Annotated in this window: 44 protein-coding genes (2 of these 44 running past the window's edge); 7 read left to right on the forward strand and 37 right to left on the reverse strand. The window is 48.3% G+C overall.

Annotated elements, in window-relative coordinates:
* The 3 genes in view from V1224_12830 to V1224_12840 are tightly spaced (at most 26 nt apart) and all read right to left on the reverse strand, a layout consistent with a single transcriptional unit that may run on beyond the window.
* On the reverse strand, window positions 1-28 hold the beginning of the coding sequence (locus V1224_12830; GenBank protein WWR15346.1) for a hypothetical protein. Its footprint begins 1,028 nt before the window's first position; 28 of the gene's 1,056 nt are visible here — the first part of the coding sequence; it begins with the start codon at window positions 26-28; its stop codon lies beyond the left edge, outside the window.
* An 11-nt stretch (window positions 29-39) separates the two neighbouring features.
* Window positions 40-1,515: an MBOAT family O-acyltransferase gene (locus tag V1224_12835; GenBank protein WWR15347.1), complete on the reverse strand. Its 1,476-nt coding sequence runs from the start codon at window positions 1,513-1,515 to the stop codon at window positions 40-42.
* Between the two features lie 26 nt (window positions 1,516-1,541).
* Window positions 1,542-2,576 (reverse strand): acyltransferase, encoded by a 1,035-nt coding sequence (locus tag V1224_12840; GenBank protein WWR15348.1) that lies wholly within the window; start codon window positions 2,574-2,576, stop codon window positions 1,542-1,544.
* Window positions 2,577-2,715: 139 nt separating this feature from the next.
* On the opposite strand from V1224_12840, the gene V1224_12845 reads away from it, so the two are divergent.
* Genes V1224_12845 through V1224_12855 form a run of 3 tightly spaced genes read left to right on the forward strand, consistent with a single transcriptional unit; the run spans window position 2,716 to window position 6,585 of the window.
* The gene (locus V1224_12845; GenBank protein ID WWR15349.1) at window positions 2,716-3,381 is read left to right on the forward strand and encodes a hypothetical protein; all 666 of its coding nucleotides are present in this window, start codon (window positions 2,716-2,718) and stop codon (window positions 3,379-3,381) included.
* Window positions 3,378-5,660, forward strand: coding sequence for a hypothetical protein (locus tag V1224_12850; GenBank protein WWR15350.1), 2,283 nt, complete (start codon window positions 3,378-3,380; stop codon window positions 5,658-5,660). Before V1224_12845 ends, V1224_12850 begins: the two co-directional genes overlap by 4 nt.
* A complete protein-coding gene (locus tag V1224_12855) occupies window positions 5,620-6,585 on the forward strand; it encodes a glycosyltransferase family 2 protein (protein ID WWR15351.1) in 966 nt (321 codons plus the stop codon). Before V1224_12850 ends, V1224_12855 begins: the two co-directional genes overlap by 41 nt.
* A 276-nt stretch (window positions 6,586-6,861) precedes the next feature.
* On the opposite strand, the gene V1224_12860 is transcribed toward V1224_12855, so the two are convergent.
* From V1224_12860 to V1224_12905, 10 genes are all read right to left on the reverse strand, one after another.
* Entirely contained in the window at window positions 6,862-8,151 is a 1,290-nt protein-coding gene (locus tag V1224_12860; GenBank protein ID WWR15352.1) for a lipopolysaccharide biosynthesis protein, read from the reverse strand.
* The gene (locus V1224_12865) at window positions 8,141-9,961 is read right to left on the reverse strand and encodes a CotH kinase family protein (protein ID WWR15353.1); all 1,821 of its coding nucleotides are present in this window, start codon (window positions 9,959-9,961) and stop codon (window positions 8,141-8,143) included. The genes V1224_12860 and V1224_12865 overlap by 11 nt, the downstream gene beginning before the upstream one ends.
* Entirely contained in the window at window positions 9,945-11,126 is a 1,182-nt protein-coding gene (locus V1224_12870; GenBank protein WWR15354.1) for a glycosyltransferase family 1 protein, read from the reverse strand. Before V1224_12870 ends, V1224_12865 begins: the two co-directional genes overlap by 17 nt.
* A 3-nt stretch (window positions 11,127-11,129) precedes the next feature.
* A complete protein-coding gene (locus V1224_12875) occupies window positions 11,130-12,578 on the reverse strand; it encodes a hypothetical protein (GenBank protein WWR15355.1) in 1,449 nt (482 codons plus the stop codon).
* Window positions 12,579-12,679: 101 nt separating this feature from the next.
* Window positions 12,680-14,260: an MBOAT family O-acyltransferase gene (locus tag V1224_12880; GenBank protein ID WWR15356.1), complete on the reverse strand. Its 1,581-nt coding sequence runs from the start codon at window positions 14,258-14,260 to the stop codon at window positions 12,680-12,682.
* 13 nt (window positions 14,261-14,273) lie between these two features.
* A complete protein-coding gene (locus V1224_12885) occupies window positions 14,274-15,005 on the reverse strand; it encodes an SDR family oxidoreductase (protein WWR15357.1) in 732 nt (243 codons plus the stop codon).
* Window positions 14,992-15,417 (reverse strand): MaoC family dehydratase, encoded by a 426-nt coding sequence (locus tag V1224_12890; protein WWR15358.1) that lies wholly within the window; start codon window positions 15,415-15,417, stop codon window positions 14,992-14,994. The genes V1224_12885 and V1224_12890 overlap by 14 nt, the downstream gene beginning before the upstream one ends.
* A gap of 1 nt (window position 15,418) precedes the next feature.
* On the reverse strand, window positions 15,419-15,658 hold the full coding sequence (locus tag V1224_12895; protein ID WWR15359.1) for an acyl carrier protein: 240 nt from the start codon (window positions 15,656-15,658) through the stop codon (window positions 15,419-15,421).
* Window positions 15,659-15,957: 299 nt separating this feature from the next.
* Entirely contained in the window at window positions 15,958-17,751 is a 1,794-nt protein-coding gene (locus V1224_12900; protein WWR15360.1) for an HAD-IIIC family phosphatase, read from the reverse strand.
* Window positions 17,752-17,829: 78 nt separating this feature from the next.
* On the reverse strand, window positions 17,830-19,650 hold the full coding sequence (locus V1224_12905; protein ID WWR15361.1) for a hypothetical protein: 1,821 nt from the start codon (window positions 19,648-19,650) through the stop codon (window positions 17,830-17,832).
* A 235-nt stretch (window positions 19,651-19,885) separates the two neighbouring features.
* Between V1224_12905 and V1224_12910 the strand changes: the two genes are divergently transcribed.
* Together V1224_12910 and V1224_12915 are read left to right on the forward strand one after the other, a co-directional pair.
* Window positions 19,886-21,037 carry a glycosyltransferase family 4 protein gene (locus V1224_12910; GenBank protein WWR15362.1) on the forward strand — a complete coding sequence of 384 codons (1,152 nt, stop codon included), beginning with the start codon at window positions 19,886-19,888 and terminating at the stop codon, window positions 21,035-21,037.
* A complete protein-coding gene (locus V1224_12915; GenBank protein ID WWR15363.1) occupies window positions 21,034-21,993 on the forward strand; it encodes a glycosyltransferase in 960 nt (319 codons plus the stop codon). Before V1224_12910 ends, V1224_12915 begins: the two co-directional genes overlap by 4 nt.
* A 272-nt stretch (window positions 21,994-22,265) precedes the next feature.
* On the opposite strand, the gene V1224_12920 is transcribed toward V1224_12915, so the two are convergent.
* The 3 genes from V1224_12920 to V1224_12930 form a co-directional block, all read right to left on the reverse strand.
* Window positions 22,266-23,111 carry a hypothetical protein gene (locus V1224_12920; protein ID WWR15364.1) on the reverse strand — a complete coding sequence of 282 codons (846 nt, stop codon included), beginning with the start codon at window positions 23,109-23,111 and terminating at the stop codon, window positions 22,266-22,268.
* A gap of 430 nt (window positions 23,112-23,541) precedes the next feature.
* Complete coding sequence (locus V1224_12925; GenBank protein WWR15365.1) at window positions 23,542-24,276, reverse strand: class I SAM-dependent methyltransferase; 735 nt, start codon at window positions 24,274-24,276, stop codon at window positions 23,542-23,544.
* A 74-nt stretch (window positions 24,277-24,350) separates the two neighbouring features.
* Window positions 24,351-25,835, reverse strand: a complete 1,485-nt coding sequence (locus V1224_12930) for a hypothetical protein (GenBank protein WWR15366.1) — start codon at window positions 25,833-25,835, stop codon at window positions 24,351-24,353.
* A 194-nt stretch (window positions 25,836-26,029) separates the two neighbouring features.
* On the opposite strand from V1224_12930, the gene V1224_12935 reads away from it, so the two are divergent.
* Window positions 26,030-26,674 carry a hypothetical protein gene (locus V1224_12935; protein ID WWR15367.1) on the forward strand — a complete coding sequence of 215 codons (645 nt, stop codon included), beginning with the start codon at window positions 26,030-26,032 and terminating at the stop codon, window positions 26,672-26,674.
* Window positions 26,667-28,325, forward strand: coding sequence for a hypothetical protein (locus V1224_12940; GenBank protein WWR15368.1), 1,659 nt, complete (start codon window positions 26,667-26,669; stop codon window positions 28,323-28,325). The genes V1224_12935 and V1224_12940 overlap by 8 nt, the downstream gene beginning before the upstream one ends.
* Here V1224_12940 and V1224_12945 read toward each other — a convergent pair.
* From V1224_12945 to V1224_13045, 21 genes are all read right to left on the reverse strand, one after another.
* A complete protein-coding gene (locus tag V1224_12945) occupies window positions 28,264-30,012 on the reverse strand; it encodes an ABC transporter ATP-binding protein (GenBank protein WWR15369.1) in 1,749 nt (582 codons plus the stop codon). The genes V1224_12940 and V1224_12945 overlap by 62 nt on opposite strands.
* Window positions 30,013-30,127: 115 nt before the next feature.
* Window positions 30,128-31,492: a sugar phosphate nucleotidyltransferase gene (locus V1224_12950; protein WWR15370.1), complete on the reverse strand. Its 1,365-nt coding sequence runs from the start codon at window positions 31,490-31,492 to the stop codon at window positions 30,128-30,130.
* Window positions 31,493-31,550: 58 nt separating this feature from the next.
* The gene (locus V1224_12955; protein ID WWR15371.1) at window positions 31,551-32,696 is read right to left on the reverse strand and encodes a glycosyltransferase family 4 protein; all 1,146 of its coding nucleotides are present in this window, start codon (window positions 32,694-32,696) and stop codon (window positions 31,551-31,553) included.
* Window positions 32,697-32,759: 63 nt separating this feature from the next.
* Window positions 32,760-34,751 carry an NACHT domain-containing protein gene (locus tag V1224_12960; protein ID WWR15372.1) on the reverse strand — a complete coding sequence of 664 codons (1,992 nt, stop codon included), beginning with the start codon at window positions 34,749-34,751 and terminating at the stop codon, window positions 32,760-32,762.
* Between the two features lie 45 nt (window positions 34,752-34,796).
* Window positions 34,797-35,567, reverse strand: coding sequence for a glucose-1-phosphate cytidylyltransferase (rfbF, locus tag V1224_12965; GenBank protein WWR17487.1), 771 nt, complete (start codon window positions 35,565-35,567; stop codon window positions 34,797-34,799).
* Window positions 35,568-35,581: 14 nt separating this feature from the next.
* Window positions 35,582-36,373 carry a sugar phosphate nucleotidyltransferase gene (locus tag V1224_12970; protein ID WWR17488.1) on the reverse strand — a complete coding sequence of 264 codons (792 nt, stop codon included), beginning with the start codon at window positions 36,371-36,373 and terminating at the stop codon, window positions 35,582-35,584.
* 2 nt (window positions 36,374-36,375) lie between these two features.
* Window positions 36,376-37,467, reverse strand: coding sequence for a CDP-glucose 4,6-dehydratase (gene rfbG / locus V1224_12975; protein ID WWR15373.1), 1,092 nt, complete (start codon window positions 37,465-37,467; stop codon window positions 36,376-36,378).
* Window positions 37,439-38,734 carry a glycosyltransferase 87 family protein gene (locus V1224_12980; protein WWR15374.1) on the reverse strand — a complete coding sequence of 432 codons (1,296 nt, stop codon included), beginning with the start codon at window positions 38,732-38,734 and terminating at the stop codon, window positions 37,439-37,441. Before V1224_12980 ends, rfbG begins: the two co-directional genes overlap by 29 nt.
* Window positions 38,735-38,782: 48 nt before the next feature.
* The gene (locus V1224_12985) at window positions 38,783-39,841 is read right to left on the reverse strand and encodes a zinc-binding dehydrogenase (protein ID WWR15375.1); all 1,059 of its coding nucleotides are present in this window, start codon (window positions 39,839-39,841) and stop codon (window positions 38,783-38,785) included.
* Window positions 39,838-40,761 (reverse strand): NAD(P)-dependent oxidoreductase, encoded by a 924-nt coding sequence (locus V1224_12990; protein ID WWR15376.1) that lies wholly within the window; start codon window positions 40,759-40,761, stop codon window positions 39,838-39,840. The genes V1224_12985 and V1224_12990 overlap by 4 nt, the downstream gene beginning before the upstream one ends.
* Window positions 40,758-41,906: a class I SAM-dependent methyltransferase gene (locus tag V1224_12995; protein WWR15377.1), complete on the reverse strand. Its 1,149-nt coding sequence runs from the start codon at window positions 41,904-41,906 to the stop codon at window positions 40,758-40,760. The genes V1224_12990 and V1224_12995 overlap by 4 nt, the downstream gene beginning before the upstream one ends.
* 55 nt (window positions 41,907-41,961) lie before the next feature.
* On the reverse strand, window positions 41,962-43,803 hold the full coding sequence (locus V1224_13000; protein WWR15378.1) for a thiamine pyrophosphate-binding protein: 1,842 nt from the start codon (window positions 43,801-43,803) through the stop codon (window positions 41,962-41,964).
* Window positions 43,804-43,960: 157 nt separating this feature from the next.
* The gene (locus V1224_13005) at window positions 43,961-46,597 is read right to left on the reverse strand and encodes a glycerophosphodiester phosphodiesterase family protein (GenBank protein ID WWR15379.1); all 2,637 of its coding nucleotides are present in this window, start codon (window positions 46,595-46,597) and stop codon (window positions 43,961-43,963) included.
* Window positions 46,598-46,647: 50 nt separating this feature from the next.
* Window positions 46,648-47,700 carry a hypothetical protein gene (locus V1224_13010; protein WWR15380.1) on the reverse strand — a complete coding sequence of 351 codons (1,053 nt, stop codon included), beginning with the start codon at window positions 47,698-47,700 and terminating at the stop codon, window positions 46,648-46,650.
* 63 nt (window positions 47,701-47,763) lie between these two features.
* Entirely contained in the window at window positions 47,764-48,861 is a 1,098-nt protein-coding gene (locus tag V1224_13015) for a hypothetical protein (protein ID WWR15381.1), read from the reverse strand.
* A gap of 181 nt (window positions 48,862-49,042) precedes the next feature.
* Entirely contained in the window at window positions 49,043-50,647 is a 1,605-nt protein-coding gene (locus V1224_13020; GenBank protein ID WWR15382.1) for a LicD family protein, read from the reverse strand.
* The gene (locus V1224_13025; protein WWR15383.1) at window positions 50,625-52,982 is read right to left on the reverse strand and encodes a LicD family protein; all 2,358 of its coding nucleotides are present in this window, start codon (window positions 52,980-52,982) and stop codon (window positions 50,625-50,627) included. Before V1224_13025 ends, V1224_13020 begins: the two co-directional genes overlap by 23 nt.
* A 13-nt stretch (window positions 52,983-52,995) precedes the next feature.
* Window positions 52,996-54,036: an acyltransferase family protein gene (locus V1224_13030; protein ID WWR15384.1), complete on the reverse strand. Its 1,041-nt coding sequence runs from the start codon at window positions 54,034-54,036 to the stop codon at window positions 52,996-52,998.
* 122 nt (window positions 54,037-54,158) lie between these two features.
* Complete coding sequence (locus V1224_13035) at window positions 54,159-54,587, reverse strand: adenylyltransferase/cytidyltransferase family protein (protein WWR15385.1); 429 nt, start codon at window positions 54,585-54,587, stop codon at window positions 54,159-54,161.
* A 6-nt stretch (window positions 54,588-54,593) separates the two neighbouring features.
* Window positions 54,594-55,862, reverse strand: a complete 1,269-nt coding sequence (locus tag V1224_13040; GenBank protein ID WWR15386.1) for a glycosyltransferase — start codon at window positions 55,860-55,862, stop codon at window positions 54,594-54,596.
* A 40-nt stretch (window positions 55,863-55,902) separates the two neighbouring features.
* A protein-coding gene (locus V1224_13045) for a hypothetical protein (GenBank protein ID WWR15387.1) crosses the window boundary here: on the reverse strand, window positions 55,903-57,671 show its 3' portion. The gene runs 97 nt beyond the window's last position; 1,769 of the gene's 1,866 nt are visible here — the last part of the coding sequence; its start codon lies off the right edge, out of view — the gene reads right to left on this strand; the stop codon is at window positions 55,903-55,905.

The raw sequence follows: 57,671 nt of genomic DNA on the forward strand, positions 1-57,671 counted from the left end.
TACGAAGCCATCGTTTGTAAGTCATCATTTCCATATCCGTTAAAAATTAAAATACAAAAAGGTACTGACTTCCGAAAAAGAGACGAGCGACCAGAGATATAATACTACAATGAAAATCGCATTCCCGGCCGTCGGCCTGAATGTGTCGGTCTTCTCCTTTCCGTTTCTACAGCATAGCAGCATGATCCAGGCCGCCGCCATATAGCAAAACATCAGCACATAGTCACAGAGCACTCCACTTGCAAATGCACCGCTTCCGGCGGCGTCCAGATGCAGCAGCTTGAACAGATAAAAGAATTCCGGTGTCCGGAACTGCCCGGCAAAGGCCGCCGGCACACCGGACAGCGTATAGTCCCCTGCAACCTTGCCGAGCAGCTGCAGTACCTGTCCGATGCTGTCCGCCCTGAAAAATACCCAGAATATCTGTACACAGATCATCGTCGCCGCCCAGGTGACAAACCGGGGCAGCTTTTCGATCGTTGCCTGATAGCGCTTTGTCAGCACATAGGCCCCTCCGTGAAGTGCACCCCAGCAGACAAAGGTCCACCCCGCGCCGTGCCAGATGCCACTGACCAGATATACCAGAAACAAATTACCATATGTACGCAGTTTCCCTTTCCGATTACCTCCAAGCGGAATATAAACATACTTTGTAAAAAAACGGGTCAGCGTCATATGCCACCGTTTCCAGAAGTCGACCATATTGACCGCTTTGTAAGGTGAGAGAAAATTGACCGGAATCTCAATATTGAACATCAGCCCGATTCCTCTCGCCATATCACAGTATCCGCTGAAGTCAAAATAGAGCTGCACCGAATAACTCATGATCATCCAGACCGCAGCGAGTCCGTTCAAGCTGTCCATGTTCTCAAATCCCCAGGAGACCGCCCTGCCGAACATGTCCGCGACCAGCACTTTCTTCGCCAGACCACAGACAAAGACATAGACCCCTTTGGAAACATTTTCCTCGTTCCATTTCTTTTTTGTCACGTCCTGAAACTGGCCGATCATTTCGTCATGGGTTACAATCGGTCCTGCAATAAGTTGAGGGAAAAATGTCACAAACAGCGCGTAGTCGATAAAAGAATCGTTTTTCGTCTCCCCGCGGTAGGTATCCACCAGAAAGCCCACCTGCTGAAACGTGAAAAAGCTGATCCCGAGCGGCAGCAGCACATGCTGCAGCGGCAGATCCGCATGAAACGCCAGATTGATATTCGTTACAAAGAAATCAAAATATTTATAATAAAACAATACGCCAAGATTAGCTGCCACTCCCGCCGCCGTAAGATACAGATCTCTCCTGCGTCTCTGCGGCCGGCCCCGGTCACCGAGAAGCACACGATACAACCCGTAATTGCCCAGAATGCTGCCAACGATAATCGGCAGATAGTGGACATTAAACCACGCATAAAACCAGAGTGACATCGCCGTCAGCCACAGTTTGCCCCATTCATATTTTCTGGCAGCGCCACAGATATAATAGCCTGCCAGAGCGAGCGGCAGAAACAACAACATGAAAATATAGGAATTAAAGAGCATTGCTAACCCTTTTCAGGAATCCCACAGCAGATCCTGAATACCTTCGCCTTAGTGATAATATAGCGGGACACTGCCAGAACGATGGCCGTATCCATGATAAAATTTCCCCCGATGATCAGAACCGGACTTTCCACATGAAGGACAGATACGAGCAGCGTGCGTGTTGCCACAAGCGCATAGGCATCAAACAGATACATCTGCAGCGACCATGTCCCGCAACTGACCAGTAACGCTCCGATCTTTCCCCTGCACATACAGGCAAGTCCGTAAAAGAATAGAAAGCCGGCAAATACACATAATACTTCCAGATACCGGTACGGCAGTTCCCACCGGCCATCCCCACCAAAGACCATCATCCCTGCAAAGCAGAGCCCCATGACGACAACGGCAGGAAACAGATACTGCTTTCGCGAAAAAACCGGCAGCAGCCTGTCCGCTTTCCTGCGCAGACCATACCCAATCAGAAAGTACCACAAATACTGACTGACCATATTCAGCAGCAGCAGATCCGTCACATATGGCTTCAACACAAAGAGCAGGACTACGAACAGAATACATAGTTTCTGCCGTCTCTGCGCCCCCTCCCTGGAAACACCGTCTGCGCTGCTCACAAGCAGCCTTTCCAGAGCCGGAAAGACCATGACGATCACAAAGAGCGTCCACAGAAACCAATCGCTTCCCCCATACAGTACAAAGTCAACGAGCGCTTCCTTCGCATTCATCCGTTCATTGACAAAGGGATTCGGTATCAGCCGCGGCAGGATGTCCAGCAGCGAAAATACGACATGGGGAATGAGAATACGTCTGCACTTGCGCAGCGCATACTGCCAATATCCGCCATGAAAGGAATAGCAAAAACCCGATACGAGAAAAAACAGCGGCATCTGCACTGTCCACAAAAATGTATGCAGTGTCTTGCACCACTGGATTTCATGAAGATTCAGCGGAAAAACGATCACGGAATGATACAGCAGAACCATCAGAATCGCCATTCCCCGCAGTATGTCCATTTCCTTCCATCGCTTTTGATCAGCCATAAGTTTACCTCGCCAGATGTTATATTTTATCATATTCCCCATTTTATTACAACTTTATCACTGTTTTTTCCTGCATTGACACTTCCTGCAAAATATAAGATAATATGCGCATGAGCTTGTAGAAAAGGATGGAACATCGATGTCAAACAAAAAATATACAAGATTGTTTTCTTTTTGTCCGTATCTGATCATTATTTTGGTTCTTTTCCTCTGTCTGTCCGTATGGCCCTGGCAGTTGATCGGGCATACTTCCTATAAAAATGTCTCCCTTGAAAAGGGTATCTTCCCCAACCTGAATCTCTCCGACGGTTCGATCCTCACCGGGCAGTTTACTCCCGCGCACAGTCGGCTGGACAGTATTTCCTTTCAGTTTCTGATCAGCGGCCGGGCGCCGGACGGTACGGTCACGCTGGAGCTGTATGACAAAGACGAAAAAAAAATCTGTTCCACCGTTCTCGAATCGGGCGACGTGATGAATTACCGCTGGGTACATTTTCCCATCGAGGACCCTGACCTGGAACTCACACCCGGCGAATCGTACACATGGCGGTTGAAAGCCCGCGACTATGAGGAGGCGTCTCTCGCCCTCTACAGCGGCAGTCCTGTCATCGGACCGGAGGAATCCGGACCGTTCTACTATAATGGAAACCCGGAGGAGAAACTGCTTCCGGCCATGACGTTCACTTACACCGACCGGGTGGACAGAGAACACTGTCTTCCCTATGATACCGCTTTCCTGCTATTCGGCCTGCTCTTACTTGCCGCATACTATAAATTTGAAAAGACAACCGAGGAAACACTATGACGATCCTACAGAAACTTTGTAAACAATCCATTCCCTATCTATTCTTCCTGCTCGCCGGCATCTTTTTCCTGCGCATGACAGATGAAAGCCGTATCCCATTGACGATCAACGCCTCAGAGATGAACCGTCTCTCCGGCTATGAGGATAACACTTATATCGGACTCACGCCCGACAGCCAGTACAGCGGTACGATGCTCGCCAGTGCCAGCTATCTGCTTGACCCCGGCGCTTATAAACTCGGTATCGCCTTTTCGACAAACGGAGAGGATGACAAACTGATCGTCTATGACAACGGAGCCGAACTTGGTTCCTGTAAACTGGACCCCGATGTGACCTATCAGGAATATGCCTTTGAACTGGAGCGTTCCTGTCTCGACTTCCGGTTTGAGATCGAATACAGCGGTACGAGTAACATTCTCATCCAGAGTGTCACCCTGATTCCGGAGGGACAGTTTTATCATGACACAGCTTTCCTGATCGTCATACTGACCATACTGACTGCAGCCTTCGCTCTCTGGCGCTGTTATTATAACAGAACCGGCAGACAGATCCGGGATCATTATGTGGCCTTCACGCTGATCGGCATCGGCTTTTTTGCCTCTCTGCCCTATCTCAATACCGGGCTTTCCTGGGCGGTGGATCTGTGCTATCACCTGATCCGCATCGAAGGCATCAAGGACGGCCTGCTGGCAGGTCAGTTTCCGGTCGTAATCTATCCGGAAGCGCTGCATGGAAACGGATACCTCAACTGTATGTATCCCAACCTGTTTCTATATCTCCCCGCCTGGCTGCGGATGAAAGGCGTCTCCATGGCGGACAGTTTTAAATGTCTTGTATTTTTATGCAACTTCGTCACTGCTTACCTCACTTATCACTGTACGAAAACGATTGGCGGTACGACAAAAGCGGCGCTCCTGGCTTCCCTTCTGTACACCTGCTGTCCTTACCGTTTCACAAATATTTACGCCCGGGGCGCGGTCGGCGAGTTTCTGGCAATGGCCTTCTTTCCGCTTGTCTTTGCCGGACTCTATCATATTTTTATCGGAGACCGGAAAAAATGGGGGTATCTCGTACTCGGGATGACGGGCCTGCTACAGACCCACATTTTAAGTGTCACACTGGCCGGGATTTTCTGTGCGGTCCTCTCCGTGATCTATCTGAAGAAGATCCTTCTTGAATCCCGGTTTCTCGAGCTGGCCAAAGCAGTGGCCGTCAGTGTGCTCATGAATGCGGGCTTCCTCGTCCCCTTTCTTGATTTTTATCAAAACGGGAATCTCTGGATGGATGCCCTTGACCTCGGCACTTACGAAGAATATACGATGAACCTCTCGGGACTGTTCGGATTGCAGCTGACCGGTGACTACTATATGCTTACACTGGGAATCCCCCTGGCCGTATGCGCGGTCATCTCGCTGGCCTATATTCTGCTCGAGCAGCAGCCCGGAGAACAGGAAGCGTATCTGCGTTATCTGTTCCTGATCGGCGCTTTCCTGATCTTCATGTCACTGAACTTCTTCCCCGGATGGAAGATGATGGCGATCCCCGCCCTGGAGATCGTACTCAAAAAGATCCAGTTCGCATGGCGGCTGCTCGGACCTGCGAGCCTCCTCTTTGCCGTTGTCGGCAGTATCTGCTGTTTCCGTTCGCAGATGCTCAGTAAATACAGCCGCATTCTCTTCGTAGCGCTGGCCGGCATCTGTCTGTTCTCCGCCACCCGCTTTAAGGGAGAGGACTTTGCCTATTCGGTCGATCAGGAATATACACATGGGCATGTGAGTAAACTGATCGGTATTCCCAAAGGCGCCAATACCGTCGTCTATCCGTTTGAGTGGCGTCCACGCCACACGATCGACGCCGAAATCACAACAGAGACGGAAATTTCAGACAGCAGTCAGGTCAATCTTCGCGATATGGAAAGGACAGGAACAACCACCACGCTCGAATATACCTGCCTTTCAAACGATCAGTATATCGAAGTGCCTGTCATCTACTATAAAGACTACGCGGCGACAGACGAGACGGGAGCCTCAGTCCCTCTGGAGAAAGGCAAGAATAACCGCATCCGTATCCTGTTGCAGGGAGACGGAAAACCGCACACCGTAACGTTGCACTATGCAGTTCCGGCCTCCTACACGGTATCGGCCTGGCTGTCCATCCTCACGGCTCTGCTCTTTGTACTCATTTACATTGTGCCCCGTCTGTGGAACCTGGACACTGTCATCAGAAAGGAAAAGAAAAATGTTAGACAAGATCGCAGTTCTGATCCCCTGCTACAATGAAGAGCAGACGATCGAGAAGGTAATCAGAGACGCCAAAACCGCTCTGCCGGAAGCCGTCATCTATGTATACGACAACAATTCGACCGACGGCACCGCCCGCATCGCCTCCGCGGCAGGCGCAGTGGTGAGAAAGGAATATCAGCAGGGTAAGGGCAATGTCATCCGGCGCATGTTTCGTGAGATCGACGCCCAGTGTTATCTGCTTATCGATGGGGACGATACTTACCCGCTCGAACATGCCGCAGATATGACCGGCAGGATTCTTGAGCGTCACGCGGATATGGTCGTGGGCGACAGACTCTCTTCCACCTACTTTTCCGAAAACAAACGACCGTTCCACAATTTCGGCAACAGTCTCGTGCGCGGGAGTATCAATTATCTGTTCCGCTCTGACATCAAAGATATTATGACCGGCTATCGTGCATTCAGTTATTCCTTTGTGAAGACATTCCCGGTCCTCTCACAGGGTTTCGAAATCGAGACAGAGATGACGATCCACGCCGTCTACAATCATATGCAGATCGAAAATGTAGTCGTCGATTACCGCGACAGACCGCAGGGAAGCGTATCCAAGCTGAACACATATTCCGACGGCTTCCGGGTACTGAAGATGATCATGCGGCTCTTTAAGACATACAAACCGCTGGCATTCTTTTCCATCATTGCCGCCTGCCTGATGCTGCTGGCCATCGGCTTCTTCCTCCCGGTCTTTATCCGTTTCCTGGAGACGCATCTTGTCTTGCAGATACCGACACTCGTCATGTGCGGTTTTGTGGCATTGGCCGCCCTCCAGTCATTCTTTGCCGGACTGATACTAAGCAATATGAGTGAAAATAACAGACGCGACTTTGAATACCAGCTCCACAGAACGGAAGATATGTTTAAGAAACTCAAAGAAGAAATGCAGAGAGAAAAGGTGGAATGAGCCGGTCTCTTCCACCATAACCAATGCAGGAAAAAAGAAACAGCAAACGATCATACGTCATTGCTGAGCAACAACGCAGACGGACTGCATTCGCCATCCAGGCTCAGGCAGCCCTTTTCCGGACTTCCCTGTCCGGAAACTGCTACTATCGGACAGGACAATGGAAAATACAAATATCCTTCGCAAATCGCAAACACGAAAATCTTTCTGTCCTTCTGCGCCGATCAGAAAATAATGAATCGTTGCCGTTCTTTTATTCCTTCTGCGTTTATCGTATCACTTCCACCGTCTCATAAACGCCGCAAACCGTACGCCGAATATGACGAGCGTCGTCATACTTGACACAAGCAATGCGACATTGATCCCGTCCATCCCCCATTGGATGATACACGGATAAGAGACACCGATCACTGCTGCTGTTCCCGCCGCCGCTCCAAGCAGCAGTCCTTTCCTGTCCCGCAGCACGGTCAGCACATTGCCCATAAACCAGATCAGCGCAATAATCCCACAACAAAACACGGTCGGCATGAGCAGATATACATACGGTCTGATCGTCTCTGTGAACACAAGCACGAGCACCCATTCACCAAGCAGAGCACACCCGCCGAGCGCAGCCGCAACCAGCGCCACTATCACTATGGTCAGCTTCCCAAACAGCGACAGAAACTTCTTTTTCTCGTTCCGCGCCACATACTCAGAAAACAGCGCCGTAAATGTCGTAAAGATATAAGAAGCAAACAGTTGAATGACCGAAGCGGGAATCGCCACGGACGCATAATATCCGAGCATTTCGCTCCCGGCGACCTTCTCCAACACATAGCGGGGAATCGGCACAACCATATTCAAACAGATCGCATAGACAAACAGCGGAAAGCATTCCTTTGTGAGCGAGAGCAGCGCTCCTTTGTCAAACCGCAGAGAAAACGAGGCGAAACGGTACGCCTGTGGAATATCGTAGAGAAAGATCACACCATAAACGGCCACCAGCATGACTGCCGTTGTCACCGCCAGATTGCCCGTGAGCTTTTCCAGTACAATAAATGACAAAAGTGTCAGAATTGCCCGCAGCAGAAACGATTTCCCGGCCACATCGAGACGCCATGCTTTCTGATCAATGCCGTGAAACACATCCACAACCGGCTCGCCGAGACGGTAGACCATAAACAGAAGCAAAAATACCGTCACATAAACGCCATAGCCATTACACAACACAAACAGCAAATAGAGCGCCAGTGCGGCTCCGGTCATTACCACCCGGTGCGTCACATAAATATCCTCGTCATATTTGCCCGAAAGATCTGACACCTGATAATTGCGGATACAGAAATAGGCAATGTTCGTAAAGATATTCGTCAGCGACAACCCCAGCGACAGATAGCCTGCCTCCGCATATCCGGCCAGATGTACGATGAGAATCGTCATCGCCCACTGAGCGCCGATAAAGCCGGTAGAACCGATCACATTCCAGAGCATGTTTTTGCGGATCGTATCGGCCGGAATATCCGCCCGGACATTTCCGCCCCCTTCCACCTTCTTTTCCAGACCGCTCTCCGTCCTATGTTTCATTGCGCACTTCCTCTTCTTTCCTGTAAACCGCTTTCAGCACAAACGGTACACCGTCATACGGCTCCGTAAAGTCGTACACTTCTCCGGTATCTTCCCGAACCCAGTGGTCGAACCGGTAGCCCTCCCATTTGGGGTCCCGCGGTTCGTGTAACGTCCTACCCTCGACGGCGTCGATCTCCGTCACATACATGACACCCTCGCCCGGATCACAGACAATCAGATCATACGTACGTCCTTCCAGCCAGATGTCACTCAGAAATTCCATCCGCAGACGCAGAAATTCCCTGATCCTCTCAATCTCCGTCTCATATTGCTGCGCAAATTCAAGTTCTTCTTCCCGCTTAAAATCTTCAAACGTATCCCAGCGCATATAGTCCATGTAGGCGCTGTCCCAGATCTCATCCCGATAGCTGTCGATCCCTTCCGCAAGCATCGACTCGACCGCAGGAATCGCCATCGTTTCAAATTCCTCGATGACCTTTTCCCGGAAACGGGGAATCTGATACAGATCATACCACCAGGAGGCGTCTTCCCGCTTTTTGGCTGCGAAGATTCCCCGCGGCTCCTGAAAGTTGACCGGACGGGTATTTTCAATAATCGGATTGCCAAGCGTCTTGTCATAATCCCACACCGGTCCCGCATATATTTTCGGCTCCGCACTGTCTGTCTGACCGGCTTCGGTCTGCCCTGCCGCCTCCCGGTAAAAATACTGGCTCGAATACATGGCGTCCAGATTTTTACCGATCTCTTCGATGAGATACTTTCTGGCAAAGCTCGTCAGATCCATAGTCCCCTCGTCAAATGTCCCCGCCCGGATACCATTTTCCATCTCCTGAAACGTATCGGCGATATAGGTAAACTGTAACGGTGTGGGCGCCGCAGGCCGTTTGACCACGACATTCTGCCCGTTCGTTGTCGTGAAATAATAGTCCGCCTCCGCCAGCCTGTCTTCATAGGGATATTCCAGTGTGATCAGAAATCCTGTCTTTTCCTGCACTGTGTCGGTATTGATGTCCACTCTGCCGTGCCCGGTCTCCACCTTCTCTGAGATCTGATAGGATCCCCGGTACTCATTATTCACATACAGGTCGACAAACATGCTGACCGGAGAATAGTCCAGCCCCAGGTCTCCGGACAGATCATACATAATGCGGTCACGAAGGAGAGACTGATCCTGCCTGTTTGCGAGCAGAATGTATTTATCCTGCGCGCCGTTTCCGAGCAGGTCCACACTCTCCTCCAGCGTCATCTGATAGGGCTTTTTATCTTCCAGAAAAGTAGCGTTACCTCTTGATTTTAACTTTTTCACTGCTCCGGCGGCGCTCACCGTCCCGTCCGCCGCGATGACCTGATACAGACCGGGTTCTCCGTTTCCCTTCTCCGCCTCGATATGGTCGAGACTGCCGGACTGCGTTGTCAGAAAGAGCGCCGGCACTTTGGAAGAATACATGACGACGACCGTAAACTGTGTATTTCCAACATGCAGCGTATGCTCACCCGCCGTGAGCGAGACAGTCTGTTCCTCATCCGCAAACGGCTCTTCGTCCCATATCTTTCCTGCCCATCCGCCGCCGATGATCTGCGCAGACGCTTTCCCGCCGCAAAAAGAGGGGAGAAACAGATATTCTTTGTTGTTATAATAATTGTGCCACAATTTCAGATTGATCTCATTTTCCTGTGCTGCCACTGCAAAAATGATGTCCTCAAAGGACACCGGCTGCTGCGACTCCCAGTGCAGGCGCAGCGACACATAAGCGGACAGTAAAAAGACCGCCGCCAGAAGTCCGACCACTTTAACTTTTGTCTTCATAAAACCGTCCCAGTTCCCTGGCGTTCTCCGCCACATCATATCCGCTGCGGGCGATCACATCCGCATAACGCTCCCGCCCTGCGGCTGCCATTGTCAACGCCTGCCGCGCCCAATTCTGCGGCGTCTCCGATAGCGGCATCGTCCGCACGAGATCGGTCAATACAACCTCATCCGTGACCGTGTCCGCCATAAGCACCGGCAGCCCTGCTGCCTGCGCCTCCACGAGCGTCACCGGCAGTCCCTCAAAAAGAGAAGGAAAGAGCATCCCATCCGCCGCCTGCATGAGCGCCGGAACATCGGTACGCATTCCCAGCAAAAAGACATGTCCTTCCAGTCCGTATGCCCTGATCTGTTCCCTGATCTTCTGCTCCAACGGCCCCGCGCCGCATAAATACAGGACCGTCCGCGGATTCAGAGCAGCGATCTCTCTCATAATACGCAGCAAAAAGGCATGATTTTTCTGCTCTTCCAGACGGCCGATATGAAGAAATACGGTCACTTCCCGCTCCCCGCCGTTTCCGCCATTTTCCGCTGTCTCTGCTTCCTCCGGTTCGCATGAAGTCAGCGTCATACCGCTCATAAGCTCCCGCCGTTTTCCGGCGCGCACCGCTGCGTCAAACCGAAAGCACTCCGGATCAATGCCGTTTAATAAAATCCGGAAATTACTTTTCCCGCAGGCCCGCTTCCCATAAAGCCATCTGCCGGCCCACGCGGAACAGGCAAACAGATAGTCCGCCTGGAACCGCAGCGGCGCCTGCATGATATTTTTTATAACCGCCGAAAATCCGCTGCCCGAGGATGTATTGTGGCTGTGGACGATCGTCACCAGCCCCGCTCTCTTTGCCTCCTGCAGGTAGAGAACGGCCGTGCTGCGCATATGTCCGTGTATGATACGATACTCCGGATGCGCCTGAAAAAACGCCCGCCACTGTCTGCGGTAGCGAAGCGCCGTGCCAGGCGTAAACCGCTCCATCGAATAGATCCTGCCGCCAAGCCGCTTCACTTCCTTCGTATAATCGCAGATTTCCTCCGTATGAATGACAAAGTCAAACTGGATGCGGCTCCTGTCCATATGACGATAGAGATTCATAATCATCGTCTCCGCCCCGCCCCGGTCCAGCCGCCCCAGCACCTGTAATATGCGAATCGGTCTCTCCCTGTCCATACCTTATTCCTCTGACGGCCTGATCGCAGTGTTCACATCATCACTGGCAAAGCCGACCTGATCGACAAGCTGGCCCCATTCATTGTCATAGACCCATATCGTAATACCGTTATCTGTCAGCAGAACATCCCTGCCGTCCCACCAGATACCGTCCGCCGTCACTTCCAATTTTTTCCGCAAAAGGATCTGTGTTCCCAGGCGTCTTTCCGTGCGCTGGTCTTCCTCCGTCAGCACGTCGTCTGGACAGATACCGTTCTCTTCCACAATGCTGAAATTCCCGGTCATCTTCTCTTCCTCCAGATTGAGCACCGTGCTCAGATATTGTTTGTAGAACTGTAATTTCTCCGTATCCCCGTGAAAGGAAAACACGACCGTATGTCCGGTGTAGGGGATGAGATTGAGATATGCGTCCAGCCCCTGCGTCCGTGTAAGCGCCTCATTGGCCCTGTCATGAGCTCTGTCACGCAGGGCAATGTCCCACGAATTCTCTCTGTCTTCGCCGCGCCGGTCCGGAAGATCATAGCGATCCTTCAAATATTGCCCCAGATACAGAGAGGCCTTGCGGGAACCGGTGCGGTTAAAATGTGACCAGTCACGGAAGTCGAGTACCGGGTCCACCTCCAGCTCATCCAGCAGATCGTAATAATTCACAAAAGGCAGATCATACTGCCGGGCCAGCTCCTCCACCTGCTCCGTATCGGTGATCGTCCAGCCCATATTCGGTCCCTTGAACAAAAATAATTCAATCCCGTTCTCGCGGCACAGAGCAACGATCTTTGCCAGCGCCTCTTTGTTTTCATCCGGAATGGTTTCTCCCGAGCTTCCATAATAGGCAGAAAAATCAAGCGGATTGTCCGTGATCTTGTCCGGCGTATAGGCTCCCTTCGTGTAATTGACACCACTTTTGTCAAAGTCTTCTAATGTCAGTTCCTTCCAGCGGTCCTTATACTGAAGGATCGGCAGCATCTGCATGGCGTACATTTCCCTGTTCGACTCCAGCATCTGATATAGCTGCGTCATCTTATCGACAGAAAACCTCAGGTCTGTCATCGCATAAGTCCATACTTCCAGATCATCAGGATCAGCCTTTTTCACGATGCCGACGACTTCCAGTCCGATCACTTTCGGTTTCTGATACCGCAGCACTTCCTTCAGATACAGATATTCCGAGACAAACGGCTGCGCCGAGCAACCAAAGTCATAGGAAGCAATCCCATATTCTTCATATAAAACAAGCGGGTCTGCCGTGCAGAACATCTGGCTGCTTCCAAGAAACACGACATCAATGTCATTTTCCTTCTCCGCATAAAATCCTCTTACGACATCACTGCCCCTGTGCTCCGTGCTCTTGATGAGCAATTTCTGTATGCCAGACAAAAGGAGGAAAAGAATCGCCAGAAATACGATGACCTTTCCACCGCTCAATATGATGTTCCCTCTGTTTTCTTTCATATCCCTGCGCTCCCGTTAAACAGTGCCAAATTGATCGGAAATCCTTCACCGGCCATATCTCTCCGGCTGTTTTTCGCAGATACCAAGCCCTGACCACGCTGTCAGAACCCGGCATAAATAAAGTTTGACGTGTCATAGGACGCTCCATAGCAGCCGAGCACCAAAACACTGAAAAACAATCCATACCAGACTGCCCAGCGGACGACAAGCGGTCTCTCGTCCAGCCAGTCCCGAACATCGCCGTCCTCCCGCTTGCGGGAAACATGAGAAATCGCCCCCAGAAGAAGCAGGCCCGCTGCCGTCACCGCCAGCTCCTTCTTACCAAGCCCGAGAGAAAACAGCCCGCTTCCGAGGATTCCCGCATTCCAGCGCAAAACTCCATTTCGCAGCAGGTAACATGCCTGTTTCAGACTATCAGCCCGGAAAAAGATCATGCCTGTGGCAAAACAGAGAAACGTGCGTATCCGCTGAATGATAATCCACCACCAGGCATCTTTATTGATATGGAAAAAAGCCAGTCCCTTCTTCCATACCGGCTCCATCATCTGGCTGCCGACAATCAGAAACCAAAACCAGAAGCCCTCGCCGATCACATATTTCCAGTCGTTGCCATGCCACACGCCCATGGCCGTCCAGAGCACAAATAAGCCGGCCCAGGTAGGAATCCGCTTCCCGAGACTTTTACCCCAACGCTTTTTGATCTTACTGCCCATCCGATACCAGGTCTCAGTCTTCAGCACCGGATACATTATATAGTCTTTCAGCCATGTGCCGAGCGTAATATGCCATCTCTGCCAGAATTCCTGTATTGTGCGCGCCGAGAATGGCTGCCGGAAATTCTCCGGCAAAACGACGCCAAAACATTCCGACGTGCCGAGCACAATGTCCATACAGCCCGCAAAGTCGGTATATAACTGCAAAATAAAAGCAAAAGCCGCCGCCCAGACATAGAACCCGGAATATGTATCCGGATCTCCGTACACCGTATTCACGATCACCGCCAGCCGTTCGGAGAGGACGAGCTTCTGGAAAAATCCCCACAGCACTCTCTGGATGCCGTGCAGCACTCTTATCCCCTGAAACCGCGCGCCCGCATACAGCGTCTGTGACAGCTCTCCATACCGGCTGATCGGTCCCGATACCATCTGCGGAAAATAACAGCCAAAAAGCAACACCTTGCCGATATTTCTTTCCGCCTGGCATTTCCCCCAGTAACAGTCAAGCAGATACCCTGTGATCTGCAGCGTATAAAAGCTGATACCGAGTGAGGCTGTAAACCGGAAATAAGGTGTCTCTGTCAGCCCGCCGGACAAATGATATACAAAAAAGACAGGCTGCAGAAAAAGATTCAGATATTTCAGTACCGCCAAAATACCAAAATTGACGGTCAGTACGGCCGTCAGCCAGATTCTTTTCTCTTTCTCCGCCCGGCTGCACTGACCGGAATCCCTGTTTTCCGTATCTGCCAGCCGCCCATCAATGACCGCAAAGCGTATGGTCGCCCAATAAACCGTACCCACACTGACAAGCAGATAGATGATCGTGACAGGCGCTGCACTGATCAGATAAAAGAGCAGGCTCCCCGTCAGCAGCACATACCAGCGCGCTTTCCCGGGGACCCCGTAATAGATCAGCAGCAAGACAAAACAAAACGCCAGAAAATAGATCGATGTTACACTCATTGTTTTACTCCGCTTATTTTCCTCCGTTGATCACCAGATTCTGTCCGGTGATACAGCCCGCAGACTCCGATAATAGATAGGAAAAAGCCGGAATGACATCATCCACTGTCAGATTCCTGCCAAGAGGACTGCCCGCCGCGTTCTGCTCGATCACCAGCTCCGGGATGTCTTTTAAAAACTTCGTCTCCATCATCTCCGGCGACACCGCATTTACCGTAATTCCCTTGTCGGCATATTCCACCGACAGCGACCGCATCAACCCGAGAAGGGCATATTTGACCGTGACATAAGGACTCAGAAACTTCGGCGGTCTTCCATCCACATAGGAAGTCAGCATAAATATAATCCTTCCATGCTTCTGTTTGACCATATCCGGAAGAAACGCCTGTAAAATATGGACCGGCGCTTCCAGAGAAGTGTCCAGCCCGGCCCCAAAGTCGTCCCAGCCACACTTGATAAACTTCACGTTCCGGCATCGCGGCGCACTGAAATGCACGATATGATCAGGCTTCCAGCCTTTTTCCCTGATATAGTCGACCATATGCACCGCACTGTCTTTCTCGGAAAAATCCGCCTGCAGCAGTACGAGCTTTTTCCCCAGCCTGCGGCTAAGCGCCGTCAGCTTTTCGTTCATATGACAATAATGTCCGAGTATCGTATCGTATCTGTCAGCCACCGCTTCCATCAGCGCACAGCCAATATCCGAGGAGGCTCCCAATAATAAAAGTGTTTTACCGCTTTCCATTCAACACACCTACTTTCATTGTTCCACGAACGACCTTGTCCCCATCCTGATTGATGATCTCCACCTTTAACACGACAAAGGAAAAGGTGTCATTCTTTTCTTTCACCGTTCCTTTCACTGTCAGACGGTCTCCGGGAAACACCGCTCTGGCAAACTTCACGTCCGTCTCCAGGATCAGGCTGTTCTCCCCCGGCAGATAGACGCCGGCCAGTGTTGAAAGAAAGGAAGCCGTCAGCATCCCGTACGTCACCTGCCCCGGATACCCCATCGCTCTGGCAAATGTCTCATCGCAGTGCAGCGGATTATCATCCCCCGTAATCCGGCGGAATGCCTCCATCATTTCCGGCTCCACCACTGTCTCGAAAGACTCTGTCATCCCCACCGACAACTCTTCATAGGAATAGTGATTCATATTAAATTCTCTCCAAAATAATATCTACCATGGCGCCGACATGTTCCATTGTCGTCGCCTCTCCCATCGTAAATTTCATCCCGAACTTTTTCTCTATGGCCACGATCAGATTGATATGCTCCAGGCTGTCCCAGTCCTCAATATCGTCCGCCGTTGTTGTTTCCCCTACCGTAATCTCCTCGTCGTCAAAAATATCGCGAAACACTTCGTTTACCCCTGCAAACACTTCTTCTCTTGTCATTTTATCGTCCTCCCTTTTCACCTTCCGTATCTACATAGCTGCGAAACACAATCATTTATGAAATTTCATTCACTACACCTAGTGTGAGACTGATCGTTTCCTTAATGGCAAAAGCACGAAAGTCAGACACGCCGGACATTTCGATGAGCCTGTAAGTGCAAAAACCATGTTCAGCGAAGACTTCCATGGTTTTTCAGTCTCATCTCCATGGCGGTCAGATGCCTTTCTTTGCTTTTGCCATAAGGAAACGATTTTGGCACAAACGGTGGAATTTATATGAAATCTCAACTCATCTGCACTTACGCAGTCGTCTGTCCCGTATCCACCTCAATCACCTTATTCTGTCGTTTATATTCTGAGACGGCGAGCTGCCATTTCGTATTTCCCTGCCCGTCCTCTTCCACTTTAGTAAATCCCCGCTGGCCATAGAACTCTTTCACCATACCGTTTTTGGCCGTCGGATAGTAAAATCCGCAGATCGTGCGCACGTCTCTCTCCTGTGCCTGTGCCACAAGAGTGTCCATCATCGCGCATTCCATGTCCCGTTTCAATACCCGGCAGCTCATGAGCCACAGTTCAATCAGCAGCGCCTCTCCTTCCAGTCTGCCGATCACCACAGAGACGACGCCATTGTCACCGAACCGGTCCTCCAGCCTGCCATACAGCGTGATACGGGATTCATCTGCGGCAGCCGCCTCAATCTCCGACTGCGAATAGCGTTTCGTCGTCAGGTTAAACTGATTGCTCTTATTTGTAAGCTGGGCGATCCGCGCCATATAGACCGGCGCAAAAGGCCTGATCTGTGCCTTCATCTCCAGGGATAGCAGATAATCCTCATAGGTGGCAAACGATGCCTGCAGAGCCGCCCGTTTTGCATTTTCCTGATACATCTCGTTACGTTTCAGATCGTCGTTCGATATATCGGTCGCCTCAAAAAATCCGCTTCGGTCCAGTATTTTCACATAATGTTCCACCGTACCGATCTCCGGTACGGCCACACCCGGCAGCTGCGCCCCGACGATCGCCCGCTCTGCCGGGTTGTCGTCCACAAATACGAGACTCTCCGGCAATAACTGCAACTTTTCGGCGATTCTGGCTAGATTCCGGTCTTTTGGCTCCCAGTTGGCCATGATCTCGATGAAATCCTCTTTTCTCAGCACACTCTGAGGGTGCGCCAGACCGGCTACGGCATTCTCATAATCGTTTTTGGAATCGATATTCAGGAGAACGCCAAGCTGTGTCTGTTCCTTCAGATAGCGCTGAAACTCCTGATAGACCTGTCCCATCGAAGTCTCCTGCCCGATCTCGATCCTGTCGACACCATCGTCGCCGATCACACCGCCCCACAGCGTATTATCGAGATCGAGGACATACCCTTTTTTATTTTTGCCGGACAGAGACTTGATCATCCTGGCCAGACTGAATGCAAAATCAGGAATCGCTGGCACACAGCAGCAGTATTTGTACATATGCCAGTAAAACGGATCGGACCACTGTTCCAGTCCGTAACTGGCGGACAGATAATTGATGTCGTGAATATAAAACTTTTCATGGCTGCGGGCGTACTCTGCAAACAGCAGGTTCAGCCTCGTGATATAGTTGACTTTGCCATGAATATCGCTGGCTTCCTTATTGCCGAGAAGACGGTAGTAAGGATATTCGAAATTGTTCTGAATGACGGCGCAGTGAAATTTCTCCCGAATACTCTCCCACATGGCGGTATACTTCCCGACTTCCTGCTCCAGCATCTCCTCCACCCGCTCCTGCGAATCGGCCAGTGCCGGAAAGCGGCTGATATTGCGTCCGGACGTATGCAGATAGACAATGTCAGGCGCAAACGCGGTCAGCGCTTCCCCCGGAAACATTGCCTCCTCGTAATACTGATCGTATTCCGATTCATAAAACTCAGGCGCTATCCCATAATTCAGCAAAAAGAGCTCCAGCATTGCCCTAATGTCATTGGTCGTGGAGCCGCCTAGCATGGCGATCTTTCTCACGATCCTGCTGCTGCCGTCCTCCAGCAGCTCTTTTCTGATTCTCTTTTTCTTCTTCAGCAAATATTGTCCGTCAAACGGATATTCCAGACATTTCATCGTCGTTCTTCTTCCTCACTGTCTTGTAACCGTCACCGTTCCTACGATTCCTCACAGCCTCATCATCCCGGCGTTTCTTCACGGCCTCGTGACCGTCACCGGCTCGGCGCCAAGCTCCTCATACCAGTATTTCTCTCCGTTTTGGAGCTGCAGGGTAACTTGACGGTCGCCCTGCCAGTCGAATTGTAGCGGCATATCATAATACGCTCCCGGCGCCAGATTGCCCCACAGGTTTGTCCCGATGTCGTCCCGCTCCTTACAGCCGATCCGCACCTCGTCATACTTTGTGTTGATCAGACTCTCTCCCGTATTTTTCACACGGATCGTCACATAGCAGGTGTCTCCCTCTTCCTCCTGGGAGAGCAGTTCATACTCCACCCGCCCTTTCATATCTTCCGGCATCCGGGAATAATAATAGAGCGGCGTCTCATGTTCATTCATGACAATCTCCAGATTCCCCGCCGCCGCTGCCGCGTCGAGCAGCGGGTCGATCCTCTCTGCCGGCGCATGGGAAGCCAGAATATAACACCTGTCTTCCTGCAGAACTTTGTCAATATCTCCCTGCGCATCTTCCTTGTTCAGCGTATCTGTCGCCCAGATGATATTGTCCTGTGCGACATTGCCGATACGCTCCGTATCATAACCGATCTTATACTTTGTCACCGGAATGCTCTGGTAATAGACATATACCATTTCCCCCTCCGTCACATGTTCCTGCAGATAAGCGATAACCGGATTGGCTTCTTCTCCGGCCTGATAGACATTCTCACTGTGCCGGTACACCAGAATCCCATTGTTCGTGAGCAGCAATGTAAACATCAGAAACACCGCCGTCAACTCCGCTTTCCTGCTGCTGACAGCCATCTTATCTATGGCATAAAAGGCAAGGATCGTAAAAATCGGAAAGGAAAAACACCAGAGCCTGTCCGCGATCGGAAACATATGAATAGAGGACGCGAACAAAGATACCAGAAAGCCGAGAAAGATAACGACACTGTACCGGTTCTTCTCCCAGAACATTCCGATCGCAAAGGCTGCCAGGACAAAGGCAATCATAAAGATGCGGGCTTCCCGGAATGTGATAAATATCTCATAGACCATCGCCTGCGCCTGCCGCAGATCTTCGATGCTCCTGGGGATGAGCGGAAAGCTGGCATTATCCCAATAGCTCTGCATACTGCCGCTGAGCGCGATTCCCCGCAGCCAGTAAACATAATAGATGACAAAACTGATGCCGATACCGATGCCGGTGACAATACTGTTCTTCACCCTTGTTTTATCTTTTGCCAGTATACCGGTCACAAATTCGTACAGGAGCACACCGCCCACAAAAAAGCAGACCGGATTGGCGCCCCAGATAAAGACCATAAAGCCAAGCATCATCTTCCACCACGCAAGGCCCTTCTCCTTATACCGATAATAGAGAACGAGGACGAGCAGCACCCAGATACATTCGGAGAGATACTGCTTGAATTCATTGGAATACTTTAAAATAAAGTTCATATTGGCAAGGAACGCCGAGACAAGAAGCGGATATTTGATCCGGAACAATTCCCTGGCCACATACCCGCTCAGAAACAGCACGGCAACATAGGCAATAATCGAGAAGCTGCGCAGCACGAATTCCGTGTTGCCGAAGATACAGGTGAGCAGCTTTACACAATACAGATAAAGGACCGGCGCACTCTGATCCCACTCGAAGACTCCGCTAGTCAGACCGAACAAAGACCGCTTGCTGAAGGAAAAAGCCAGCATCGCCTCATCCAGCCAGAGTGTCCGGCCTACACAGTTCATAAAAATGCTCACACCGATACCGGCCGCAATGATACACAGGCCAATCACATCCGCCGCCTTTTTGATATTATTTTCTTTTTTCCAGTTGTTCCAACATTGCTTCATAAACACTCCGTCCGCTGACGCCGCTCTCCCGCCGTCTCTGTAGTCATTCCCACTGTCATGCAAAGAAATACAAATTTTATTTCCGGACAATAAATTCAGTATATCAAATCTGGAAAATCATGTAAACTCTATCGTTGTTTTATTTTATAAAGTATGATAGCATTATATCGTTAATGGGCATACTGTTATCGTTTCCAAACAGAAGTGTTTCTACGACAAAGGATGGATAAAATTTATGAAGATCTGTTTTGTACTTCCCCATTTCTACCCGTATGTAGGCGGCGGGGAACGTATTTTTTATGATATGGTAAAAGGTCTCCTCGAAAGAGGCCACCAAATCCGTGTGCTCGCAAGAAATGTCGGCGATGAGTACATGGGCCATAAAACAGTGGAGGGTATGGAAGTCTGGTATTTCCCATGGAAGTCGTTGTTTGGCCATCCGCTCATTCCCGCCAGAGATATTGAAAAGCATATCCGCTGGTGTGATGTGGTGCACGCTTCCATTTTCACTCCGGCCTTTCCTTCGAGCCGTCTGGCCCGAAAATATCACAAACCCTCCGTGCTGACCGTACACGAAGTCCGTGGTCCCAAATGGTTCTGGGCCGAAGACTGGGTCCACGCCAGCGGCTTCTGGCTGTATGAACAGTTTGTCTGCCGCCAGCCTTTCGATGTATATCACGCGGTATCCAGAGCGACCAAACGAGATATTCTGAAGTACTGCGGAAAAAATAAAAATGTCGTCTGTGTCTATAACGCAGTCAATGAGATGGACACTTCCGTCGCCGAGAAATCCTCATTAGATTTAAGAACTTATTTCCGCCTCGGGCAGAAGGAACGCATCTTTTTATACTATGGCAGACCCGGGCAGACGAAAGGCATCTATGTCTATCAGGAGGCAATCCGCGCCTTACAGACCCGGAATGTCGATCTGGAACAGATCCGCTTCTGCTTTATTCTCGGGGCAGAACCGGTGAAACTGCGCCGGAAATTCATCGACTCCATTCACAAATATGGCCTGGATGACAAAGTGCTGATCCGTGATTCCCTCCCGAGGGAAGATCTGTGCCGCTGCATATTACAGGCTGACTATGTTGTCGTCCCCTCCATCACCGAGGGATTCGGACTCAGCGCATTGGAAGCCTGCCAGATGGGAAAGAAGATCATCTCCAGCACCGGAGGTGCACTGCCCGAAGTCGTCTATGGGGATTGTCTCTTTTTTGAGAACCGAAACAGTGAAGCGCTGGCAGACCGATTGCAGAGTGTTATTGAAAAAGGTGACGCTGCCTTCGACCACATCCCGCCGCGCAGCTTTCCTTATGACAAGATGGTCGATGGCATCGAACGGATCTATCAAAAATTATTGCGCAGAAAAAAGGACAAGCCATGAAACGTGTGATCATTACCATGCCTGTATATAACGGAGAAGCCTATTTGCCCGCCCTGTTAGACAGCATTGCGGCTCAGACCTATCCCGCCCTCAGACTCTATGTGCGGGACGACGGTTCCACGGACGCTTCCGTCCGCATTCTGCGGGATTACCAGCGCAGTTTTCCGGAGGGCAAAGAACTCATTCTGATCAATGATCTCGATCACGACATGTGCAACAAAGGACCGCATGAGAATTTCCACCACATTTTCCGCACACTGGAGAACTATGCACAGGACGATGCCGACTGTTATTTTTTCTGCGACCAGGATGATGTCTGGGCACCGGAAAAGATAACCCGCGCCGTCAGACAGATGGACCGCTATCCTGCGGACACCCCGGTTCTCTATATTCATAACTATTATGTATGCGACGGTGAGCTGAATGTACAGCACACGCTGCCGGGCAGGCCTTCCGTCAGCCCACAGCAGATGAAAGAAATCAGTCTGGCAAAAGTCATTATGACAGGCACCTGGGCTGGCATGGGCATGGCACAGGGATTTAACCTGGCTTTGAAAAAACTGGCGTTTGACAGCGGTCCCCTCACCCCCTCGGTAGCAGTCGACTGCTGGATCTCCTGGGTCGTCGCCGGAATGAACGGCGCGCTCATCTACGACAGAAAACCGCTCGCGCATTACAGGCGGCACACCGGCACATTCAGCTCCGGCAACGCCGGCGGTCTGAAACGTTACCATGACTGGTATCGGCATATGAACCGCCATTGCGCCAATATTGTCAACGGCATTCACGATTATCATCTGCTCTACGCCGACCAGATGACGCCCCCGCGCAGACAATTTCTGGAACTGTACGACAGTAAACAAAACCTTCGCAAATGCTGTTATCCCCGGCGTCTCCGCGACAGCCTGGTGGCAGAGCTGGCACTGCGAGTACTGGCGCTGATTGGGAAAATATAAGAGATACGGGCTGCCAATGGTCTAAGTCATGGAGAATGACACACTTATGCCTGTCCTCTACATTTTAGATACTGGTATCAGAAAAATGTACCCCAACATAACACTTTGTTTTTTCAATCTTCTGTTCTACGCAGGGCAATGTCTTCCCTGTGGCGTTGGTCTGAATGTTATCGCTCATGTTCCTCCTTTTGAGTATAAAAAAGACGCATGGTTTACAATTTGCTGTTCCATGCGCTTTTATGTTGTTATTTTGACATTAAAGTTTTTGCCGATTATGCTAACTGCATAGCCTCGGCTTCGATTTCTTTTAATTCATCTAAAGATAATGACGGAACACAATCCGCTATATCTTCCAGTGCCATTTTTCCTTTTTTTATCAACCTTTCGGCTGTTTCTCTGTCTTTCTTATGAACAAGAGTATTTTCCATATCCTTCCAATATGTTTTCATTATCTGCTCATCGTTAAATAAACTCATCATAATCGTTACTACCTCCGCTTCTTTTCTCATCAGATATTCTTTTAAGATGTTCCTATTCTTGCAAATACGAATTGTCTCTTTAACGGTCTGCTCTGTCATTCCATACAATTTTCTCTGTTCATCAAAAACTCTACAGAAAATAATATATTGATTGATAATGTCATCTGTGTCACTCTCATAGATGACCTTTGCCCTTACTTCAATGTCAATATCCGCACCGTTAAAAAATTCCTTGGACAACGATATTGTATCGGTTTTTCTGCCTTTATTCCCTGTAAAAATCACATAAAGTTCAGGCTTCGGCATTTTCACTTTCTTGCTTTTATATAGACTCTGACTGGTTCGCTCAAAATATTCATGGTAGCTTTGTGCTAAATACAACAATATTCTGATTAAAATATTTACTGTCCAACTGGCTTGTGCCTCCAAAAGTAAAAGCAGTCTGTTATTACCGACCATGATACCCAAATCATTATATAGGTTATCTGTAAGCACATTATCTATTGTGACAATATCCAGCGTGTCCTCTGTTGTATCTGTATCCTCTGGGTGTATTGTTTTATACAGTTTCAACAAATTCTTTTTATCTTGGAAAAGATCTAAAAAAACACTGTTTTTTGCGGTACGCTTTGCCTTCACTTCCTGCGTCTGTTTTATATCGTCCGACACCTTACCACCTCGATTTCTAAAAATCTATGGCAATAGATATAATATAGCTTACTCTTGTCATATTTCAATTATACAAAAAAATATCTGCCTTTACAATTAAATTCACATTAAATTTCTTCCTCCGTTTAGTCCTGCTCTGATGTCTGTTCTCGTTCTTAGTCTCCCTTTCAAGGTTCTTTTTGTTGCTGATGACCTCGGCATTTGTCAGCTGCTCTACCTGTTTATTTGCCTCGGATAGCCAAATGATTATTGTTTGTTCTGGACGATTGAAACAATTCTGCCATTTGCTGCTGGGTAAACCAGACTGTTTCCTCCACAAAATAGACATCTGTTTTCTTATCCTTCAAGCAACATCATCGGTAAAAACCGGATTTGTCTCCATCAATCCAGTTCGAAGTATTTAAAATTTCTTTATCTTTCTCACTGCAATGCCGACAAAGTCAGAATATTTCTGAATAACCGTATCAAAAAACAGGCGGTCTCTGTTGGCATACGCATTCTCGATTGCCAGCCAGTCATTCCATGCTGCCATAAAACTTTTCATCTCCCATGTCTCCACAAAGGCAATGTCCGGGTGTTCCCCAATCATGGCTTTCCACCAGCTACAGCTGTGAAACATATGATCGTCTTCTCCCAACCATTCATGAATGGTTTCCCGCTGTTTTCCCTCATACGCTTCCTGAATACCCGGAACCGCGATCAGTACCATACCGCCACTCTTCACATACGGCAGAATCTTAGTCTGAAAAAATCCCTCTTTTCCGGCAAAATAATGATAGGCATCAACGCTGATGACAGCATCAAAAAACTCTTTTTCGAATGTCAGGTTTTCAGCGTCTTCCTGAAGAGGAATCACCTGATCCGAAATGTCCCACGCCTGAAACCTTCCGGCATTTGCCTCCGCATCTGTCCACAGATCATTCGCATAGACGATAGCATCTGTCTCCCTGGCGATGAAAAGACTGGTCAGGCCCGTGCCGCAGCCCAGATCCAGAATGCGGTTTCGTTTGTACAGATGTCCCTGCTCTGTTTGCAGCGGATAAGTTTCCAGCAGTTCCCCGGCCAGACGGACACTATTGGGGCCCATCAGATATTCTGCCGTAAAATATTGTTGGTATTGTGCAAAAGACCTCACTTTCTCACTCCCTCCATATCTATAATCCTGTCTTGTTACGTCTCTTCCTGCAATATTTTATACCGCACTGCCTGTTAATACCTGCTGAAATAATACAGTCTTGTCTCCTGCACTTCCAGCACAGTCTCCACGCTTCCTTCTGCAGCAAGCCGCTCCAACAGTGGGTCCAACGTTTCGCCATCCGCCTGGGAAGTAAGAATATAACACTTGCCTGTCTGTACGATCTGGCCTGCGTCCACTTCCGCCAGTACACTTGTCCCCCATAAAATATTGTCCTGCCCGCCGCCTATACTGTTGACACCATAGCCATTTTTGTAAGAGACTACAGGAATACTGTTATAAAACACATATACTTTTTCGTCTTCTTTTATATTTTCCCGCACATAATCAATCAGCGGATTAGCCTCATTACCTGCCCAGTAGACCTCATCCCTGTCCGCATATGTGCGGATACCGCTGTTCGTGCAAATCAGGACGGCCATCAGGAAGACGGCAAAGAGCTCTCCGCCCCCGGTCCCTCCCTTTATGAGCATCCTGTCGATAAAGTAAAAGGCCAGAATGGCAAAGATCGGAAATGAAAAGCACCAAAGCCTGTCCCGAATCGGAAACATGGTGAGAGAAGAAGCAAACAGAGCCAGCAGAAAGCCAAATGCAAGGACAAAGCAATACCGGCTGCGCTGCCAGATCCCCATGACCAATGCCGCCAGTACTAACGCCGCCAGCAATAACCGTAGTTCATCATGACAGGCGCCAAAGAGACGCCGGATCAGCTTCCAGCCGAGGTCAAATTCATCCCTGCTCTTTGGAAAAAATGGAAACTGGTCATTGACCCAATAGTTCTGCATAAAATCATCGGTCGCTGCCGCTTTCAGCCAGTAAAAATAGTAGATGACAAAACTGCCGCAGATGCCGATACCGCTAATAACGCTGTGAATGACCCTGTCCCCCTCTTTCCGGAATATACCTGTCAGAAATTCACAGGTGAGAACGCCGCCCACAAAGAAGCAGACCGGATTGGCCGCCCAGATAAACGTCATATAGAGCAGTGCCATTCCCCACCAGGGGATCTTTTTTTCCTGATACCAGTGATAGACGACAAGCACGAGCAGCACCCAGATACACTCGGAAACATACGGTTTGAATACATTGGAGTATTTCAGGAGAAAATCAATGTTGGCCACAAATGCCGCACATAACACCGCATATCGGCAGCGAAAGAGCTTCCCGGATACATACCATGTGAGAAACAGCGTCGCAATATAGGAAAATACGGAAAATGCGCGCAAAACGCCTTCCGAGTCCCCAAAGATAATCATCAGCAGTTTCACGATGTAGAGGTAAATCACCGGCGCGCTCTGCACGTAATCAAGCGGCTGCCCGGTCAGTTGAAACAGAGAGCGGTTTTCCAGCGACGAAACAAGATACGCCTCATCCAGCCATAGAGAACGTCCGGCAAAGTTCATGTAAATACTTACGCCAATCCCACAGAGGATGACTGCCATCCCCAAAAGATCCGTGACCTGTTGCAATTTTCCCTGCGATTTCCATTTTACTGACATACTGTTCTCCTGTTTTGTTAAAAATAAAATAAATGACGATACTGTTATGTGATACCTGTCTATGTTATAATAACAGATATGATGCCGCCGGATGGCATTATAAATTCATCCGCTGTGCGTTTACACACCAGCTCAAAGTTATCATATACTCAAAATTTCTGTCATGTCAACCATTTACAGACCGGAGAGATACAATGTTTAAAGAAGCCTTGATCGGTATTTTTATCTTATTTCTATTTTACCTTGTCTGGCGACAGCTGTGGAAGAAAAACCGGAGGACGGCCGGCGCCGTGCTGACGGTTATCCTTCTGCTTTCCTGCTTCGCCAATGTGATATACAATCACCTTGTCATGTTTCCTGATTTTTATATGGACACCGTGAGCGGCGTGTTCCGCTATGGCACATTCAAAGGCAACTTGCTTGCTTACTCTGACGAGTTTATGTTTCAGGATGAAATCATTTTCCCGGTCCTTCGTGACCGCCAGGTATTCCTTGACACGGACGCCGGATTTTATGAGAAGTTTTTCTCTCTCTATGCCGGTTCCTGCGAGCCGCTTTCCGCTGTGTCAGAGCATAGGGATGCGATCATTTCCCGGGCGGAAGATTTCGACTTTTCCCATGAATTCTCCTGTATGGGTATTATGGATTATGTGACGGACGGACTGCCGCAGGAGCTGACCGCATCCTTTGAGGAAGAAATCTATCCTACCCTGTATATCAACACCGCTTCCCTGCAGGGACAGCAGCAGCTCGCCGCTGTGATGGACGAAAACTATGATCTCTATATTATGTCCAAAGCCTACTATGATAACACGACCGGAGGAAATAACCATGAATAAAAAAGCGATTGTTACAGGCAGTCTGTTTGTATTCGTATGCTGCCTTGTGTTTACCGCAGGGGCTTTGATAAACCGTGCCTCCCTGGAAGCGCTTACCTGCGACAATGTCTTCTCTTATCAATGCCGGCAGGCCGTTGCCATCCTGCTCTTATTTTTTATGGGCGCATTTTTTCTGATGATGATCCGGGACAAGCTGTCCTGTAACTGGATTTTGCTGTTCGCCTTTCCGGCCGGCATCTGTCTCTGGGTCTTTCCCAGTCTGCTCCTTTTGCTGCTCGGCATTCCCTATACCCTGCTCAATGTAACGCTGCTGGTCGCCGCGATCATGGGAATCCTGCTTCTCTTCCTGATCCGACGCACCCATAAGCAAAACGATGCCTTCCGCAGCCCTGCAAAACAAACTTCCACAGACGCAGGCGCCGGGAACAGCACGCTGACACAGGCCGGCTTTCTGCAGTCGCTTCCGATGCTGCTTTTTTTCATCGGCGCAACACTTTTGGCCTCCAGCGGCCTGATCTATGTCTTTGTCAGCTACGATTCCTTTTTCTATTTCACCAATTACGGCAACACGCTGACGATTGTTAAAAACTTTAAGGACATTGTCGGCGACAACAGTTTTACCTTAACCAATATCAGCCAGTTTTTGCCGCTGCTCAACTCCTATACATCGTTTTGGGGGCTCGACCAGTGTTATCAGATGCAGGCATTTCTCTCCATTGATCTGATTGCCTGCTTTTTCTATGGACTGCATCAGTACGGAAAGGATGGTCCGAAACACCGCACACTCTTCTACAGTGCGCTGATGACCGCCTTCCTCGTCACTGCCACCTCATTTCTCGTGGCCTCCACATGGATACTTGCCAATATGTACTGCATGGCATATTTGTTTTTTGCAATGCTCCTGCTCGAAGACTGCCTGCTGCCCGCCCGAAGAGAAGCCCATATTTTAACCGCTCTGTTTTTTGCCGCGCTGACGCTGCTGCGCAAAGACGGCATTATCTTCGTCTGCTTTTTTATGGTCTATTTCGTGCTCAAAAGTGACTGGAGCCGCCGGGACCTGTTCTGTGTCTTCCTGCCCTCCGTCATTTCAGAACTCTGGTGGCTGTTTTACGTGCGCGTTATCTTAAAGGCGACAGTAGAGCAGGCTGCCTTTACATCCATCGCCAACAATGCCAATGTCGCGTTCGTGATCGCAGCCATCTCCGCCACCTGCCTGTATCTCTTCGTCCTGCACCCACTTTTCATAAAGCGGCTGCCCTTTTCTGAGACATGGCTGATCTATGGCGGACTGTTCTGCCTGCTGGCCATTCTCACCATCCGCGACTGGAACCAGGTCGTGGACAATATTGACATGACGATCCGCAATATGTTTCTCTATCCTGCTTCCTGGGGGATCAGTGGAATCTTGTTTGGTATCCTCCTTGTAACCACCTTCGTATATCATCCCTTCTGGGATGTCGATACCTTCCTCTGGGCGGGATACGTGATCCTGAACTTTATTTCTTACTGCGCCGTAGGAAAGAATCTTTGGGTCAACTGGGATGACTCTTACAACCGCATCGTCTTACAGATCATTCCTGTCTTCGTCTTCATTTGCGGGAAGAAGTTATTTTCCCTCCTTCAACTGTATAGACAAGATCACAGTTCTTAATCGTAGACAGCCGGTGGGCAATGATGATCAGTGTCTTACTGCCTGCCAGATAGTCAATCGCCTCCATAACGGCTGCTTCCGTGTCGTTGTCCAGCGCAGAAGTGGCCTCATCCAGTACGAGCACCTGCGGATTATGATACAGCGCCCGGGCAATTCCAATGCGCTGCCTCTGTCCGCCGGAAAGCCGCACACCGCCTTCTCCGATGACCGTATCCAGCCCTTCTTCGAGCGAGTCAACGAACTCTTTGAGCTGTGCTTCCTGCAATGCTTCCTGCAGGCGCGCTTCATCGATCTCCTCTCTGGCAATTCCAAATAAAATATTGTCCCTGATCGACGCATCGAGCAACGAAATCGACTGGGGAATATACCCCAGCTTTTTATTCCAGTCATGAATCCCTCTTCTGATGTCTGTTCCGTCTACAAGGACTGCACCCTCCTGCGGTTCCAGCAGTCCCAGAATAATGTCCGCCAGCGTCGTCTTGCCCTGTCCCGACGGGCCGATGAAAGCAACCGATTTATTTTTTGGAATCACCAGTGACGCATGGGTAAACACGTTATTTTCCTTATTGGGATAGTGAAAGCTGATATTGTCCACCCGGATCTCTTTCTCAAACAGGATCTTATCCGCATCTTCCACTGTCCGCATTTTCTCCATCAGCTCCTCAATTTCTTTCAGGTCGTGATAGATTGCGTCGATCGCCGGTTTGCTGAACATGATCCTGCTCAGGTACTCCGCCATCCGGTTTGCCGAAGGCAGCATCCGAAATGCCGCTACCGCAAATACCGAGATCGTCGGAATAAAGTTCGCCGGATCTGCCCCCAGATATATTTTCACACACACAATCAGTAAAAGCCCGGAGATACAGATAGTCTCCATGACCGGTTTGGGAATCATGCTGTATACTTTGAATTTTCTGTTGCTCTCCGCATACTCTTTATATTCTTCATTATAATTCTCCACAAAGACTTTTTCTCTGTTTAATACCTTGATCTCTTTGACGCCGCCCAGCGCTTCCAGCACGGCCTGCCTTGTATTCCCCTGACTGTCACGGCTTCTCCTGCCTGCCTGTTTCAGTCTCTTTTTAAATACCTTCAGAAACACCAGCCCGAAAATACCCACAAGCGCGATCAGACCGGCCGTGATACTGATGTCCTGATAAAGCAGAAACAGTAACAGGGCAAGGCACACGCCACCTTCCGACGCAAACTGCAGTCCTGCCAGAATGGCTTCAAAGAAAGACACCGTATCTTCGTTGATATTACGGCTCAGCTCCGCACTGTTGTGATCCAGATGAAACAGATACGGCTGATTCATATAACAGTCCATCATCTGATAGGAAAGTTTTCGCTGATTGTCATACGTGAAGCGGTACTGCATACTGTGCATGACATAGACATAAATATTTTTCAAAATGTAGATCACGATGATCGCACTGCCGAGGAAAATGATATAACGATTCATATCCCGGAAATCAAAGGCCTCGTAAACGGCGCCAAGATAGGGGTTTTGCAGTACTTGCTGCGGGTTCAGCACCGTACTGATAAACGGCAGCACCGCGCTGACTCCCACCAGCTCCACAAATGCCCCGACAATGATAACGACAAAAAGCAGAGCTGCTTTCAGCTTCTGCTTTTTGTCAAATATATAACAGATCTTCCGCCATGTTCCGATTTTATTCTGCTCCATATTTCACTGACTCTCCTGTTCCATGCCCCTTATCCCGCCTGAAAATATCCTTCTTTCTCCCTGCCGCTCACAGATTCGCAAAGACGGGAAGGAATATCCTGATGCCGTGATGTCATCAGCAATTACCAGTCAGATACCCATCCCAGTCCCACGGCAGCCGCTCAATGTCTTCCTCTACCAGATCGGTGCCAATCTGCACCTCGATAAAGTCCACGCCTTCCCGGGAAGCCATACCGTGCTTGTGCTCTCTTGGAATGTACAAGACATCGCCTCTCACGACTTCTCTCGTCTCACCGTCCAGCAAAAACAATCCTTTTCCATCAATGATCGTCCAGATCTCGTCCCGCAGATGGTGGAGCTGATAACTGAGCCCCCGCCCGGCCTCCACGTGCATACTCTTTGTCAGAGAGCTTTCCTTCCCCGACCTGCACTGCTGCACATCCAGCACCTTATATTCCCCCCACTGACGCTTTTCATACATCGGCCGGTTATGGATTTGCTCCACATAAGGTTTCATAAACGAGCTGGAATGCTTGTCGCTGACAAGAATACCGTCCGCACTGGCCACCACGACCGTGTCCTTGAGTCCAAGCGCTACCACGGGAATTTCCAGTTCATTGATCACATGCGTATTTTCACACGTCTCGCCCCGGATGACGAAACCGCCGTCCGGCTCCTTCATCTGTTCCGTCAGCGTATTCCACGTTCCCAGGTCGTTCCATTCCCCTTTGTAAGACGTATACACGATCGATGTCTCTTTTTCCAACACTGCATAGTCAAAACTGGTCAGAGGCAGTTTCTCATACTGTTCATATACTTTTGCAAACGAGAACTGTCCGGTCTCTTTTTGCAGCAAATGCTTTACAAACGACGCGCGGAACATAAACACGCCGCCGCTCCAAAGCGCGCCGTCCTCCACCAGTTTTCTCGCCTGCTCCAGACCAGGTTTTTCCATATACCGCTCCACCCGGCCGAAACATTTGTCCGGCTCCGGACGGCCTGTAACATAGCCATATTTCTCTGAAGGATACGTAGGATGCACGCAGAGAAGGCAGATCTTGGCCCCGGAATCGCGCAGGGCGGATTCCATCTCGTTCAATTTATCAAAGTAAGCCTGCTCTGCATAGGTATCGACCGGAAGCACTGCAATCATCTCATCTTCATCGATCTGCTTTTTCTCAAGCAGCCATGCCCCGGACAGCAGAATCGCCGGATACGTGTCCCGTCTGGACGGCTCCAGCACCTTTTCCACCTGCTCCCCAAGCTGGCGCCTCATCGAATCTCGTTGCGCTTCACTGGAAGCCACCACGATCTGTGCATCAGGGCAGCTCTTACTGACCTGGCGGAAGATCCGCTGGATCATGGATTCCGAATTTCCATCCTCGTCTTGCAGTACCTTCAGGAATTGTTTCGAGCGGGCGTCACTGGACAACGGCCAGAGCCGCTTACCGGAACCACCGGATAATAATATGATTTTCATCGTTGTATCTTCCTTTTTCTTTCTCTGTTATATTTGATATGATCTGTTCAGGCTGAACTTACGACAAATGACAGATCGCTTCCATCAGTTTCAGATATTCCGCCGCAACCCGGCTCCACTGGAACCGTTCTCTCACGAGCTGACGGCTGCGCTCCCCCATCTGGCGGCGCAGCGCGTTATCTCTGCACAGGCAGACGATCTTCTCTGCAAATTGCTCCGCCGGTACCGCATATCCGTTCCCGTCAATCAGCTCCAGACTGCCTTCACAGGGCGTCATTACGATTGGCAGTCCGCCGGCCATCGCCTCCAGCACCACATTTGGCATCCCTTCTTTTTGGGACGGCAGGATAAAAATATCCGCTGACCGATAAAGCTGCGGCAGCTCCCGTTTTTCCCGCTGTCCGGCAAACGTCACAGATCCGGCCAGATGTCTGTCCTTTGTGATCTGTTCCAGCACCGTGCGATAAGGACCATCGCCCACGATCGTCAGCGTCACTTTCTTTCCCGCCTGCCTGCTAATCTCCGGCAGGACTGGCAGGATGAACTGCAGTCCCTTGCGCTCAATTAGACGGGAGACAAAGAGTAGCCGTATTTCTTCCTGCGACCGCCTCCCGATGTCTGCGTCCTCTCCGGTCAGAAACCATTTTTCATCCACACCGTTTGTAATAATCCGGATTTCTTTTTTGTCATAAAAACCGGCTGCCAGCTTTTTCAGCCCCTGACTGTTCGCCACAAGCGCATCCGCCTGTTTCCAGATAATCTTCTCAAAGGGTCCGATCAGCTTGTACAAAACCCGGAAGCGCTCCTGAAAGCCCGGAATATCCCCGCCGCCAAAACGGATCAGATAAGGAAGCCCGTACTTTTTCTTCAGGCACCAGGCGACCGGACCGCTGGGAATCGCAAAAAACACCTGGCAAATATCAAATTTCTCTCTCTTGCACAGAGCATCGGCCTTATGCAGGGCTTTCCACAAAAAGTCCAGCATCTCCGGGAATCCGCAGTGAGCCAGATGCTTTCTTTTCGCTTTCAGCCGGATGATCCGGACGCCGCCGCTGTATTCCTCTTCCTCAAGACCGTCATACCAGACCGTAACGATCGTGATCTGATACCCGGCTTTTGCATATTCTCCCGTCAGATTCATACAGGCGTTAGCGCCGCCCCCGCCGATTGGCGGATATTCATGGGTGATAATCAGTACATTCATCGGATGACCGCCTTTCATACATAGCTGTAACTCCGTATCCTCTGCTCTTCGCAGGCTTCCCTGTCACTCAAGTGTAAACAGTTCCCGGTTCAATGCTTCCATTTCCTGCATTTCCTGTCGGATTTCCATGAGCAAATCATAACACAGGCCATAATCGAACATTTTCATACCTCCGCTTCGCAATACGCTCATGCGTATAAACTTGGCAATCCTCTCTACAGATTCACTATTTTGATATACTGTCTGTATTAATTGTTCCAGATAATAGACTTTTTCTTCTTCCAGAAGCAGTTCGTGAATCCACGCTGAAATCTTCTCACTGTCATTTTCCATTTTTCTCTCTACAGTTACAGGTACGTTTTTCATCAATAAGATGTCTTTGACCACATCGTCCTCCCTATTACTGCGAAAGATAAACATTCCCTCTGAGGTAAAGGTAGTCTTCCATAAAAAAAAGCGGTCAACCTTTCTTGTTATCTCTTCCAATTTTTCCCGATGTTGCATCCCACCTCCCCGCATGATCCGGCAAGTCTCTTTCCCTGCCCTAAGCACCGCGGCATCACCACTGATCCAGACATTGAGCAGCCCCCTTTTCAGTTCCTCACTCTCCTGCCAGGCAGGCGCCTGTTCCCGAAGAAGACATTCTACCTTTTTTTCTACCTCCATTACACGCGTCAGCCAGGGAATGAGTACGGCTTTGCGAAATGTCTTCAGATCCAGCTCATAGCAGAAATCAAGCATGTTTTTGTATAACATTCCGTTGTCTCCGTCCGTGATTTTATAAAGCAAAGCCTCCTTGCGGTCGCCCATTTCATAGCAGATGTATTTAGCAGCAAAATACTCCATAAATGACTTGTGAATCCACCGGTAAGTACCGCCGTCCTTTCGAAATAGTGGCACGGCATGAATGATGTCCTCAAGAAAATGCTGTGGTTTCGGACTGCTGCCCACCAGATTTTTAATACCAATTCGAATATCGTGGATCAGTTCTTCCTTTTCCTCGTACTCAACCTGCCATCTCTTGACACCCAGAAACCCCAATGCCATCAATACCCGTTCAAAGTCGTTGATTTCGAGCCCCGACTGCTTTGGGTGGACATAAGCATCCTTTGATTTATCATGGTCATTGAACAGCGCTTCATATACCTGTTTATAAAACTCTATTTTTTTATAAGGGATCTCTCCCTTGTACATATATGTCTTATATAAGAGAGAAACAAGAAGCGGATTGGTGAGAAATTCTTTTAAGACCTTAAGATTCTCTTCCTCTTTAATTTTAGTAATCAGGTCCTCCGCATGTTTCCCATAATTGTCATACTTGCGAATCAGCGCAAAAGCCTCGTTCATGCGAAGCGGCTGAATCGTATACTCCAAAAAATCGCTGAAAGAGCTCAGCTCACTCTCCTCCCGTGAAGTAAGGATATACGTATTTTCCGGCGCCCGTTCAATGAAATACCGGATGTCTTCCGTCACCGTCTGACGAAGCTCCACTGCAATCTCATCATAACCGTCAAAAAAGACAATGAATCCCCCCTCCTTCAGCATACACTTTAAATCCGCAGACGCAATCTTTTTGTCGAACTGATCAAACTGTTCTTCAATAAAGCTCATAATATATTTTTCTTTTTTCAGTTTGCGCAGCTCGATCATGATCGGAATCCCCGACTTTCTGATCACGGCCTGCGTCGCCAGATATTTGGCAATCGTGGACTTTCCCATCCCTGCATTGTCAATGACGATACTTCGTTTATGATTGCGCATGATCTCTGCCATGCTCTTCTCATTGACTACGATCCTTTTCCCTTCTTCCCGCTGGCACTGCAGTGTCAGCGGAATATAGAGGTCAAAGATTGTTTTCTCTATTCCGCGGAAAACGATCGTGTGCATCATCGCATTGCTTCGGTAACTGCATGTCAGGTACTCCTGCAATGCCTCATAAGTTCTGTCATACAGAGATTCCTCGTAATCTGTCCGAAAAAAATCCAGCAGCCCCTTAACGGCTGTCTTAGCCATCTCGCCCAATCCTGCGGTTACAAGAATGTTCATCAGATCCATGACTTTCTCCTTTGTATCTGTCAGTTAAAATCTCTCCCGTTACCTTCACACCCTCCACGGCGCCTCTCCGCTCTCCCACAGTTCTTCCAGATACGCCTTGTCCTTGATCGTATCCATTGGAGACCAGAAGCCCGGATGCCTGTAGGCCATCATCTCGCCATCTGCCACCAGACGCTCAAACGGCCCTGCCTCCAGCATTTCCCTGCCGTCTCCCAGATAGGAAAATACCTTTCGGTTCATCACCATAAACCCGATATTGACCCAGGACTGATCCTTTCGCGCCTTTTCTTTAAAACTCTCCACACGCCCTGCCTCATCTATCTTGATCGCGCCGAATCTCCCCTCCGGCCTGGTCGTGGAGATCGTGGCGATCCTGCCGTGTTCCCGATGATATTGTAAAAGGGCCTGGATGTCCACATCTGCCACACCATCCCCGTAAGTCAGCATAAATTCCTCGTCATCGCCGATATAATCCCGGATTTTTAAAACCCTTCCGGCCGTCAGGGTATGCAGGCCGGTGTCTGCAAGTGTCACCGTCCACTGCTCGGCAAAATTCTTGTGTTCCGTTTTCTTCCTGTCCTTCACGGAAAAGGTCACATCAGACTGATACATATAATAATGCACAAAATACTCTTTAATCATGTGCCCCTTATAACCACAGCAGATAATAAATTCGCTCAGCCCGCCGGCTGAATACGTATTCATAATATGCCAGAGGATCGGTTTATTACCGATCTCAATCATCGGTTTCGGACGGACAAATGTTTCCTCACTGAATCTAGTCCCCATGCCGCCCGCAAGTATTACGACCTTCATAGTCTGCTCCTCTGTCACCATATCTTCCACGGCGCTATGCCCGCATTCCACAGATTTTCCATCTGCTCCTTATCCCTCTTTGTCTCGATGGGAGACCAAAACCCTTTGTGCTGATATGTCGAGACCTGCTGTTTCTCGGCAAGCGTCTCCAGCAGTTGTTTCTCCAGCTGATAATTCCCGAGAAGATAATGGAATACCTGCCTGTTAAACACGTAAACGCCCGCATTGACCCATGCCTGATTGTCCGCAGCGTCAGGTTTGCGCACTCCCAGATAATTTCCCTCTTCGTCGATGTCAAGAATCTGATTGCGTCCTGCCGGATGCGCCAACGCCACCGTAGCCCATTTCTGTTTCTCATGATGCGCTTCGATCAGTTTATTGACATCAATATTGGACAGACAGTCGCCAAAGTTGACGATAAATGTTTCCCCGTCGATATATTTTTGAATCTGACTGATTCGTTGTCCGGTAGAAGAATACTGCCCTGTATCCACGACCGTCACTTTCCAGTCTTCCGTAATATTCTTGTGAATCTCTATCGTATTGTTCCGCAGATCGACCGTAATATCCGACTGATAAATATAGAAGTCATTAAAATAATCTTTGATCATCTCTTTGCGATAGCCGGCGCAGATAATAAACTCATGGAACCCATGCGCTCCATAGCCTTTCATAATATGCCAGAGAATCGGATTTTCCCCAATCTCGACCATCGGCTTGGGCACTCCCTGTTTATCCTCGGCTATCGTGCTTGGCAGTCCTCCTGCCAGAATCACTACTTTCATCTTCGCTTCTCCCGATCTCATCTTCAAAAAGCTCTGTTGCCTTTTTCCTCCCAGGCCTTCAGAAAACACGCAGCCTGTCTGTCCATACATGCCGCTATGTCCTCGCCTCGCCGGCGGCAATGCGACCACTGTGCAATCTTTTCCATGGCAGTCTCCACATTCCATACGGGTTTCCAGCCAAATGTATTTTTCAGCTTCGAGCAATCCAGCTTCAGAAAACCGGCCTCATGAGGGCCACCGTCATATCGGTCTTCCCACCTGGTTTCCTGCCCGGTCTCAGACTGCCACTTCCGGCAGAACAGATCCACAAGCGCTCCTGTCGTGTAACAGTCGTTGTCATCCGGTCCAACGTTATAGTTGCCCGCATAGCTCTGCGTCTCATACTGAGCCGCCGCGATCATCAGGTAGACAGTCACCGGTTCGAGCACGTGCTGATAGGGTCTGACGGAATAAGGATTCCTCACCGCGATCGTCCCGCCTTTTTCAACTGCCCGGATACAGTCCGGAATGATCCGGTCCGTTGCAAAATCGCCGCCACCGATCACATTACCGGCTCTCGCGGTGGAAACTGCCACCCTTCCGTCAGTGAAAAAAGACTGGCAATAGCTGTCCGTCACCAGCTCAGAACACGATTTGGAATTGGAATATGGGTCATAGCCATTGAGTTCTTCGTTCTCCCGATAACCCCAGACCCATTCCCTGTTTTTATAGACTTTATCTGTCGTCACATTGACAAAAGACCGCACACTCTCCGTCTGCCTGATGCACTCCAGCACATGGACTGTCCCCATCACATTGACATCATAGGTATATACGGGATTTTTGTATGACTCCCGTACAATGGGCTGAGCTGCCATGTGAATGACGATCTCCGGCCGTACCCGCCCGAAAACCTGTTGCAAATGCGGCAGATCGCGCACATCCCCCATGATTGACTCCATGCCGTCAGCCAGATGACACAGTTCAAACAGGGAAGGGGCGGTCGGCGGCTCCAGACTGTAACCCGTCACCTGCGCGCCGAGCGCCCGTAACAGGGCACACATCCAGCTTCCCTTAAAACCTGTGTGTCCCGTAATCAGTATTTTTTTATTTTTGTAAAGATGATTTGGATTCATATCTTCTCCCGGCAAGTTCCTTACCTGTCTGCAACATTCCTTCAACAACTAATAGAAAACACATTCCATAAATAGACAAATATCTCACTACATAAGAAATATCCCCGGTAATATTTGTTATCGCCGGTGTATTCCACACAAAGAAGCAAAACATTCCCGCAAACAATAACGCGTACATATAATCATTTTTCTCTTTCCGTTCCCCACATAAGAACAGTATCAGCGGAATCGAAAAATAAATCGGTGTATAGGATCCGGACCATGCAGGAACAATGACCATCAAACTGCACAGCAGATATAACCGTTTCCACTCCACTTTCGTCAGCCAGGCAACAGTGAATGCCACTGCCGCATAACATATCGTTAATATCGTTCCGATTACAGGCATATGAAAATGAAGGAATTTGAAATCTATTTGGTTCCATGTCGACCGTATACTTTTCCAGCTGTAATAAGATATGCCAGCATGCAGCTGTGCCTGATTTTTCAGCATCCGGACAAGCCCGTGAGATCCACCAAAAAATACAAAGGGAACAAAAAACATAAGGACTCCATATAAGACCAGCCGTCCCGCTTCCCGATACCTTTTTTCCTTTATATAAAGTATCCCAAAAATCGCCGGATATATCTTAAATCCTGCGGCCATCGCAATAAAAACAAGCGCCATCTCCTGGCTCCGTCTGTCTGGCCGCTGCCGTAACTCCATTGCCCGCATAAGTAAAATACAGGCAGTCAGTGCTGCGTTACCAATCCACAATATACTCAATATATAGACTCCGGAACTAAATATCGCAAGCGCAATTCCTCTGATATGTCCTGTTCCGAATCCTTTTTGCCTGATCAGACGCTCAATGCTATTGTAAAACAAAATACCCATTGCTACATTGTATAGCACGTATAAAAGCAGGGCATAGGAGGACAGGGAAGGGGCATCATTCATCGCAACGGCATCCAACGCCAGACATTTTCCCAATGCCCAATACATCATATACGCAAGCGGTGGAAAACAGGCATTATAATCAACATCATAAACGTTCTTTGGCTCTCTTACATAAAAGATGTGATTAAAAAAGTCCATAAAATAAAAGTCTTTATCGGTTAGTACAAGATCGATACATTCCCCCTGCGTCTGCCACAGGTAGCATATGTTAAGGCTGCCGATCAGCAGAAGCAACGCCCCAAACAGGAACTGTGGTGTAATCTTGCTGTAAAATTTCTGCAGGCATCCCCCTTCTGGTACACTTACTTTACCGGGATTTTTTCCCATCTTCTACTTTCCTCCTTCAATGTCCTCAACAAAGAATGCCCCATAAAATCATGCACAATGCACCATCACCTTGATCAGATCCCGCTGCTTTTCTTTCATCAGGCAGACTGCTTCCTCAATTTTATCCAGGCCGTACAGATGGTGCGTAACAAGAGGCGCCGGATCGACGCGCCCATACCGGATCATGGAAAAGATCCGCTCTACTCTGGCACGCCCGCCTTCTGCCAGTTCCATATGCAGTGTCTTCCCACACATCCCACGTCCACCTGAAAAAATCGGCAACGGCAGGTATCCGGTACCCCCAAAATAGTTTACGTTTGATATGGTACCGATTCCATACCGGGTCATATCATAAGCCTGCGTCAGTGTATCTGCGCCTCCTCCGGCAATAATGACCGCATCCACGCCAACGCCGTCTGTCATCTCCAGCACTCGTTCCGTGACATTTTCTTCTTTATAATTGAGCACATCAGTAGCCCCATAGTTTCTGGCCAGTTCCACACAGACCGGACGGGTTCCCACTGCAATAATCCGTCCGGCGCCAAGCAGGCTGGCTCCTGCGACCGCCATCAACCCGATGGATCCGATCCCAAGTACACAGACCGTATCACCGAACTTAATATTGGCATTTTCCGCTCCGGTAAATCCCGTTGTGACGACATCGACACTCATCAGCGCCTGCTCGTCAGAAATATCCGGCGGAATATGCGCCAGTGTGACATCCGCATCGGAAATCAGAAATCGTTCCGCAAAGACCCCTGGCTGCGTGCGCCCTAACTGGCAGCCAGAGAATGGGGTTCCCGCATGTTTACGGTTTCCCTCCTGTATCGCCTTGTGGCGCCAATCCGGCGTCACCGCAGGGACAGCCACTTTGTCACCTGCTTTAAAATCCCTCACATATGGCCCCACTTCCACGACTTCCGCGATACTTTCATGGCCCAGTATCAGATTGGGCTGTTTCGGCGAACCTCCCCATATCGTATGAATATCCGAAGAGCAGGGTGTTACCGCAATCGGCTTTAAGATAGCTCCATAAGGTGTCAACTGCGGCTGAGGCGCATCAAACCATGCCGTTTTCTGCTGTCTTTCCAATACAAAAGCTCTCATGCCTTTTCACACTCCATTCCCGTGGCATCCATCGTTTTGCGGATGCCCTCTTCAAAAGATGTCATCCTGAAATCACCGATCGTTTCCAGAAGCCTGGAAATATCTGGTCGAAGAGACGGTGATCTCTCCGGATTCGTACAACTCTCTCCAAACTCATATGTCCCCGTTCCATTGGACATCTCATATATTTTCAACACATACTCTCTCAGTACTCTCGTGTCATCACTGCCCACATTATAAATACCTGAAGCACAGCCATTTTCAATCAGACGCATAACGATCGCTGCAAAATCATCAATATACAGATAATTCCATTCCTGCGTACAGGGGCCCAGCACCAGATTCTGTCCCGTATTAAATTTCCGGATGCAGTCATCCACCAAGGTCCCAGCCCTGTCTCCGGGCCCGTATACACTGAAAATACGCAGATGGATGAAATCCATCTGTACATTCCGGCAATATGCCTCAGCCCTGCCGGAAAACTCCAGCTTCGCCTTCCCATACTCTGAAATTGGCAAGCACTCCATACTCTCCCTGATCACTCCACTTTTATCCCCATACTCTGCCTGTGATCCGGAAAAAATAAACTGTCTGCAGCCCAGCTCGTCTGCTATTTGCAATGCCCTGACGGAATATGCTACATTTCTGCTCTGCACCTCTCTGTCTGCTCTGTTGCGGCTCCCCGAACCATGCCAGGCAAAATGAATCCACAAATCGGCGCGGGAAACCGCTTCCCGCACAATGTCCAGATCGTCCAGTGAACCATACAATAAGTGTAAACGATCACCGGCAGGTAACTGCCCCAATCTTGTTGAATCACCGCGTACCAGGGCATAGACGACATGTCCTTCTCTTAAGAGTTCTCTCAGTAAATGCGCTCCCAGGAAGCTGGTCGCTCCGGTAAACACTACGGTTTTCATGAACTTATATCCTCATATCTCTGCAGAGATCTTGTCTTCATGACCATGATCTCTGTCTCACTGTCAAATTTCTCTCTGATTACTCCTGCAATCTCCTTCGTATATCCCGGGGCCATAATAATGATGGCATCTGTCGGGCGATTCTGTGCTTCCTCCGGGGATATGATCGGTATATGCGAAGCTGGTGCAAATCGGTTCTGTTTAAAAGGCGCCGAATCAATCATATATTCCACCTGGCCTGCCAGACCGGCCGTTGCCGCCAAAGTAAATCCCTGATGACTGGCTCCCCAGATTGCAACCCTCTTTCCCGCTTTTTTCAGGCTGTCCGTATATTGATTCAATTCCTGACAGACAGACTGATAACTGGCCTTGATTTTTTCTACGTCGATCCGCTGTTTTTTTCTGACGATCATCGACAGCGTGTCTCTGTTTACAATCTCTTGCTCCAATACCTCAAACCCGTTTTTCTGCAGCACAAAGCGCAGTGTGTCAAACGTATAATAAGCCAGATGATCTCTGATCAGCTCATAATATCCGTTATGCTCCAAAATATATTCCAGACTGGGAACTGTGATCAGCCCCATGCCTTCCGCTGTCAGGTTTTGGCAGATGCCCTGCAACATACCATTGGGGTCAGGCTGGTGCTCCAGAAAATTAAAAGACAGAAACGCATCAAACGGACCGTTTTCCAGTCTCTGCTGTCTGTTATCCAGAAATCCATCCTCCACGCACAGGCCAATGTTCCTTGCCTTCTGCACCAGCTCATGCTTGTGTTCTACTCCATATGCCATGACCGGAAATTCTGATAAGACAGATAAAAATTCTCCCTGACCGCAGCCGACCTCGATAAACTTTTTCCCCTGCAAATGATACGTTTCAATGAAATGCGCATACTGTTTTTTTCGCAGCGCTGCCATTGTCGTCGAGTATCCACCTGACCGGATCACATCCCTGTAATAGGCTACCGGCTCACAGTCAAACTGCACCAGACCGCAGCCCTGGCACTGATAGAGAGCCAGAGAAATTCCGCAGTCTTGCTCTACAGAAGAAAGATCAGGAATATCCTGCGCAGAAGCGGGCATATGGTCAAACTCCAATAACGGCTCCTCATACAATACTTCCCCACATACAAGACATCTTCCCATGCGCCTTCTCCTCTCCATTCTTTTCCGGTTTTCCCCGACTGTTTTTTGACCGTATCTATTCCTCGATTGGCTGGATAAACAGATTCTCTCTCAACTCATCCCTGTCCAAAAACGGCGCCAGATCTTCCAGAGGCGGACTGACAAGCCGCCCGTCCGGCAATCGCCTGGTTGCACTCTTCGGTTCCCACGGCTGCTCTGTATCCGTAAAAATCTCACAAAATACAAAACCCGGCTGTGCCAGAACTTTCTCTACCGTTTTCTTCATCTCTTCGTTACTGTGCGCACTGAAATAAGGGATCGCAAACGCCCCTGCGATCTTCTCATAGTCAGGGAAAGAAAGGTCATGACTCTCCGGTCCGATCCCCACTTTGGAATGTTCGTGGAACAGATTATTTTGTGTCTGACGAATACTGTGGTACCCCTGATTATTAATGAGAAACAGTTTGATTGGCAACTCATTCGTAACCACAGTCTGTAATTCCTGTAGATTCATCATAATGCTGCCATCGCCCTCCAGACAGATCGTATCCCGGCCGCCAGCCGCAATACACAGACCGATCGCCGCCGGCAGTCCATATCCCATACTTGCAATCGCGCTGTTGATAATAAAACGAGTACCCTTTTTCATGCACCAGTTCTGATGCCCGACAACACAGCAGGCGCCGTTACTCACCGCTGTCAGACTGTTCTCCGGAAGATGCTCGCTCAAATATCTGACGAATGCAAATACATTCGCCGTCTCGCCGTTCTCCTTCCAGTGCCGCTCCAGTGTGACCGGATATTTGCGCTTCCAATGCAGGCACTGTTCTCTCCACCAGTCTTCTCCCGACACAGGAGTCGCTTGCTTCTGTGCGCCGCGTTCCAGCGCCTCCAGAAAGTCCCTGGCATCTGCCCAAACCGGCATATCCACATGGAGCGTGGGCTTCTTCAGCTCCGCTCTGTCAATATCGACCATGATCACTTTCGCCTCTCTGGCCCAGGTCTTCCAGTTATAGCCTACCTGACGGATACTGATGCGTGTGCCAATAGCCAGCAGAAGGTCCGCATTCTGCACGGCAAAATTCCCCGGACGGTCTCCCATATTGCCGCCTCTACCACAATACAGGGGATGTTCGTCCTCGATCAGATCTACACTGTTCCAGTAAGTCACAACCGGCACACCCAGACGCTCCGCAACTCTCCGGAATACCGGAAAGCCCCCGGAAATCCTGATCCCGTTGCCCGCATAGATCACCGGACGCTTTGCCGCTACAATCTGATCCAAAATCTGTTCGATCACATCTTCCGTAACCCGGGGCGGCAGCTGCGCGTCGTCTTCTTCCGCATCATATCCGCGTAAGTCGTCTGTTTCGATCTCCATCCCCTGAAAGTTCAGAGGAATATCAAGCCATACCGGTCCCGGTCTTCCCGTCACCGCCAGATGCCACGCTCTCTCCAGCACATACCTGATGTCCGCCGCATTTTCCAGCATGACTGCATACTTGCACATACATTCCACGGATTTTACGATGTCAAATTCCTGATCCCCCACTGCCCGCAGCGGCAGGCCATCCGTAAACTGCTGACCGTAGCGGGCTGTTGTGTCATACCTTACCTGTCCGCTGACGATAAACATCGGGATTGAATCGAGCCATCCACCTACGACTCCTGTGATCGCGTTAGTGCCTCCCGGGCCTGTCGTCACACATACGGCTGCAATCTTATTCTCCAGCCGGGCATAACTTTCCGCAGCGATCGCACACGCCTGCTCATGATGATTGTACGTACAATGGATCCCTTCCGCATGTCCAAACGCATCATTCAGGTGCATTGCCCCGCCGCCCACGACAGTAAAACAATCTGTGACACCTTTTTTCTTCAAGAACTCCACAACATAATCCGCTAATCTGATCTTCATGCTTTTCTCCCATAATTTCCAACATTTCCATTTTTATTGCCCCGGGTATGATGATGAATGCCAACCGATGGTATCATATCTGCCAAATTATACCACACCCGACAATATTGGTCAAAAAATACCCTCACGGATACGGACCTTTTCCGCCTGCAGCCATTTATTCCCGCACGATATAAATCTGATCATTAGGTATTCGCGCCGTGCCTCGGTAAGGTCTGGCTGCCGATTCAAACAAAATATACATCCCTTCCGTTGTCATCTGTATCTGTTCGGCCCCCTCCGGCAATATGCAGATCTCATCCGGCTCCAGGTAGGCCGTTTCCTCCTCCCGCCAGTAAAAGCGAAGCAGGCGTGAATCCTCTGTCTGATAACTTTGACTGAGCAGCATCGTGCGCGTTCCGTCCCCGTCTTCCCGGAACGTGATCCCCTGAATACGCTGGGGGATCGACACCGCTGACAGTTCACGCACATTTGCCGGATCGGATATATCATACCGTTTCAATATGCCCTCACTGCCGTCGACATAGGACCCTACATACAGCTCCTCGCCATGGAGATTTAAAAACGAGGCCACATTGGCTCCATTATGATTGACAAGTCCCGCATCAAAATCCACGAGGATCTCTCCCGCATACGTATCTGATAAAATGTCTGTCCATGAAAGCGCATAGACATGCCCCGACGCACCCGTAATCCAGAGCAGATCATGCTCCTGATCGTAAGCCGCTCCGCCTACATGCGCCTGAAAGCGCAAATCAACCGTCTTTATCAGCGTTCCCTCTCCATTCAGGAGATACAAAATGCTACTTTGTCCGCCTGAATAGCTGTAAGCGGTGACAACGAGCAGGCTTCCCGCTTTCGTCAATCCCTGCACGACATAGTCATCAAGCCGCTCTTCCCTGCCCGGTTCGTAGAGTCCGGGCATCGTTACTGATCTCTCATATTTGCGGACGAGATAACTATAGTCCGGACAGGTGGCGACTCTCGCAAGTCCCGGCTCATTCGTCACAATACCGTTCACTCCCATTTCCTGTACATTCACCATCTGCTGCGGCGTATTCGCTGTCCAGGCAAATACGTTTCGTCCTGACGCCTGAATGGCCCTCACCGTTTCTGCCGTCACCGACTCTATGTTAAGTCCATAATATTCCGCCGGGAACTCTTCGACGAGCGTTGTCTTTGCATCCGTCGTATTATACAGGACTGACAACGTCTCATCCAACTCTTTGATATGCGCCAGATACCTGTATTGAAACGAAGCGAAAACACATTGGCCTTCCATCTGTCTCTGCTTTACAACCGCAACAACTGCCTCTTCAAAGCCTTCCACTTCCCCAATATCTTTCAGCTCCAGATAAATTTTCATGCCGCTTCCCTGAACCAGCTCCAATACCTGAGAGAGCAGCGGAATCCGTTCCCCGGCAAACTCCGGTGAAAACCAACTTCCCACATCAAACGCTGACAGCTCTTCCCATGTATAATCTGCGACCCGTCCGTCCACGCCCGCTACCCGCCACAGATTATCATCATGGCAGACAACGATCTGTCCGTCCTTTGTCATCTGCACATCAAGTTCAATATAGTCGGCGCCAATATCAAGCGCACCCGCAAACGCCGCCATCGTATTTTCCGGAAACTGTCCCGAGTATCCCCGGTGCGCGATGATCTGCAGCCTTTCTTCCTGCTGCTCCATATTGAGCTGCTCTTCTGCAATAACAGGGGCGTTTTCCTGCCCGGTCTGCGCAGATTCACCTGCCACCTCCTGTCCTGTCTGTGCGGCCTCCTGCGCCTGCATCTCCATTTGAAGGTTTCTGTCAGCCCGCACCTTCCACGCAGGGACGAGAAAAAAGATAGCTGCCATCACAAGACAGCCTCCCGCTGCCGCTGTCACATACTTCTTTCTCCCGGCCTGCGAAAGCGCGCATATTTCCCACCCTTTCCAAAGCAGTGGATATATGGCCATGATATAGAATACTACGGCAAAAGAAGTAAAAAAGCCGGCGTATTTTGATTCCATAAACAATCCAAGCGCCGGAGACAATCCTTTCATAATAACAAAAAGCAGGCCTGTTCCGACCCCGAACTTCATCAGTCTTGAGGCTGCCGGACCCGTTGTCTCAAAACGGATTGCCTTCTGTTCCAGCAGCCAGCCAAGAAAAAATCCGAACCCGGCGCCGGCATTGGACAGACAGCCGACCCTCAGCATCGGCAGAAAGCAGAGCAGACAGCCAAGGCCACTGATCCAAATTGCCGCTCCCGGTTTACTCTCTGACAGGCTGAGCGCCTTTCCTGTCACCCACAAAATGGCAAGTCCCAACAGAAGAGAGACTGCCACATCCTGCGGCGTATGCACGCCGAGATAATTGCGGGAAAACAGGACGCCCGCCGTTACCAGCCAGCATAACGCGCCGAGTCCCCGTCTGCTCCTGCCCCTCCATGCCCCGTTACCTGCCGCGCCCCATACGGCCACTGCTCTGGCTGTATGACCGCTCGGGAACGAATACCCGCCGGCACCGGCCAGCGCTGCCTCTACCGGATGGATCCGCTCATCCCTCACCCACGGCCGCTCGACATGAAAGAGCGGCTTCAAAAACTGATTGGCCGTACAGGCAAGCGCCACGTTCATCCCCATATACTGTCCAATCCGCTTATCAAGGCACCAATAGACACCTGCCAGCAGAGTGAATGTGACAGCGCTCTCCCCCAGTGATGTCCACCAGAGCATCAGGCTGTCAAACACGCCGCCAAACATTTCACGAACCGTCTGCAAAAATAAAAGATAAGAAATATCCATTGTGATTTATTTTCCCCCTGTCATGCTTTTTGATACGTAAAGCTCGTCTTCTACTCTCTGAAATTGATTATATATTTCTGATAGTGCGCCATAATGTGCCAATCCAGAATCTCCATCACCTCGGCGGCGCTCTTTTCCTCAAATGTATACCCGTAGTCATGATAGTCAAGGGTATCCCGGTACGACGGCAGATCGGCCTTATAACTATTGTAACCGAGTCTGAAATTCCCCTTTGTATCTTCCGGCAGTCCTGACTCCTGACTCTTTCGCATCTGATAAAGTGCGAGCAATTCATCTGTGTCCCAGCCAACGAGCGTATACACATCAATCCCCATCGCCCGGCAGTCGATCCCATAATCCCTCATCGCCGCAATGATATTTTCATAATGCCAGGCATTCCGGCACAGGAGCATTTTATAAAAAAACTCTACCTGTGTTTTATCTGTCTCGAGACCCGTAAAGTCATCCGGCTGATCTTTGACATAATCCCTTATGCTCTGCAGGATGAGCGCTCTCTCCTTTGCGTCTTCTTCACTCTCCAGCAGGCAGTCAATGCCCGTCTGCTCGCTCAGATCTGCAATATTACTGTTTATCTTCTCCAGCTCCTGTATGTCTGCAAGCGTTCCGGCTCCTGCTTCTTCCAGCTTTTGCACATTTTGGTCCAGTTCCCTTATCTGCTGTTCGAGCTGACGCACACTCTCTTGTGACCGATGTGCATACGCTTCCTGCCCCTGCTGCGTATCATCGGCAGACAGGCCCGGCGCTTGTCCATCTTCAAAGCCAAAAAAGGCATCCATCTGTGTTGCATAATCTATTATCGTCTTTTTCTCACGGAAGGAGACTACGATCAGGATTGCGACTGCAAACATGCCAAGCACACCCGGTACCGTTTTCTTTCTCTCGTCGCCTCGGCCATACCCGGCAGAGAAAAGCACGATCGCCGATACGGCGCAAAATATAAATCCCCAGCGGTATCCCCTGTTCGATATGGCTCCGGACAGCGCATAGACAAACAATGCACCCAGAACGGGAAACACAATCCTTCTGTATATAGTTTCATTCTGCCCCCGCTCTCTGCCTGGTATCCGCCTTCCATTTGCCATAATCAACCCTCTCCCTGTCAGTTTGCTTCTGAAACTGTTTTTCTCCTGCACTCCTTGTAACAGCTAACCCAAATCTGCGCCAAAATTCTTGTTAAATTTCAGGAAATAATTCATAACGACCGTATCCTGCCTCTGCACGATATAGCTGACCGTTACCCCTTCAAAATTTCTGTTCCAGAACTTATAGTCAAACTCATCGCCGTATCCTGACACATACGCCCGATACTCATTATAATCCCCTTCCCATCTCTCGACCGGCTCCGCCTCTGTCAATCTCGGTTCCAGGGCTTTGCGCATATTGTATATGGCAAACAGGCGATCCACATCCCAGCAAAATAACATCGCTTCATCGATCCCCATCCCTGCGCAGTCGATCCCGTAGTCCTCCATGGCCCGGATCATGTTACAGTAAAAGTAGTAGCCTTCACTCAACTTGATCTTATAAAAAAGTTCCACCTGGTCTCTCTCTGACCCCAGACTGTCAAAATCTGTTCTGTCCTCTTCTTTTAACTCGTCCCATCTCGCCTGTATATATTCCAGCGCTTCTTCCGTCTCCTTCTTGCTTTCTTTCTCCTCCCAGAAACGGTATTGATATACTTTCTCTGCAAGCCGGAGAAACGAGCTGTCTGCCGCTTCCAGCTCCTGCCCGCCGGGCAAACCGTTCTCCTGAGACTGTGTGATCAAAGACTCTATCCGTGCATTGGCATCAGCCAGCATTTCATATGAATCCTCATATATTCCCTGCCAGTCCTGCTCCGGCAGACTACCATCCTGCCGCTCATCCTGTTCATATTCCCCGTCACCATCAGATGCTTCTGCTTCACTCGCTGCCTGCTGCCCGTCCTCCTCTCGCTCCTGAACAACAAACGCTTCCGCTTCATCCTGCTCCTTTGGTACTGTGGGACCTGTGTACAGCGACTGTAATAAAATAAAAGCCACTATGACGACACACAAAACGGGCACAGCCTTTCTCCATATTCCGCTCTGGCTGTGAAATTCGGTAAGCGTCACACCGGCCAATATCAGGCACACAATGAATATGATCCGGGGCATTCTCTCCGGTATCATATCTGAAATAAACATTGGCAGCAGCGCCGCTGCCAATGTCAGCAACATTTGTTGGTTTTTGTTCCTCTCCTGTTTGGTATTTTTTTCTTCCATTTGTATTCAGCCCTTGATTTTCATCACATGTATTCCGGTATCATTTTTGCATACTCGTTTGCCTGTTATTATACCATTAATTACCCTCAGTGGACAAGGGCACACACGCCATGTGTCCCCTTGTCCACTGAGGGTACCATAATTTCAAATACAAAATGCTGCATACAGCGGAACGGGAATCCTACCAAATTACCCCGCATGTCTTCGGCGAATGAGACGGTTTCCGGCAGTTCACCGGCGGGAACTGCATATAATCCCCATATCCCTTTGCCTTCAGCAGGCCATCATAGTCAGCCGGCACCATCACATCCATATCCCACATCTTTAATCTGGTTCCATCACCATACAACTTCTTCTCGTAGAGATAGGGCATATAATGAATCACTCCGTCTGACTCAAAGTAATACTCTGTCTCTTTTTTATCCGCGTAAGTACGGAGCTTTTCATACATGGCAAATAAAACCTTCAGCGGAATCATTCTGCCAATTCCGTTGACCATCCGCAGTACCTGGAGCGATACCCCGGAGAGTCGCCCATAGTCCGCATAGTCTACATAGCCGCGATGCCCCATGCCAAGTGCATAGACCCCTTTTATCATTGTCGTTATGAGCTTATGCTTCCAGCCTCCCACCGTATTGTCAAGCACATATATATCAATGATCATACGGTTTTTAATATCTTCTCTCGCCTTATCGGATGCCTTGCGGAATATCCCTGTCGCAATTTCTTCTTTTAAATATACAAATCGTGTCATAAAATCATAGAAGACGTCTTCGCCAATCTGGTCATACTCCAAAAACAGAAAATCGTTATCCTTCCAGATCTCATTCGCCTTCTGCTTCAATATTTCATAGTCTTTCCGCGGCATCGCCACATCAATGTCGTCGTCCCAGGGAATCAGCGCCTGATGTCTGACAATTCCGATCAAGGAACCGCTGATCACATAGTAACGCAGATGATACTTTTTACAGACTGCATCAAATTCTTTCATTAATATTTTTAATAAACTATGCGCCCTGTTCACATAGGCCATGTCATCCCGCCAGGTAACGGCATACTCGTCAAATACACCGGTCATGTCATCTGCCCGCATCGGTCTGTAATTGAATGCTTTCATCTCCAAAAGCTGTTCCAGCACCACCCCATAATTTTTACAGCACAATATGATAAATACCTTCTGCGGATCTTCGTCCATCAGAGCAGACGGTGACTTAATCTCCACCCCGTCCTTCTTTGTCCCCCATTTCTCACAAGAGTTGTCAACTGCATAGGCAGGCATATACTTTGAACTATATTGTTTCATATAAGAATCAAAATAAGCGCCTGTGCCAAATAAAATCACCTTTTTGCCAGGCGCCCCGTTCTCCAGCGCCATGCGAAGAGAGTTCGGCCCGCCAAGCGTCGCTGGCAGCAGTGGAACCATCTCAACTCCCCTGTCCTGCAAGAACTTTCGATCTTCCTGGAAATACCTGCCATATTCCGAACCATAAAAACAAATATCATAATGCAGTTGCTCATAACTGTCCGCCTTTGTAATATTATCCACATCGACAGAGACTACTTCATCCACCGCCTTCAGTAAGAGCAGCAGTTCTTTCTTTTTCTCAAACGACTGCTGTGGCTGCGCGTCAGTCATTCTCACAACCAGTTCATCTGAGGGCACACCTACGATCAATTTATCACAACGGCTCCTGCATGATTCGAGACATTTGATCTTTGCCAGATCAAATGTCTCCAAATCACATACAAGGTATCCTGTTTTTTCATCTGTCATTTTCTTCTCCATCTTCTTCAATCTCCTTCAGAGCATACGATGTATCCGCTAATAGCAACCAATACCTGTTATACGCAAAGATATGATATTCATCCAAGCCTGCGTCTTTCAGAATCCGCTCCGCCTCCCGCACATAGATCGTACAGATAACGCAATAGAACTTGTCCCTGTTTTCTGTTACCGGATATGCATGCATAAATTCCGCAAGGTCTTCCACGGTAATTCCATTTATTTCATCCGGGCTCTTCCATGTACCGGTCGTCACGATATGGGCCGGCCGATACTTGGGATAACGCTCAAAAAAATAAGAAAAGAGTGTACTGTCTCCAAAGAGAACAAGCTCTCTGTCTCCCAGGTCAAGTGTGCTTCCTCCCAAAAAGCGGACCTTATACTGTCCATAAGGTACCTGTACATCATAAAACCCATGCCGCTGCTTCCCTTCCTCATGGCAGGGCATCGTCATGTAATTGTTCCCATACTGCTTTGACAACAGTTTATCATATCCTGCCGGCGCATCGAGCAAAATATTTTCATACTGCATCACAACTTTTTCCTCAAATGCCCGGGCACTTAATCTGCGATAGCTTTTCCCCCGGCTGTAATGCGTGTATATGCCGAAACGATGCTTTCCGTCTCCGCCTGCAGCGATCCGGTCAAGTCTGTCGGCCAGCTTCTGTCTGGAAAACGGCAGCCCGAGATATTTATAAAATTTCCAGATCAACAACGGCATATCAAGAAATCTGGCAAAAAATCCGTACGCCTTGGCATACAGCATACGCTGATAAAAGCAGAGCCGTTTCTGTTTCAACCATTGTGACAGCGGGTTGGCATACCCATAGTCCAAGGGGAAAATATCAATCCCGATCCCCTCACAGCAGTCGGCGAACCAGTTATGCGGATGGATTGACGTCGTCTCTTTGTTGCGCAGTCTGGAATATCCGCCGTAAAAGCACTGATCATTCCACGGTGTCTGCAAGAAATATGGATCGGGAAATTCATCTGTAAGTTTCATCAGTTTATTATAATCTTCCCGCGGAAGCGCCACATCAATGTCATCATCCCCCGGTATCATTCCGCCATGGCGCACTGCCCCAAGCAGCGTGCCATAGATCAGATAGAGTTGCAAATGATGCCTGTCACACACGAGCTTTAGCCGGCCAAGCAGATCAATCTGTACCTTTTTGACTTCACGAATCCGCTCTGCATCACTGTCCGGTTCCCAGATTTGCGCATTCCCCTTAACCGCCAAAAGCTCGCGGTTTCTGGCGGTCTGTTCACGGGCTTTCGCGCTGTCTTGTTCTGTATAACGCTGTTCCCCTCCCCTGTCTTCCCCTTCTGTCTCGTCAAACTTCCCGGCCTTACCGCCTGCGTTCTTTTCGTTTGTCGTCCATGGCAGCAAACCGCAATTCACCTGCGCGAAACTGCCGTCCTTTGAAATTTCAACCATATAACTGTTGGCAAAGAAGAGAAATACTCCATTCTCTACAATATCTGGCAAAATATCTGTATCGACCATCAGAGCGCTTTTCTGCCGGATATAACTGCTGCCCAAATATGCGATTTCCTCATTTTTCGGCTGCCGCTCATCCGTGTATATGCCCTTTACACATCTGTGATCCGGCATCGGATAATAAAATTTATAATTATGCTCTGACAGACCACAGCCGGCAAACAGTTGTTGCAAACCTTTTTTATCCAAACCGCAGCTGTCGTTTCTCTTCAAAATCTCCCTTTCGTTTTCCTTTTTCGTTCCCTCTACCGTGTTTTTATCAGCTTCCCCGTTCTCCTGAACCTTACACCCTGACGCAATCCCGTTTAATGGAATTCCTGATACAACATCCGCTTTACCGCACCAGTTCTGCAACCCGAACCGATTGTCCACACCGAGCAGCAAACGCCCACTGTCCCTGACACAGGACAACAGCTGTACTATATTCTGCTCATCAAGAGAACTTCCGTCCATCACGATTACGTAATCATAAATCTGTGTATTTGTCAGGTTCTTCAAGCTTCCGGATTCTACCTGCAAATTTCGATACTTTTTATATCTGTGCGAAATTGCCTCCACACGCAAAGAAGACGGTGCCAGCACCGTCACTTCTTTTACTCTGTTACACAGATCACCCAGAAATGGCCCGAATCCGTCTTCCAGTACCAGAACATGTGCCTCCGGAGCAAACGGATACCACACCAATGAATGGCTATATGCCTCGCTCAACTGACAATGTATCTCTTCGCGGGAATCTGAAGCCAGAATGGCTGAGTAGTCATGATCAGATGAAGCCATAATGGAATCGTGAATGATTTGATCAATATAGGTTGTTGTATTGTGGTTTGGGTTGTTCATTTGTAATCCTCTGCTAAAGTCTTACCTTCGCTCTACACAAACTCTTTATTTTATTAATCAACAGTTGAATCGAAATTGACAATGTAATGGAAACAAATACATATATAATAGCCGTTTGCGATAATCCCTTAGGTAAATAATAATACCAAATATCTGTGTGATAAGCCTCCCAATTAAAATCCTGAAATAAAAAATCTGTATATTTAAATCCACAGGCATAAAATGATTTTACTAACATAAACCCCAAGAACTGATTAACCATGATTGAAAATGTATTATCTGCAATCAAATTAATAATTTTACTCTTTCCTATAACAGGTGTTAATATTCTTGTAATTCTCAACCAAAAGGCAATTCCTAAAAATCCTACTATATATGGCATAAACGTAAAAGATGTAAATTTGCTCCACACCTGCTCATATAAAGGCGCGCCTCCATTTACAACAATAATCATAAGTTGAATCGTGAAAATCAGTAAAAAATAGAAACCATTAGGCAAACAATCCTTCCGTTCCAAAATTCTGTTATAAAAAACGCCCGAACAGTAAAACGGAAAAAAATGAAGAAACCGGGCAAGCACTAACCACCATCCAACATTGTACCCTTTACTTGATATATAAACACCACACATTCCAAAAGTCAATGCAATTATAACACATATATATTCTTTTACATCATTCTTGATCATTAAAAAAATTCTTCGATAAACGACATGAAATACTTCAACCATAAATAACGGCACAACAAACCATGCGCCAAGATTGTAAATATATTGGTGTCCTGATATTATCGGCTCAATAAATAACGCTCTAAGACCTCCCCACCCTGTCTGTGGTAAAAATCCTTTTATTGACATGAATTGAGCAAACAACGCATAAAAAAAATTCCATATATACATTGGAAAAATCAGTCTTTTCAACTTTTTTAATATGTATTTAAATACATTGTTTTCTGCGGCGTCCTTATAAAAATACCCCGAAGAAAACATGAATAAACCCATATGAAAGCTATAGGCCGGAAAAAATTCATAAAATAAAGAAATCCCCCCCCGCACGCATGATTTGCCACCGCTATTACAATTCCTATTGCATATAACAACTTAAAATGATAATTTACACCTGCTTCCTTTGTATTCACCATCTGTTTGCCCTTTCTGTTAAAAATATAATGCTCTGTTTAAATCAATCTCTGATCTATCAGTGTCTTGATTTTTGTAGAACTAATGTGTTCCGTGTACGGGAAAAAGATCATCTCCGAACCTAGCTCTCTCAGTTTCTGCCGCTCATTATAAAATTCTTCCTTATGATCATCTCCCGAAAAACAAACATCAAAATGGTAAAGAGACCAGGCATCTTGCTTGACTGTATTGTGAAAATCTACTGGTACGACTTCATCAACATACCGGATTGCTTTTACAATCCTCATTCTTTCGTCCAATGGAACAAACGGCTTTTTTCCTTTTTGGTGTTCAATAAATTCATCTGTCATGATTCCGACCATTAAATATTCACAATATTGTTTACATTTTTCCAATATATTTAAATGTCCAGCATGGAACAGATCAAAAGCCCCTGCTGTGAATCCTTTTTTATATTCTTTATTCACTTTATTCTACTCCCTTGACTGTTGCACTATATCATTTATTGGAATCAACTGATATGTACAAAGTTTTTCAAGTTCTGTTTTAATCATATCAAACTGTAAATAAGGGGTTACTATGATCGCGTCAACCGCAGGCAATTTGTCCTCCAAACTTAATACCTGTATCTCGGGTTTGTCGGAGAGATTGTCTCTTTCTTTATCAATTACATATAATACCTTTATTTTTTCGCTCTGTACAAGATCTGAATATAGCAATCTCCCATGAATGCCAAATCCATAGATAGCCACACTTTTTATTCCTCTTGCAAACAAAGTATCGCTGATGTCTTTCCCGTTTATTTTTGTCTCTAACCATGTACGAACAAATTCATAAAAACTATTCTTCTTATAAACCTGCTGCTGTTTTTCCGCTAACTGTGATTGATAATGATTATATATACAATTCTGCCATCGAATATCATTGCAAAATGTCTCAAAAAACATTTGCCTTGTCTGTTGTTCCGATAATAAATGACGATTTTGAATGATGAACTGGTTGAATGCTTCAAATCCTAAACTCTGCGATAAAATTTCCTCCTGATATGTTTTTAGTAATTCTATCCACGCCCTCAAGCGGACATCTGTATGACTCATAAGGCCGTCATACATTGTCCAATTCCTGGACAAAACTTCCGGAATCATACAAAACCGTAACTCTTTTGTTCTTGCTGCCCTCAACAGTATCTCCCAGTCAATGTCCGCATCGCTCCCCTCCAGAAATCCGCCTGACTGTTCCAGAAACTCTTTTTTGTATACCGTTGCAGAAGCATCTGCCGGATTAAACATAAATATATCTGAATTTCCACAAACTTTACTTTTTGTAATACCTTCCGGTAAGAATACAAGCTTAAATTCGACTCTTTTCTCATATCTTGAACACACAAAATCCAAATTATTTTCCTTATGCAGATACCCTGCAAAGACTTCCAGTTTATTTTTTTCCCATTCATTATCACTGTCTAAAAAAGCAATATAATCCCCCTTAGCAACATTGATCCCAGTATTTCTTGACGCGCCGACTCCAGCTCTCTCTTCGTTTTTTATATAAACTACGGATGTAAGATCCAACGAGTCCGCAAGATATTTTTTGGTCCCATCATCCGACGCGTCATCAATCAATATGATTTCATAAGGAGCAAATGTCTGTTCCATTACACAGCTTAACGCTCTGGCTATCTCATATTTTCTGTTTCTTGTAGTAAGCACTACAGATATTTTTATTTTTTTGTCCTTCTCCATTTGCTTATTTCCCTATTTTAAAATGAATTCTTTTTCTTATCTATTCTTCCATCCACGGATTTTTAACTCTGGGGAATTTCTCTATTGTTCTTTCATATAGTTCAATCCAGGGAAATCCCATGGCTTTTCCTGTATAGTAGTCTTCCTGATATGTCGAAGCAAACATCTCTCTGTCAGCAGGTAAAATATGTCGAATGAACCCCTCAAATGGAAGTGACACCTCATATGGTTTATAGGGAATACCTTTTATACTCGGTCCAAACTGATCAAGAAAATCATCAACAAAATCCAAGGCGCCTTTGTGGATAACTGCAACGGAATCCCCGCATCCATTTTTTTTATCCGCTTTCTCAAATATCGGCTCAATTTTCCCATTTTCCTCCAAAAACATTCGACAGGTTGGGCCATTTTCAGCTATCAGAAATTCTCTTATCATTGCTTCTTCACAGGGAGTATAGGGATAAAAGGATCTGATCTCAAATCCACCTCGTCTCACCAAACATTCCGCCGTATCTTCATTGGTATATAAATATAATACATCTCTCATACCTGAGCTCAACTCTGTAACGATCTTGGGCAGTTTCCCACTATAACCCGAATCAAACAACACATCTTTGCCTGTAAACTCTTCATAATAATGTTTTGTTGCCTGGTACATCCGCATGTGCTTTTCTTCATCGTAATATAAGTTGATAAAAATTTTTATGAACTGTGCAAAATGTTCATATGATTGAAAGCTTTGTTCAAAGATAAACCCGGCCTTTCTTATTTCAGAGATATATGCTTCTCTGACTTGCTGTGGAACATCACCAAAATAATAATTCTCTGACAAGCCTGTAAAATCCCACAAAAGCAGCATGATTATTTCAGGTGAATATTGACAACAGGAAGCCCCTCCCACCAAATCAGGGATAAAATAAAAGTCTTCCTTCTTTTTCAATATCGCCGGCAGCAACGCTTTGCGTGAAGCCTGAATATAGGCTGCTTCCGGTAATTGAGAAAATATGCTACGGTATTTCTCATAGGCGCGCATGATCAGATACCCGTCGCGCGCGCAAAATAAAATCCTTTTATTATTATTTCGCCTTGTCTCTGCTGCAAGCCATTTAACCACCCCCATAAGGTGCATACCCAGCACATAATAGCCGAGATAATAAGGATCGGCATTAAATTCGCTGTTTTCCTTCCAGACCGGAAAAGGATCATCAAAAAATTTATTGGCAATCATTTGCTGCATCATATCAAATCCCGCAGAATTCCGAATCTTTTCACAATGAAGCATATTTCCTGCCGCAGTATAAAATGAATGTAACCCTTTCATGCGTTTATCCACTGTACCTGTCAGGCAGTTCAATGTATCTGGTATCCACCTGAAAATAACTTTACTGTCTATAAATAAATTACTATCCCCAAGGTAGGTAATGGTTTTATATCTGTTGCTTACTACTATATCCCTCACTTCTTCAACAGAACAAGTCATGTGCTCTCCAAAATAGCCGCACTCATTCAATATCTCTGTCAGCATTTTCTTATCATTCAGAATATCCGTACAAAATATAATCTGTACATCCTGACACAACATTTCTTCATATATTTTCTGTGTATAATTACGAGGGATCAAATATTTGCGTAAAAAGGAATATTCCTGTTTCTCCAGCAAATCACAGACATCACGTTTGATATTATAAAATTCATGAATATAACTGTATATATCATGAAGAGTCTGACCTTTTTTATGGCTCACCTGCGACCTGATCTGATGGAATATCAGCTCACTTCCTGTCTTTTCATAAAACAAATCGTCCAGTA

The sequence above is a fragment of the Lachnospiraceae bacterium JLR.KK008 genome (genome assembly GCA_037015955.1).
Classification (GTDB): Bacteria; Bacillota; Clostridia; order Lachnospirales; family Lachnospiraceae; genus VSOB01.

Coding starts and splice junctions, on each gene's coding strand:
- V1224_12835 (WWR15347.1), bottom strand. CDS start 1,515: ATGTTGTTGTTTCTGCCGCTCGCTCTGGCAGGCTATTATATCTGTGGC.
- V1224_12840 (WWR15348.1), bottom strand. CDS start 2,576: ATGGCTGATCAAAAGCGATGGAAGGAAATGGACATACTGCGGGGAATG.
- V1224_12845 (WWR15349.1), top strand. CDS start 2,716: ATGTCAAACAAAAAATATACAAGATTGTTTTCTTTTTGTCCGTATCTG.
- V1224_12850 (WWR15350.1), top strand. CDS start 3,378: ATGACGATCCTACAGAAACTTTGTAAACAATCCATTCCCTATCTATTC.
- V1224_12855 (WWR15351.1), top strand. CDS start 5,620: ATGTTAGACAAGATCGCAGTTCTGATCCCCTGCTACAATGAAGAGCAG.
- V1224_12860 (WWR15352.1), bottom strand. CDS start 8,151: ATGAAACATAGGACGGAGAGCGGTCTGGAAAAGAAGGTGGAAGGGGGC.
- V1224_12865 (WWR15353.1), bottom strand. CDS start 9,961: ATGAAGACAAAAGTTAAAGTGGTCGGACTTCTGGCGGCGGTCTTTTTA.
- V1224_12870 (WWR15354.1), bottom strand. CDS start 11,126: ATGGACAGGGAGAGACCGATTCGCATATTACAGGTGCTGGGGCGGCTG.
- V1224_12875 (WWR15355.1), bottom strand. CDS start 12,578: ATGAAAGAAAACAGAGGGAACATCATATTGAGCGGTGGAAAGGTCATC.
- V1224_12880 (WWR15356.1), bottom strand. CDS start 14,260: ATGAGTGTAACATCGATCTATTTTCTGGCGTTTTGTTTTGTCTTGCTG.
- V1224_12885 (WWR15357.1), bottom strand. CDS start 15,005: ATGGAAAGCGGTAAAACACTTTTATTATTGGGAGCCTCCTCGGATATT.
- V1224_12890 (WWR15358.1), bottom strand. CDS start 15,417: ATGAATCACTATTCCTATGAAGAGTTGTCGGTGGGGATGACAGAGTCT.
- V1224_12895 (WWR15359.1), bottom strand. CDS start 15,658: ATGACAAGAGAAGAAGTGTTTGCAGGGGTAAACGAAGTGTTTCGCGAT.
- V1224_12900 (WWR15360.1), bottom strand. CDS start 17,751: ATGAAATGTCTGGAATATCCGTTTGACGGACAATATTTGCTGAAGAAG.
- V1224_12905 (WWR15361.1), bottom strand. CDS start 19,650: ATGAAGCAATGTTGGAACAACTGGAAAAAAGAAAATAATATCAAAAAG.
- V1224_12910 (WWR15362.1), top strand. CDS start 19,886: ATGAAGATCTGTTTTGTACTTCCCCATTTCTACCCGTATGTAGGCGGC.
- V1224_12915 (WWR15363.1), top strand. CDS start 21,034: ATGAAACGTGTGATCATTACCATGCCTGTATATAACGGAGAAGCCTAT.
- V1224_12930 (WWR15366.1), bottom strand. CDS start 25,835: ATGTCAGTAAAATGGAAATCGCAGGGAAAATTGCAACAGGTCACGGAT.
- V1224_12935 (WWR15367.1), top strand. CDS start 26,030: ATGTTTAAAGAAGCCTTGATCGGTATTTTTATCTTATTTCTATTTTAC.
- V1224_12940 (WWR15368.1), top strand. CDS start 26,667: ATGAATAAAAAAGCGATTGTTACAGGCAGTCTGTTTGTATTCGTATGC.
- V1224_12945 (WWR15369.1), bottom strand. CDS start 30,012: ATGGAGCAGAATAAAATCGGAACATGGCGGAAGATCTGTTATATATTT.
- V1224_12950 (WWR15370.1), bottom strand. CDS start 31,492: ATGAAAATCATATTATTATCCGGTGGTTCCGGTAAGCGGCTCTGGCCG.
- V1224_12955 (WWR15371.1), bottom strand. CDS start 32,696: ATGAATGTACTGATTATCACCCATGAATATCCGCCAATCGGCGGGGGC.
- V1224_12960 (WWR15372.1), bottom strand. CDS start 34,751: ATGGATCTGATGAACATTCTTGTAACCGCAGGATTGGGCGAGATGGCT.
- rfbF (WWR17487.1), bottom strand. CDS start 35,567: ATGAAGGTCGTAATACTTGCGGGCGGCATGGGGACTAGATTCAGTGAG.
- V1224_12970 (WWR17488.1), bottom strand. CDS start 36,373: ATGAGATCGGGAGAAGCGAAGATGAAAGTAGTGATTCTGGCAGGAGGA.
- rfbG (WWR15373.1), bottom strand. CDS start 37,467: ATGAATCCAAATCATCTTTACAAAAATAAAAAAATACTGATTACGGGA.
- V1224_12980 (WWR15374.1), bottom strand. CDS start 38,734: ATGGGAAAAAATCCCGGTAAAGTAAGTGTACCAGAAGGGGGATGCCTG.
- V1224_12985 (WWR15375.1), bottom strand. CDS start 39,841: ATGAGAGCTTTTGTATTGGAAAGACAGCAGAAAACGGCATGGTTTGAT.
- V1224_12990 (WWR15376.1), bottom strand. CDS start 40,761: ATGAAAACCGTAGTGTTTACCGGAGCGACCAGCTTCCTGGGAGCGCAT.
- V1224_12995 (WWR15377.1), bottom strand. CDS start 41,906: ATGGGAAGATGTCTTGTATGTGGGGAAGTATTGTATGAGGAGCCGTTA.
- V1224_13000 (WWR15378.1), bottom strand. CDS start 43,803: ATGAAGATCAGATTAGCGGATTATGTTGTGGAGTTCTTGAAGAAAAAA.
- V1224_13005 (WWR15379.1), bottom strand. CDS start 46,597: ATGGATATTTCTTATCTTTTATTTTTGCAGACGGTTCGTGAAATGTTT.
- V1224_13010 (WWR15380.1), bottom strand. CDS start 47,700: ATGGCAAATGGAAGGCGGATACCAGGCAGAGAGCGGGGGCAGAATGAA.
- V1224_13015 (WWR15381.1), bottom strand. CDS start 48,861: ATGGAAGAAAAAAATACCAAACAGGAGAGGAACAAAAACCAACAAATG.
- V1224_13020 (WWR15382.1), bottom strand. CDS start 50,647: ATGGAGAAGAAAATGACAGATGAAAAAACAGGATACCTTGTATGTGAT.
- V1224_13025 (WWR15383.1), bottom strand. CDS start 52,982: ATGAACAACCCAAACCACAATACAACAACCTATATTGATCAAATCATT.
- V1224_13040 (WWR15386.1), bottom strand. CDS start 55,862: ATGGAGAAGGACAAAAAAATAAAAATATCTGTAGTGCTTACTACAAGA.